76 protein-coding genes, 8 tRNA genes and 1 pseudogene (1 of these 85 running past the window's edge) are annotated in these 56229 nt (G+C 32.9%); 76 read left to right on the top strand and 9 right to left on the bottom strand.

Translation table 11 applies throughout. From position 1 onward, the window contains the following. Positions 1 to 63: 63 nt before the first annotated feature. Entirely contained in the window at positions 64 to 489 is a 426-nt protein-coding gene (locus tag PYW31_RS04980) for an HIT family protein (protein ID WP_046837994.1), read from the bottom strand. 128 nt (positions 490 to 617) lie between these two features. Here PYW31_RS04980 and ecsA point away from each other — a divergent pair, with 128 nt between their 5' ends. Together ecsA and ecsB are read left to right on the top strand one after the other, a co-directional pair. Then, positions 618 to 1355 (top strand): ABC transporter ATP-binding protein EcsA, encoded by a 738-nt coding sequence (ecsA, locus tag PYW31_RS04985; RefSeq protein WP_046837995.1) that lies wholly within the window; start codon positions 618 to 620, stop codon positions 1353 to 1355. Beyond that, positions 1352 to 2575: an ABC transporter permease EcsB gene (gene ecsB / locus PYW31_RS04990; protein ID WP_046837996.1), complete on the top strand. Its 1224-nt coding sequence runs from the start codon at positions 1352 to 1354 to the stop codon at positions 2573 to 2575. The genes ecsA and ecsB overlap by 4 nt, the downstream gene beginning before the upstream one ends. Before the next feature lie 96 nt (positions 2576 to 2671). On the opposite strand, the gene PYW31_RS04995 is transcribed toward ecsB, so the two are convergent. Continuing rightward, positions 2672 to 3175, bottom strand: a complete 504-nt coding sequence (locus tag PYW31_RS04995) for a hypothetical protein (RefSeq protein WP_046837997.1) — start codon at positions 3173 to 3175, stop codon at positions 2672 to 2674. Between the two features lie 260 nt (positions 3176 to 3435). Here PYW31_RS04995 and hemE point away from each other — a divergent pair, with 260 nt between their 5' ends. The 12 genes from hemE (at position 3436) to PYW31_RS05055 (ending at position 8690) form a co-directional block, all read left to right on the top strand. After that, positions 3436 to 4470 carry a uroporphyrinogen decarboxylase gene (hemE, locus tag PYW31_RS05000; RefSeq protein WP_046837998.1) on the top strand — a complete coding sequence of 345 codons (1035 nt, stop codon included), beginning with the start codon at positions 3436 to 3438 and terminating at the stop codon, positions 4468 to 4470. Positions 4471 to 4560: 90 nt separating this feature from the next. After that, positions 4561 to 5484, top strand: coding sequence for a ferrochelatase (hemH, locus tag PYW31_RS05005; RefSeq protein WP_046837999.1), 924 nt, complete (start codon positions 4561 to 4563; stop codon positions 5482 to 5484). Between the two features lie 17 nt (positions 5485 to 5501). Beyond that, complete coding sequence (gene hemY, locus PYW31_RS05010) at positions 5502 to 6899, top strand: protoporphyrinogen oxidase (RefSeq protein WP_046838000.1); 1398 nt, start codon at positions 5502 to 5504, stop codon at positions 6897 to 6899. A 130-nt stretch (positions 6900 to 7029) separates the two neighbouring features. Next, on the top strand, positions 7030 to 7587 hold the full coding sequence (locus tag PYW31_RS05015) for an RBBP9/YdeN family alpha/beta hydrolase (protein ID WP_046838001.1): 558 nt from the start codon (positions 7030 to 7032) through the stop codon (positions 7585 to 7587). Positions 7588 to 7961: 374 nt separating this feature from the next. Further along, positions 7962 to 8035: transfer RNA gene (locus PYW31_RS05020), tRNA-Met, on the top strand. A gap of 15 nt (positions 8036 to 8050) precedes the next feature. Beyond that, positions 8051 to 8126: transfer RNA gene (locus tag PYW31_RS05025), tRNA-Asp, on the top strand. 4 nt (positions 8127 to 8130) lie between these two features. After that, positions 8131 to 8203 (top strand) — tRNA-Phe (locus tag PYW31_RS05030). Between the two features lie 35 nt (positions 8204 to 8238). Further along, a tRNA-His gene (locus tag PYW31_RS05035) sits at positions 8239 to 8314 on the top strand. A 14-nt stretch (positions 8315 to 8328) separates the two neighbouring features. Then, positions 8329 to 8402, top strand: a tRNA-Gly gene (locus tag PYW31_RS05040). Positions 8403 to 8412: 10 nt separating this feature from the next. Further along, positions 8413 to 8487: transfer RNA gene (locus tag PYW31_RS05045), tRNA-Asn, on the top strand. A gap of 3 nt (positions 8488 to 8490) precedes the next feature. Further along, a tRNA-Glu gene (locus tag PYW31_RS05050) sits at positions 8491 to 8562 on the top strand. A gap of 39 nt (positions 8563 to 8601) precedes the next feature. After that, positions 8602 to 8690 (top strand) — tRNA-Ser (locus PYW31_RS05055). Between the two features lie 142 nt (positions 8691 to 8832). Here PYW31_RS05055 and PYW31_RS05060 read toward each other — a convergent pair. From PYW31_RS05060 to PYW31_RS05075, 4 genes are all read right to left on the bottom strand, one after another. After that, a complete protein-coding gene (locus tag PYW31_RS05060; RefSeq protein WP_046836826.1) occupies positions 8833 to 9897 on the bottom strand; it encodes a tyrosine-type recombinase/integrase in 1065 nt (354 codons plus the stop codon). A 60-nt stretch (positions 9898 to 9957) separates the two neighbouring features. Then, positions 9958 to 10464, bottom strand: a complete 507-nt coding sequence (locus PYW31_RS05065) for a hypothetical protein (protein WP_046836825.1) — start codon at positions 10462 to 10464, stop codon at positions 9958 to 9960. 88 nt (positions 10465 to 10552) lie between these two features. Continuing rightward, complete coding sequence (locus PYW31_RS05070) at positions 10553 to 11017, bottom strand: ImmA/IrrE family metallo-endopeptidase (protein ID WP_046836824.1); 465 nt, start codon at positions 11015 to 11017, stop codon at positions 10553 to 10555. A gap of 12 nt (positions 11018 to 11029) precedes the next feature. Further along, the gene (locus PYW31_RS05075; RefSeq protein ID WP_046836823.1) at positions 11030 to 11359 is read right to left on the bottom strand and encodes a helix-turn-helix domain-containing protein; all 330 of its coding nucleotides are present in this window, start codon (positions 11357 to 11359) and stop codon (positions 11030 to 11032) included. 214 nt (positions 11360 to 11573) lie between these two features. On the opposite strand from PYW31_RS05075, the gene PYW31_RS05080 reads away from it, so the two are divergent. The 22 genes from PYW31_RS05080 (at position 11574) to PYW31_RS05185 (ending at position 21155) form a co-directional block, all read left to right on the top strand. Further along, positions 11574 to 11789 carry a helix-turn-helix domain-containing protein gene (locus PYW31_RS05080; protein ID WP_240621337.1) on the top strand — a complete coding sequence of 72 codons (216 nt, stop codon included), beginning with the start codon at positions 11574 to 11576 and terminating at the stop codon, positions 11787 to 11789. Between the two features lie 41 nt (positions 11790 to 11830). After that, complete coding sequence (locus tag PYW31_RS05085; RefSeq protein ID WP_046836821.1) at positions 11831 to 12712, top strand: HNH endonuclease; 882 nt, start codon at positions 11831 to 11833, stop codon at positions 12710 to 12712. A gap of 49 nt (positions 12713 to 12761) precedes the next feature. Then, positions 12762 to 12977, top strand: coding sequence for a DUF771 domain-containing protein (locus PYW31_RS05090; RefSeq protein ID WP_046836820.1), 216 nt, complete (start codon positions 12762 to 12764; stop codon positions 12975 to 12977). Between the two features lie 13 nt (positions 12978 to 12990). Next, a complete protein-coding gene (locus PYW31_RS05095; protein WP_156168127.1) occupies positions 12991 to 13164 on the top strand; it encodes a hypothetical protein in 174 nt (57 codons plus the stop codon). Positions 13165 to 13227: 63 nt separating this feature from the next. After that, the gene (locus PYW31_RS05100) at positions 13228 to 13449 is read left to right on the top strand and encodes a DUF2483 family protein (RefSeq protein WP_046836846.1); all 222 of its coding nucleotides are present in this window, start codon (positions 13228 to 13230) and stop codon (positions 13447 to 13449) included. After that, a complete protein-coding gene (locus PYW31_RS05105) occupies positions 13442 to 14056 on the top strand; it encodes a Sak single strand annealing protein (RefSeq protein ID WP_046836819.1) in 615 nt (204 codons plus the stop codon). Before PYW31_RS05100 ends, PYW31_RS05105 begins: the two co-directional genes overlap by 8 nt. A 2-nt stretch (positions 14057 to 14058) precedes the next feature. Then, positions 14059 to 14472, top strand: coding sequence for a single-stranded DNA-binding protein (locus PYW31_RS05110; protein ID WP_046836818.1), 414 nt, complete (start codon positions 14059 to 14061; stop codon positions 14470 to 14472). Positions 14473 to 14484: 12 nt separating this feature from the next. Further along, positions 14485 to 15153 carry a putative HNHc nuclease gene (locus PYW31_RS05115; protein ID WP_046836817.1) on the top strand — a complete coding sequence of 223 codons (669 nt, stop codon included), beginning with the start codon at positions 14485 to 14487 and terminating at the stop codon, positions 15151 to 15153. Further along, complete coding sequence (locus PYW31_RS05120) at positions 15150 to 15389, top strand: helix-turn-helix domain-containing protein (RefSeq protein WP_053042472.1); 240 nt, start codon at positions 15150 to 15152, stop codon at positions 15387 to 15389. The genes PYW31_RS05115 and PYW31_RS05120 overlap by 4 nt, the downstream gene beginning before the upstream one ends. Before the next feature lies 1 nt (position 15390). Further along, positions 15391 to 16173 carry a phage replisome organizer N-terminal domain-containing protein gene (locus PYW31_RS05125; protein WP_046836816.1) on the top strand — a complete coding sequence of 261 codons (783 nt, stop codon included), beginning with the start codon at positions 15391 to 15393 and terminating at the stop codon, positions 16171 to 16173. Between the two features lie 11 nt (positions 16174 to 16184). After that, on the top strand, positions 16185 to 16970 hold the full coding sequence (locus tag PYW31_RS05130) for an ATP-binding protein (protein WP_046836815.1): 786 nt from the start codon (positions 16185 to 16187) through the stop codon (positions 16968 to 16970). 167 nt (positions 16971 to 17137) lie between these two features. Continuing rightward, positions 17138 to 17350 carry a hypothetical protein gene (locus PYW31_RS05135; RefSeq protein ID WP_046836814.1) on the top strand — a complete coding sequence of 71 codons (213 nt, stop codon included), beginning with the start codon at positions 17138 to 17140 and terminating at the stop codon, positions 17348 to 17350. 14 nt (positions 17351 to 17364) lie between these two features. Then, positions 17365 to 17769, top strand: a complete 405-nt coding sequence (locus tag PYW31_RS05140; RefSeq protein WP_046836813.1) for a DUF1064 domain-containing protein — start codon at positions 17365 to 17367, stop codon at positions 17767 to 17769. Next, positions 17766 to 17957: a hypothetical protein gene (locus PYW31_RS05145; RefSeq protein WP_046836812.1), complete on the top strand. Its 192-nt coding sequence runs from the start codon at positions 17766 to 17768 to the stop codon at positions 17955 to 17957. The genes PYW31_RS05140 and PYW31_RS05145 overlap by 4 nt, the downstream gene beginning before the upstream one ends. Beyond that, entirely contained in the window at positions 17957 to 18337 is a 381-nt protein-coding gene (locus tag PYW31_RS05150) for a hypothetical protein (RefSeq protein ID WP_046836811.1), read from the top strand. The genes PYW31_RS05145 and PYW31_RS05150 overlap by 1 nt, the downstream gene beginning before the upstream one ends. Next, a complete protein-coding gene (locus PYW31_RS13705) occupies positions 18338 to 18931 on the top strand; it encodes a DUF3310 domain-containing protein (RefSeq protein WP_327083373.1) in 594 nt (197 codons plus the stop codon). It abuts the gene before it with no gap. Beyond that, positions 18932 to 19237, top strand: coding sequence for a DUF1140 family protein (locus PYW31_RS05160; RefSeq protein ID WP_046836810.1), 306 nt, complete (start codon positions 18932 to 18934; stop codon positions 19235 to 19237). It abuts the gene before it with no gap. 203 nt (positions 19238 to 19440) lie between these two features. Beyond that, the gene (locus tag PYW31_RS05165) at positions 19441 to 19848 is read left to right on the top strand and encodes a YopX family protein (protein WP_046836808.1); all 408 of its coding nucleotides are present in this window, start codon (positions 19441 to 19443) and stop codon (positions 19846 to 19848) included. 6 nt (positions 19849 to 19854) lie between these two features. Continuing rightward, the gene (locus PYW31_RS05170) at positions 19855 to 20415 is read left to right on the top strand and encodes a hypothetical protein (protein ID WP_046836807.1); all 561 of its coding nucleotides are present in this window, start codon (positions 19855 to 19857) and stop codon (positions 20413 to 20415) included. Further along, the gene (locus PYW31_RS05175) at positions 20416 to 20649 is read left to right on the top strand and encodes a hypothetical protein (RefSeq protein ID WP_046836806.1); all 234 of its coding nucleotides are present in this window, start codon (positions 20416 to 20418) and stop codon (positions 20647 to 20649) included. After that, positions 20650 to 20847, top strand: coding sequence for a hypothetical protein (locus PYW31_RS05180; RefSeq protein ID WP_046836805.1), 198 nt, complete (start codon positions 20650 to 20652; stop codon positions 20845 to 20847). After that, positions 20844 to 21155 (top strand): MazG-like family protein, encoded by a 312-nt coding sequence (locus PYW31_RS05185; RefSeq protein WP_046836804.1) that lies wholly within the window; start codon positions 20844 to 20846, stop codon positions 21153 to 21155. Before PYW31_RS05180 ends, PYW31_RS05185 begins: the two co-directional genes overlap by 4 nt. 73 nt (positions 21156 to 21228) lie before the next feature. Here the strand turns inward: PYW31_RS05185 and PYW31_RS05190 are convergent, their stop codons facing one another. Further along, positions 21229 to 21561: a magnetosome magnetite crystal formation protein family gene (locus PYW31_RS05190; RefSeq protein ID WP_046836803.1), complete on the bottom strand. Its 333-nt coding sequence runs from the start codon at positions 21559 to 21561 to the stop codon at positions 21229 to 21231. A gap of 107 nt (positions 21562 to 21668) precedes the next feature. On the opposite strand from PYW31_RS05190, the gene PYW31_RS13710 reads away from it, so the two are divergent. Genes PYW31_RS13710 through PYW31_RS05205 form a run of 3 tightly spaced genes read left to right on the top strand, consistent with a single transcriptional unit; the run spans position 21669 to position 22253 of the window. After that, positions 21669 to 21941 carry a DUF1381 domain-containing protein gene (locus tag PYW31_RS13710; protein ID WP_046836802.1) on the top strand — a complete coding sequence of 91 codons (273 nt, stop codon included), beginning with the start codon at positions 21669 to 21671 and terminating at the stop codon, positions 21939 to 21941. A 4-nt stretch (positions 21942 to 21945) separates the two neighbouring features. Beyond that, a complete protein-coding gene (gene rinB / locus PYW31_RS05200; protein WP_103356933.1) occupies positions 21946 to 22083 on the top strand; it encodes a transcriptional activator RinB in 138 nt (45 codons plus the stop codon). Beyond that, entirely contained in the window at positions 22083 to 22253 is a 171-nt protein-coding gene (locus tag PYW31_RS05205) for a DUF1514 family protein (RefSeq protein WP_142382633.1), read from the top strand. Before rinB ends, PYW31_RS05205 begins: the two co-directional genes overlap by 1 nt. A 30-nt stretch (positions 22254 to 22283) precedes the next feature. On the opposite strand, the gene PYW31_RS05210 is transcribed toward PYW31_RS05205, so the two are convergent. Then, positions 22284 to 22700 (bottom strand): hypothetical protein, encoded by a 417-nt coding sequence (locus tag PYW31_RS05210; protein ID WP_156168126.1) that lies wholly within the window; start codon positions 22698 to 22700, stop codon positions 22284 to 22286. Between the two features lie 151 nt (positions 22701 to 22851). On the opposite strand from PYW31_RS05210, the gene PYW31_RS05215 reads away from it, so the two are divergent. The 35 genes and pseudogenes from PYW31_RS05215 to menC all read left to right on the top strand — a co-directional run bounded on the left by PYW31_RS05215 (position 22852) and on the right by menC (position 55033). Continuing rightward, positions 22852 to 23247: a hypothetical protein gene (locus PYW31_RS05215; RefSeq protein ID WP_046836800.1), complete on the top strand. Its 396-nt coding sequence runs from the start codon at positions 22852 to 22854 to the stop codon at positions 23245 to 23247. A gap of 432 nt (positions 23248 to 23679) precedes the next feature. Next, the gene (locus PYW31_RS05220; protein WP_327083372.1) at positions 23680 to 24060 is read left to right on the top strand and encodes an HNH endonuclease; all 381 of its coding nucleotides are present in this window, start codon (positions 23680 to 23682) and stop codon (positions 24058 to 24060) included. Positions 24061 to 24179: 119 nt separating this feature from the next. After that, entirely contained in the window at positions 24180 to 24650 is a 471-nt protein-coding gene (locus tag PYW31_RS05225; protein ID WP_046836798.1) for a phage terminase small subunit P27 family, read from the top strand. Next, positions 24643 to 26391, top strand: a complete 1749-nt coding sequence (locus PYW31_RS05230; protein WP_046836797.1) for a terminase large subunit — start codon at positions 24643 to 24645, stop codon at positions 26389 to 26391. Before PYW31_RS05225 ends, PYW31_RS05230 begins: the two co-directional genes overlap by 8 nt. Before the next feature lie 12 nt (positions 26392 to 26403). Then, positions 26404 to 26583: a hypothetical protein gene (locus PYW31_RS05235; RefSeq protein ID WP_046836796.1), complete on the top strand. Its 180-nt coding sequence runs from the start codon at positions 26404 to 26406 to the stop codon at positions 26581 to 26583. Continuing rightward, positions 26580 to 27824 carry a phage portal protein gene (locus tag PYW31_RS05240; RefSeq protein WP_063410296.1) on the top strand — a complete coding sequence of 415 codons (1245 nt, stop codon included), beginning with the start codon at positions 26580 to 26582 and terminating at the stop codon, positions 27822 to 27824. The genes PYW31_RS05235 and PYW31_RS05240 overlap by 4 nt, the downstream gene beginning before the upstream one ends. Further along, positions 27805 to 28362 carry an HK97 family phage prohead protease gene (locus PYW31_RS05245; protein ID WP_046836795.1) on the top strand — a complete coding sequence of 186 codons (558 nt, stop codon included), beginning with the start codon at positions 27805 to 27807 and terminating at the stop codon, positions 28360 to 28362. The genes PYW31_RS05240 and PYW31_RS05245 overlap by 20 nt, the downstream gene beginning before the upstream one ends. Positions 28363 to 28410: 48 nt before the next feature. Continuing rightward, on the top strand, positions 28411 to 29733 hold the full coding sequence (locus PYW31_RS05250; RefSeq protein WP_046836794.1) for a phage major capsid protein: 1323 nt from the start codon (positions 28411 to 28413) through the stop codon (positions 29731 to 29733). A gap of 14 nt (positions 29734 to 29747) precedes the next feature. Next, positions 29748 to 29915: a hypothetical protein gene (locus PYW31_RS05255; protein WP_169746236.1), complete on the top strand. Its 168-nt coding sequence runs from the start codon at positions 29748 to 29750 to the stop codon at positions 29913 to 29915. A gap of 9 nt (positions 29916 to 29924) precedes the next feature. Further along, complete coding sequence (locus PYW31_RS05260) at positions 29925 to 30254, top strand: head-tail connector protein (protein WP_046836793.1); 330 nt, start codon at positions 29925 to 29927, stop codon at positions 30252 to 30254. After that, entirely contained in the window at positions 30224 to 30547 is a 324-nt protein-coding gene (locus tag PYW31_RS05265; protein WP_046836792.1) for a phage head closure protein, read from the top strand. Before PYW31_RS05260 ends, PYW31_RS05265 begins: the two co-directional genes overlap by 31 nt. Next, on the top strand, positions 30544 to 30966 hold the full coding sequence (locus PYW31_RS05270) for an HK97-gp10 family putative phage morphogenesis protein (RefSeq protein WP_046836791.1): 423 nt from the start codon (positions 30544 to 30546) through the stop codon (positions 30964 to 30966). Before PYW31_RS05265 ends, PYW31_RS05270 begins: the two co-directional genes overlap by 4 nt. Continuing rightward, positions 30959 to 31372, top strand: a complete 414-nt coding sequence (locus PYW31_RS05275) for a hypothetical protein (RefSeq protein WP_046836790.1) — start codon at positions 30959 to 30961, stop codon at positions 31370 to 31372. Before PYW31_RS05270 ends, PYW31_RS05275 begins: the two co-directional genes overlap by 8 nt. A gap of 3 nt (positions 31373 to 31375) precedes the next feature. Continuing rightward, entirely contained in the window at positions 31376 to 31987 is a 612-nt protein-coding gene (locus tag PYW31_RS05280; protein WP_046836789.1) for a major tail protein, read from the top strand. A gap of 72 nt (positions 31988 to 32059) precedes the next feature. After that, the gene (gene gpG, locus PYW31_RS05285) at positions 32060 to 32590 is read left to right on the top strand and encodes a phage tail assembly chaperone G (RefSeq protein WP_046836788.1); all 531 of its coding nucleotides are present in this window, start codon (positions 32060 to 32062) and stop codon (positions 32588 to 32590) included. Positions 32591 to 32788: 198 nt separating this feature from the next. Further along, positions 32789 to 37867, top strand: a complete 5079-nt coding sequence (locus PYW31_RS05290; protein WP_053042471.1) for a peptidoglycan DD-metalloendopeptidase family protein — start codon at positions 32789 to 32791, stop codon at positions 37865 to 37867. Beyond that, positions 37867 to 38694, top strand: coding sequence for a phage tail family protein (locus PYW31_RS05295; protein ID WP_046836787.1), 828 nt, complete (start codon positions 37867 to 37869; stop codon positions 38692 to 38694). The genes PYW31_RS05290 and PYW31_RS05295 overlap by 1 nt, the downstream gene beginning before the upstream one ends. Positions 38695 to 38703: 9 nt before the next feature. After that, positions 38704 to 40290, top strand: a complete 1587-nt coding sequence (locus PYW31_RS05300; protein WP_082104710.1) for a phage tail protein — start codon at positions 38704 to 38706, stop codon at positions 40288 to 40290. After that, positions 40283 to 40762: a hypothetical protein gene (locus PYW31_RS05305; protein WP_046836785.1), complete on the top strand. Its 480-nt coding sequence runs from the start codon at positions 40283 to 40285 to the stop codon at positions 40760 to 40762. The genes PYW31_RS05300 and PYW31_RS05305 overlap by 8 nt, the downstream gene beginning before the upstream one ends. A gap of 3 nt (positions 40763 to 40765) precedes the next feature. Then, a complete protein-coding gene (locus PYW31_RS05310; RefSeq protein ID WP_046836784.1) occupies positions 40766 to 42784 on the top strand; it encodes a hypothetical protein in 2019 nt (672 codons plus the stop codon). A 15-nt stretch (positions 42785 to 42799) separates the two neighbouring features. Then, positions 42800 to 43945: a phage baseplate upper protein gene (locus PYW31_RS05315; RefSeq protein WP_053042470.1), complete on the top strand. Its 1146-nt coding sequence runs from the start codon at positions 42800 to 42802 to the stop codon at positions 43943 to 43945. Between the two features lie 2 nt (positions 43946 to 43947). Then, positions 43948 to 44268, top strand: a complete 321-nt coding sequence (locus tag PYW31_RS05320) for a hypothetical protein (RefSeq protein ID WP_046836783.1) — start codon at positions 43948 to 43950, stop codon at positions 44266 to 44268. Position 44269: 1 nt separating this feature from the next. Then, positions 44270 to 44419 carry an XkdX family protein gene (locus PYW31_RS05325; protein WP_082104709.1) on the top strand — a complete coding sequence of 50 codons (150 nt, stop codon included), beginning with the start codon at positions 44270 to 44272 and terminating at the stop codon, positions 44417 to 44419. Between the two features lie 38 nt (positions 44420 to 44457). After that, on the top strand, positions 44458 to 44829 hold the full coding sequence (locus PYW31_RS05330) for a DUF2951 family protein (protein ID WP_338092699.1): 372 nt from the start codon (positions 44458 to 44460) through the stop codon (positions 44827 to 44829). A 151-nt stretch (positions 44830 to 44980) separates the two neighbouring features. Beyond that, a complete protein-coding gene (locus tag PYW31_RS05335) occupies positions 44981 to 45295 on the top strand; it encodes a phage holin (RefSeq protein WP_082104712.1) in 315 nt (104 codons plus the stop codon). Next, the gene (locus PYW31_RS05340) at positions 45292 to 46704 is read left to right on the top strand and encodes an SH3 domain-containing protein (protein ID WP_046836782.1); all 1413 of its coding nucleotides are present in this window, start codon (positions 45292 to 45294) and stop codon (positions 46702 to 46704) included. Before PYW31_RS05335 ends, PYW31_RS05340 begins: the two co-directional genes overlap by 4 nt. 252 nt (positions 46705 to 46956) lie before the next feature. Then, the gene (locus PYW31_RS05345) at positions 46957 to 47367 is read left to right on the top strand and encodes a YolD-like family protein (RefSeq protein ID WP_046836781.1); all 411 of its coding nucleotides are present in this window, start codon (positions 46957 to 46959) and stop codon (positions 47365 to 47367) included. An 84-nt stretch (positions 47368 to 47451) separates the two neighbouring features. Then, positions 47452 to 47634: pseudogene (locus PYW31_RS13715) on the top strand (DNA-binding protein); the annotation flags it as partial. Between the two features lie 264 nt (positions 47635 to 47898). After that, the gene (locus PYW31_RS05355) at positions 47899 to 48024 is read left to right on the top strand and encodes a hypothetical protein (protein WP_256092584.1); all 126 of its coding nucleotides are present in this window, start codon (positions 47899 to 47901) and stop codon (positions 48022 to 48024) included. Positions 48025 to 48181: 157 nt separating this feature from the next. Beyond that, on the top strand, positions 48182 to 48364 hold the full coding sequence (locus tag PYW31_RS05360; protein ID WP_046836780.1) for a helix-turn-helix domain-containing protein: 183 nt from the start codon (positions 48182 to 48184) through the stop codon (positions 48362 to 48364). A 33-nt stretch (positions 48365 to 48397) separates the two neighbouring features. Further along, positions 48398 to 49210: a hypothetical protein gene (locus PYW31_RS05365; RefSeq protein ID WP_046836779.1), complete on the top strand. Its 813-nt coding sequence runs from the start codon at positions 48398 to 48400 to the stop codon at positions 49208 to 49210. Between the two features lie 647 nt (positions 49211 to 49857). Further along, complete coding sequence (locus PYW31_RS05370; protein ID WP_046836778.1) at positions 49858 to 50226, top strand: YxeA family protein; 369 nt, start codon at positions 49858 to 49860, stop codon at positions 50224 to 50226. An 863-nt stretch (positions 50227 to 51089) separates the two neighbouring features. Continuing rightward, positions 51090 to 51752 (top strand): phosphopantothenoylcysteine decarboxylase domain-containing protein, encoded by a 663-nt coding sequence (locus PYW31_RS05375; RefSeq protein WP_046836777.1) that lies wholly within the window; start codon positions 51090 to 51092, stop codon positions 51750 to 51752. Positions 51753 to 52626: 874 nt separating this feature from the next. Continuing rightward, the gene (gene menE / locus PYW31_RS05380) at positions 52627 to 54012 is read left to right on the top strand and encodes an o-succinylbenzoate--CoA ligase (protein WP_046836776.1); all 1386 of its coding nucleotides are present in this window, start codon (positions 52627 to 52629) and stop codon (positions 54010 to 54012) included. A gap of 16 nt (positions 54013 to 54028) precedes the next feature. After that, complete coding sequence (gene menC, locus PYW31_RS05385) at positions 54029 to 55033, top strand: o-succinylbenzoate synthase (RefSeq protein WP_046836775.1); 1005 nt, start codon at positions 54029 to 54031, stop codon at positions 55031 to 55033. On the opposite strand, the gene yidD is transcribed toward menC, so the two are convergent. Continuing rightward, positions 55030 to 55266 carry a membrane protein insertion efficiency factor YidD gene (yidD, locus tag PYW31_RS05390; protein WP_046836774.1) on the bottom strand — a complete coding sequence of 79 codons (237 nt, stop codon included), beginning with the start codon at positions 55264 to 55266 and terminating at the stop codon, positions 55030 to 55032. The two genes, menC and yidD, sit on opposite strands and share 4 nt — an antisense overlap. 60 nt (positions 55267 to 55326) lie before the next feature. Here yidD and ytkD point away from each other — a divergent pair, with 60 nt between their 5' ends. Together ytkD and PYW31_RS05400 are read left to right on the top strand one after the other, a co-directional pair. Beyond that, the gene (gene ytkD, locus PYW31_RS05395) at positions 55327 to 55803 is read left to right on the top strand and encodes an RNA deprotection pyrophosphohydrolase (protein ID WP_046836773.1); all 477 of its coding nucleotides are present in this window, start codon (positions 55327 to 55329) and stop codon (positions 55801 to 55803) included. Beyond that, positions 55787 to 56229: the 5' portion of an alpha/beta hydrolase family protein gene (locus PYW31_RS05400; RefSeq protein WP_182477372.1), read on the top strand. It continues 361 nt past the right edge of the window; the window shows 443 of its 804 coding nt (coding positions 1-443); its start codon is at positions 55787 to 55789; the stop codon falls past the right edge of the window. The genes ytkD and PYW31_RS05400 overlap by 17 nt, the downstream gene beginning before the upstream one ends.

Below are 56229 nucleotides of genomic sequence, written 5' to 3' on the forward strand. Positions count from 1 at the left end.
TCTAAATAATCTCATAGTCGTTAATATTTTTTATATACCCCATATGAAAGGAGGTAAGCATATTTAATCGAATTGAGCAGCTATTTCTTGTGCGATTTTCGCTTTATGCGTGTCATCAAATGTTTCAGCATGTGTTTCCCATTTATAACCAAAACCATCGATATCATTTTCATATCTAGGTAATAGGTGGAAATGAAGGTGAAAGACAGATTGGTCGGCAAATTCGCCATTATTCTGTATAATATTCAATCCATCAGGGTTAAATGCTTTTTTAATGGCATTTGCTACTTTTGGTAATGCAACACCAATATGTTGCATAGTTTCAGCATCAGTTTCGAAAATATCAGCTGAAGCTTTTTTAGGTACTAATAATGTGTGACCTTTTGTAACTTGAGAAATATCTAAAAATGCATACACGTAATCATCTTCGTATACTTTATAACTAGGTATTTCACCATCAATAATTTTGCTAAAGACTGTTTCAGACATAAAATCTTCACTCCTTGTAAGATAGTTACTGACTATTATAGCATTACTGTATTATTTCCGTCATTTTTCGCAGTAAATTTATGACTAAACTGTATTTTTTGATACAATAACATTTGTGGAGGTGCCATATGACAGTAAAAGTAGAACATTTAACAGGCGGATATGGTAAACGACCTGTAATAAAAAATATAAACTTCGAATTAACAAAAGGTGAAATTGTGGGACTCATAGGTTTGAATGGTGCAGGTAAAAGTACCACAATCAAGCATATGCTTGGTCTGTTGACACCTATGGAAGGTGAATTAATAATTTCAGATGTAAATATTAAGCAAGACGTTGAAAGTTATAGAAAGAGGTTATCGTATATTCCGGAATCACCGGTTATATATGAAGAATTGACGCTCCAAGAACATATCTATATGACAGCGATGGCTTATGATATTAGTAGGGAAGTTGCGATGGATAGAGCGCGCCCGCTACTCAAAACTTTCCGACTTGAAAATGAACTCAATATTTTCCCGAGTCATTTTTCAAAAGGTATGAAGCAGAAAGTCATGATTATATGTGCTTTTATTGTAGACCCTGAATTGTACATTATTGACGAGCCATTTTTAGGGTTAGACCCGTTAGGTATCCAATCAATGTTGGATTTAATGGTAGATAAAAAAGAAGAGGGTCGAACTGTATTGATGAGTACACATATATTAGCAACTGCGGAAAGATACTGTGACAGATTTTTAATAATGGATAAAGGAGAAATCGTTGCATTCGGCAATTTAGAAGAATTAAGGGAGCAAACCGGATTATCAGGGCAAACATTAGATGAAATCTATATACATGTCACACAAGGTGGCCAAAACACATGAATGAAAATGCCAAACAATTATTTAGTAAAAGAAAACAAGAAATTAATAAAGAAAAGAGCTATTATAATAAATTTATTTTTAATGGTCACTTTTCTGTGTTTCTTGTGATTATGTTAGGTGCATTTATTCTTGGATATGGTGATTGGTTAAAAGCTATTCCCAAAGGAGTCAATTATTCCCTTATAGCAAGCATTGTATTAGCCATTACTTCTATGTTTCCAATCCGGACTTTACTTAAAGATGCAGATAGACTATTCTTACTACCATTTGAAAAACATATGACAGATTACATGAAACATAGTTTGCTTTATAGTTACTTTTCACGCATAGGATTTCAAATATTAGTAGTTATTGTATTATTTCCATTATTTTATGTGATTAATAATAAAACTTATGACTTTTATATTCTATTTGCTATTTTGTCTCTATTATTTCCATACTTGGGATTATTACTTAAATGGCAATGGTATAAATATCGGCTTGAAGGGTGGTCTATTTATGTCTTGCTCTTCATTATATTTACTTCTGGTTACTATGTTGCTTTAGCGCCGAAACAAATTTCGAGTGTGACATCCATTTTAATTTTAGTTGGACTGTTCCTTTTATTACGTAATCAAAATAAAACACAACTCTTCCCGTGGGAAAGAATGATAAAATCTGAACAGCAACATCATATGAATTACTACAAATTTGTTAATATGTTTACTGATGTCAAACATCTGAAAGAAACAGCAGTGCGTAGAAGCTATTTAGATTCTTTTTTAGCTACGCCTAAACATAAGCGTTTTAATAAGGATTATATGTACCTTTATTTATTTATTCGCAGCTTTGCAAGAGGAAAAGATGCATTTAATATTATTTTAAGATTGGTCATAATAGCTTTAGTATTAATGTTATGGTTACAACATCCAATCATTACGCTTATCATTGGTAGTTTGTTTATGTATATAATACTATTACAAATGGCACAATTTTATACACAGCAAGCATACGGTTTATGGCCACAGGTATGGCCTGTGACAGATTCAAAAGTGATTAAAGGCTATGAACAATTTTTGAATCGATTGATGCTAAGTATAGGTATATTGTTTATCATTGCTTATACAATAGTGTTTCCTCAATATTGTTATTTTTCAGTACTATTTCTATTAGTAGGATGGTTAACAATAAGAAATGTTATTAAAAAACTCAAATACCAAGAAACTTTATTAAGAGATTAAAAAATGGTCACTACTCAGAATAATAGATAATCAATCTAGTATACTGAATAGTGACCATTTTAATGTTTTATATATTGAATAGTGTAGTAATTCGAATTAATTATCATCAATTGGGAATAGATATCTTTCGAAATAACTCGAATGCTGTCCGCTTGAACCAAAGAATTGGCTTAAAGCAAGTTTGTCAAAGTTTTCACTGAAAACGGAAGATGACTTAAAGTCTTCGTAAGCAGTTCTACTTTCAAAACCAAAGTAAATCTTATACGTTAAACCTTGTTCTGGTTTTAAGAATCGATAACATCTATAACCAGCGAAATTTTTGAAATCAGTAGTTACGTTTTCTAATTTCTTTTCTAGTTGATACGCATGATCTTCTGATGTTGGAACGAAAATAACAGAATAGAAATAGTTTTCATCTAGTGTCCCATCCGACATTAATATGTCATACACTAACGGTTGTTTCAATACTGATTGTTCTTCCGTTTCTTCAAGAATAACTGAAGAATCAGAAGCTGAAAATTGTAATAAGTTATGGTTAAGATTATTAAGTCTAATTTGGTTTAAATACCCAAAAGTACCATAAGATGCATAAATTTTCATAAGATTTTCCCCCTTGCTTTGTTTAAGAAAGTATATATCTTCTATACCTTACTATATATACATCTATTTTTCCAAATAAATATAAAATAAGCTTTGATAATATTATAATTGATTTTTAATAGAAAACAATAGTCAAATAATTAAGTATATATAAAACATACTGTTTGTCATTTTTATGACATTTAAGCACATTGAAATACGCATGATAACACAATATGGTATTATAAATAAGAATAATTACAATGTAGGAGGGCATTAAGGTGCATAGTAAAAATAACACAATTCTAAATATGATTAATGGTGAGTCGGTACCCCACACACCTGTATGGTTTATGCGTCAAGCTGGGAGATCACAGCCTGAATATAGAAAGTTAAAAGAGAAATACACTTTGTTTGAAATTACACATCAACCTGAGTTGTGTGCTTATGTAACACATTTACCAGTAGATAATTACAATACTGATGCTGCAGTATTATATAAAGATATAATGACCCCACTACAACCGATTGGCGTAGATGTTGAAATTAAATCTGGAATAGGGCCAGTTATCCATAATCCTATTAAAAACATACAAGATGTTGAAAAATTAGGGAACATTGATCCAAAGCGCGATGTACCTTATGTATTAGACACAATTAAATTATTAACAGAAGAAAAGTTAAATGTACCTTTAATCGGTTTCACTGGTGCACCATTTACATTGGCGAGCTATATGATTGAAGGCGGCCCTTCTAAAAATTATAATTATACAAAGGCAATGATGTATCGTGATGAGGCGGCATGGTTCGCATTAATGGATCATTTAGTAGAAATGTCTATCACTTATACTTCTGCACAAATAGAGGCTGGAGCACAGATCATCCAAGTCTTTGATTCTTGGGTAGGTGCATTAAATGTCCAAGATTATCGTTATTATATTAAACCTGCGATGCAGAAATTAATTAGTGGGATAAAGGCTAAGCACAATGTGCCTGTTATTCTATTTGGTGTTGGTGCCAGTCATCTAGCTGAAGAATGGAATACATTGCCAATTGATGTATTAGGTTTGGACTGGAGACTCTCTATTCAAGAAGCGGGAAGCATGAACATTACTAAGACGCTTCAAGGTAATTTGGATCCATCTATTTTATTGGCGCCTTGGGATGTTATAGAAGAAAGGTTAAAACCGATTTTAGACCAAGGTTTAGCGCATGGGAAACACATTTTCAACCTAGGACATGGTGTTTTCCCTGAAGTTAAACCAGAAACATTGAAACAAATTACTAAGTTTGTCCATCAATATACACAAAGATAGTACGACATGAATTTAAGCAATCAAGATCTACATTTAATTGTGTCATATACATCTATAAACTATTAATACAGAAGGATGATGAGTTTAAAAATGACAAAAAAAATAGGCTTATTAGTTATGGCGTACGGGACACCATATAAAGAAGCAGATATTGAAGCTTACTACACTGATATTAGACGCGGTAAGAAGCCAACAGATGCTGAATTACAAGATTTAAAAGATAGATACCAATTTATTGGAGGTTTATCTCCATTAGCAGGGACAACAAATCGTCAAGCAGAAGCGTTACGTGATGCACTTAATGATGTATATACCAATGTAGAGTTTAAGCTTTATATAGGTCTCAAACATATACATCCATTCATCGAAGACGCAGTAAAAGCTATGTATGAAGATGGTATAGAAGAAGCTGTAACAGTTGTATTAGCACCACATTATTCAAGCTTTTCAGTTGGTTCTTATAATACACGTGCTGTTAAAGAAGCGGATAAATATGGAATCCAATTTTATCATGTAGAGCATTATTATCAACAACCGAAATTTATACAGTATTGGACTGAAAGAATAAATGAAGCATTAGCTGGTATTCCTAAAACTGAACATGATGAAACCGTGTTGGTTGTTTCAGCGCACAGCTTACCAAAAGGTTTGATTGAGAAAAATAATGACCCTTATCCTAAGGAATTGCATCATACTGCTGAACTATTAAGAGCACATTCAAATATCATACATGTTGCAGAAGGTTGGCAATCAGAGGGTAATACAGGTACACCCTGGTTAGGACCAGATGTTCAAGATTTAACTAGAAATCTATATCATGAGTATGGCTATAAAAATTATATTTATACACCAGTAGGCTTTGTATGTGAGCATTTAGAGGTGCTATACGATAATGATTATGAATGTAAAGTTGTTTGTGATGAATTAGGTGTAAATTATTTCCGTCCAACTATGCCTGATACAAACCCACTTTTCATCGGTGCGATAGTAGATGAAATTAAAAATGTATATTAAAGGAAGCGTGAAGCATCTTGACTAAAAGTATTGCAATTATTGGTGCTGGTATTACAGGTTTATCTAGTGCATATTTCATTAAAAAGCAACGACCTGATATCGATGTAACCATTTACGAAGCATCTGGACGAGCAGGTGGCAAAATTCAAACATATAGAACTGAAGGATATACAATTGAATTAGGTCCAGAATCTTATTTAGGTCGTAAACAAATTATGACAGATATTGCAAAAGACATTGGTTTGGGGAATGACCTTATTACAAATCAAACAGGTCAGTCGTATATTTATGCTAAAAATAAATTGTTTCCTATACCAGGTGGATCTATATTAGGTATACCTACAGATATTAAACCTTTTTTACAAACAAGATTAATTTCGCCTTTAGGCAAACTTAGGGCAGGTTTGGATTTATTCAAAAATGCTATGACTATAGAAAATGATATTTCTGTAGGTTCTTTTTTCCGCCAAAGACTTGGAGATGAAATTTTAGAAAATCTCATTGAACCTTTAATGGGTGGCATCTATGGTACAAATATAGATGATTTAAGTTTAATGAGTACTTTTCCAGAATTCAAAAAAAGAGAAGAACAATTTGGAAGTTTAATTAAAGGTATGAAATATGAAAAAGCGCAACGACAAAAGCAAAGACAGCTCTACCCAGGAGCGCCTAAAGGGCAATTCAAGCAATTCAGAAATGGCTTAAGTTCATTTATTGAAAGTTTAATGGAATATGTCTTAAATCAAGGCGTTAAAATTATATTCAATACCCCAGTTTCTGATATTAACTTATATCAGAAAAAATATGAGATTGTCACAGAACATGAAAATATTGTATATGACAGTTTACTAATTGCTACACCACATCAAACATTTATGAAGTGGTTTAAAAAAGATCCAGCGTTAGATTACTTTAATACTATGGCGTCAACTACGGTTGCAACAGTCGTCTTAGCGTTTGATGAAGCTAATATTGAAAACACATACGATGGAACTGGTTTTGTAATAGCACGTACAAGTAACACAGACATTACTGCATGTACATGGACTAGCAAAAAATGGCCATTTACTACACCTGAAGGTAAAGTGCTCATACGTGCGTATGTCGGGAAACCAGGGGATACTGTGGTTGATGATCATACAGATGAAGAAATTGTATCTATAGTTAAAAGAGATTTAAGCCAAATGATGACATTTAAAGGGAATCCTGATTTTAGTATTGTGAATAGACTCCCTAACAGTATGCCGCAGTATCACGTTGGCCATATAAATCAAATTAATGAGATTCAAAGCCATATACGCAATAGTTATCCAAGATTACGTATTACGGGTGCTTCTTTTGAAGCTGTAGGCTTACCTGATTGTATTCAACAAGGGAAGCAAGCTGTTGATGAATTATTAATGGAATTAAATTAAAAATATGACTTTTTTATATAACTTTAGAAAGTTTAAAATTCATTATGAATTGTGAGATACTTATAATAATTACAATATATTAGTAATTTAGTTATAATAATATAAGCTATTAGGTAGGGGGAGAATGCTAATGACAGATATCATAATTGTACATTCAAAATATGGTGATTCGACAAATCATTGGTACGAATGGTTAGCTAATAATTTAGTATTAGAAGGCTATAACGTCACATTATTTAATTTACCAGTAGAAGACAGTGGAAATCTTGAGCAGTGGATTAATAAAATGAGAGAACAATTAAATGTAGATAAATATGAAACATATTTTGTAACACATGGCTTAGGTACACTTGCTTCACTCAAATTTTTAGAAGAAGCTCACATAAAGCAAATAGAAGGTTTGTTTAGCATTTCGGGCTTTATGCATGATGCACAAGATATTGATGAAAATGTTAATTTAGAGGATCATGTCCTTGATTATACAGTTGTGAAAAGGAAGGTTACTAATTTTTATGGGTTATGTGCAAAAGATGATCAATACGTAGCATATAAAGAAACTAAAAGATTAATGGACACTCTAGGCGGAAAATGTAAAGTTACAGATAATGGCGGTCATTTTATGGAAGAGGATGGCTTTCGGACGTTTACAATACTACAAGGAAAAATGCAAAAATTAATGAGTAGCTAACTATTATTATAAAAAACAATGTAAATTGATGCATTGTTTTTTAGCTATATTGAAGAAAGTTATAAGGAAAAACATAGAATTTGAGATGATTAGCACAGAAAAACGATAGAATTTTGTATAAATAAGAAACTAAAGTTAAAATATTATATATATAATCCGTTTTTACACAAATAACTTTATATAAAGGATTGACTATACGCTAGAAAATTTATATACTATAAAAGTCTTAAGTAATCAGTAACGACCAAACAACAATTATCGCATGTGAAATTTAAATAATTATTAACTTAATGTAAATTAATTTTAAAAAAGTTGTTGACTTTCAGTTAACAAACATGGTATATTAATTGGGTAGCCGTTATTAATAATATTAACGCGGGATGGAGCAGTTCGGTAGCTCGTCGGGCTCATAACCCGAAGGTCGGTGGTTCAAATCCGCCTCCCGCAATTACATAGTTTTATTGGTCTCGTAGTGTAGCGGTTAACACGCCTGCCTGTCACGCAGGAGATCGCGGGTTCGATTCCCGTCGAGACCGCCATTATGGTTCAGTAGCTCAGTTGGTAGAGCAATGGATTGAAGCTCCATGTGTCGGCAGTTCGACTCTGTCCTGAACCATTTATAGTTTTAAATATTAAGTTTTGTATTCTTTGGCGGTTGTGGCGAAGTGGTTAACGCATCGGATTGTGGTTCCGACACGCGTGGGTTCGATTCCCATCAGCCGCCCCATATAAATTTAATAAGCGGGTGTAGTTTAATGGCAAAACCTCAGCCTTCCAAGCTGATGTTGTGGGTTCGATTCCCATCACCCGCTCCATTTTAATTATTCCACAGTAGCTCAGTGGTAGAGCTATCGGCTGTTAACCGATCGGTCGTAGGTTCGAGTCCTACCTGTGGAGCCATATGGCCCCGTGGTCAAGCGGTTAAGACACCGCCCTTTCACGGCGGTAACACGGGTTCGAGTCCCGTCGGGGTCATACAAACAGAAGTGAAATATCGCTTCTGTTTTTTTATATGGAGAGTTGTCCGAGCTGGCCGAAGGAGCACGCCTGGAAAGTGTGTAGGCGCCACAAGCGTCTCGAGGGTTCGAATCCCTCACTCTCCGCTAATTGGTTAATTCCCGTTAAGTTGACGTAAGTAAAACGTTGATTTGACGGGTTTTTATTATGTTTAGATAAGATTAGTTAAGTCATGTAAAATAAGTTTTAAGCCAACCAAACGCCAATATTGGCATCCGATTTATGCTGTTACGCCAACGATGTTGGCATCGCTTCTAACGCAGTCATAGCCTTGTCTTTTTCAATTTCTGCAGTTTCATCTAGCAAGTGAGAATATACGTCCATAGTTGTTTTAATATTACGATGTCCTAACCGTTTTGAAATGTAATATATGGAGACACCATTGTGAAGTAGGTAAGAACAATGAGTGTGTCTGATAGAATGCAATGTGTATTTTCCTAATTTATTTTCTAGACAATATTTCTGTAAAACCTTAGTTACTGCGTTGTTTGTAATTAAAGAAGTACCAGTGTTAAATAATTGACCACTCATATTCGTTGGCATAATGGATAGGGCAGTTTCAATATATTTCATATCCATTTTAGGTATGTCTATTGTTCTATCTGATGTTTCAGTTTTTGTACCAGGTAGGTGGATAGTATTAGTTACAAAATTAAAATCGGTCTTATTCAATCTTTGTACTTCTCCAAATCTTCCGCCTGTAATAATTAGCAAGTAGATGAATAAGTAAGATTGCTTGTGCGTTCCTTTTACATAGTCTTTTAAACCATTGAAAGCTTTTATACTCATAAACTTATCTTCTTCTCGTTGTGTCGGTTTACTACCTTTTACAACAGCTTTATAGGTAGGGTCTTTTAACATTAGACCTTCTTGTATTGCATCTTCGATTGATGCTTTAATACAGTTGTGGACTTTCCTTACTGATTCCGTTGCGTGTGTTTCTCCATACCATTTAATGAACTTACGATATAAAGTAGTGTTGAAATTATCCATACGAATATCTGTAATCATTTCAATTTCTAAAAATGATTTAAATTGATTAATAGCATTTACAAATGTTTGATAGGCACGATCAGTGATAACATCTTTTTTATTCACCTCAATCCATTGGTTATAGTATTCAATGAATGAACTTTTATTATTAATAATCATGCCTTGCATAAGCTGATTCTTCGCTTGTGTTTCTCCTTCAGTAGCTTCACGTTTAGTCTTATAACCTTGTTTACGGTAACGTTTACCTTCGTGACCAAAGTAATAACCCCATTTACCATTGTCATATTTCTTCACTGTCATATTGTTTCCTCCTAAAAAAGATAAAAATATATAGGGCAGTAGGGACTGCCCAAAAATTAATTATTCGTTTGTTTTATGTGGTACTGCATCGTCCATAGGTAGTCCAGTATCAGGGTCTAATTGGTCGTTTGAATAGTAACCGTCAGATGATGGTTCTAATAAACCAGCATCACCATTTGGTATACCAGTATAGCCATTTTCTTTAGCTACTTTTGCATTGGCTTCCATTTTTTCTTGGTCAGTAGGTTCTTGCTGCACAGGTTGTTGTTGCTCTACAGGTTGAACTTCTTCTTGTGATTGAACAGGTTCTTGCGTTGATTGTGGTTGCTCAACACTTTGTGTTTGTTGTTCCGTATCATCTTGTTGAGTATTATCGGCGTTAGAAGTTTCTTGTTTATCTGATTTTTCTTTTTTATCATCATTAGACTTCTTGTTTTCATCTTTCTTCTCATCATCTTTTGTCGATGACTTCGTTTCTTTCTTATCTTCTGATTTACTTTCTTCTGAATTCCCACATGCTGATAATGCTAAAAAACTAGCTAATACCATAAGTAATACCTTTTTCATTCTACAACACTCCCTTATAATAATTTTAATATATATCAAACAACCTATATTTGCCTACACGTGTGCATAGACACGGTAGTAGGTTGGATTAGTCTAAGTTACGGTGTTCAAACACTTGTAAGGGTTCAAATTTTATAACATATCCATTGTGATATGTAGATAATCCATATTTCATTTTATAATGTTCAATTACTTTTAAAACATATTTTTCGCTAACTTCTAAAAATTCAGCTATACCATATAAATTATGAACTCCATGATGAAAGGCTTCGATAATATCATCTAAACTTACTGCCAATTCGCAACCTAATCGACGTGCTTTTAATTCAAACTTACGATTAAGCATATTAGTTTGATCACGTATATCTCCATAGGTAATTTTATAATGTGCTAATTCTTCAGCTAATATTTCAATTTTATTCACATGTTTATTTTTTGAGTTAAGTAGTATTATTTTATTTATATTAATTCCGCCAAGTTCTTCAGGTAATACATTGGTTTCTTTAATTTTTATATTATCATTTGCTATTAGTAATTGTTCGTAATTCCCCACATAGACAGCCCCTTACTTATCGTCGTTTTCTTGAATGAAACGTGCATATTCAAATACTTTCTTCCACTGTTCTTCAGTCAATTCTCCGTCTAAGTGAGCTGCAATTGTTTCGAAAGAGTTTTCTTCCTTTTTTTCTTCTAATCCTAATAAATATCCAGGTGTAACTTTAAGAACTTTTGCGAAATCATCTGCTCTATTCAATGGAAATTCTCTTGATTTATTTAAATATCTTGAAACAGTAGATTTAGCCATATTAGTTCTACGAGCTAATTCGCTTGTTGATAGATTTTGTTTGTCCATTAATTTCGTTATTAAAGAAATGATTTCGTCGTTGTTTCTCATTGTTATTACCACCTTCTTTTATTGTTTCCTTTTTGGAACAATTTAAATATATCATACGTTCCCGATAAGCACAATAGAAAACGATAAATATTCGCATTTAATAGGAAATAACTAGGTAATTTTACTTTTTTTTAAATAAATATGGGTGATTGTGTTGACTTGTGGGAACGATGATGCAATAATAGTAATTGTTCCCGATAGGAAACGAAGCGAGGTGAGAAATTTGAAATTAAATTTAGAGAGATTGAGACAAACACGAAATGACAACAAACTAAGCCAAGAAGATATGGTTAAAGCGTTAGGTTGGAAATCAAGATCACAATATTCTAAAAGAGAAAATGGTTCGGTATCAATCGGTGCTGATGAATTAATCGCTATCGCTAAAATTTTGGGATATAGCAAGGAAGAAGTAGGATATTTTTTTGATTAAAACGTTCCCGAAATGCAACGATTAAGGTTAGGAGGAAAAGAATGATTGAGTTAAAAAAAAGAAATGATTGTAAGTTAGTAGAGAATGGATTGTTCGAAGTGCATAGAAATGGAGATATTTATAGAAACACTAAACACGGAAAAAAGAAGTGCGCAATTTACAAAACTTCTAAAAATAAAAAATATCGTGCAGTGTCAGCAATGAAGGATGGTAAACAAAAGAATTTTTATGTACACAGACTTGTTGCTCAGGCTTTTATACCGAATCCTGAAAACAAACCACAAATCAATCATATCGATGGTGACCCTAGTAACAATAGTATTGAAAATTTAGAGTGGGTCACTGCCAAAGAAAATGTGGTACACGCTTATAATACTGGATTAGCTCCCACACTTGAAACGTCAAACAAATGTGTTTCTTGTGAAAATAAAACAATGAACAAAGACAAAGTTTGCTCTAATTGCAAAAATAACATTAAAAAAATTGGGAGAAAATTAACAAGAGATAAAGAATTGGTCAATTCTTTAGAAAACATAGAGATAAGTATTTTAACTGAAAATGAAAAAACGGCAGTAGAATATCGACGAAAAGCTATGACTTACAAAGAAATAGGCCAATTGATGGGTGTTACAAGGCAACGAATAGAACAACTAATTAAAACTGCATTATCAAAATCGGAAGACTTTAGAAAAAAAGAAATTACAATTCGAACATCTAGTAAAAATTACACCCAATCGAGTAAAAATAAATTGTGGAATATTAGAAAATCGCAAAGAATTCGTCAAGAAAAAGTAGCTGAATTACTGGGTATTACTAAATCAACTTATTCATCGAAAGAAAACGATTTAGAAAGGTTTAAAATTCATGAAGCTAAAAAATTGTGTGAGTTTTTCAATTTAACATTAGATGAATTGTTTGGATAAAATTCAAAATTTATTTATTGATTATATAAACAAGAATGGAGTGTGAGTTATGACAACAAAAACATGGTGGGACATGTCTGATTTAGAAATTGAAACAGGATATAAAAGAGATTGGTTGAAAAGAAACATTTTAAAAGTTCCAAAATACAAAAAGGAAATAGAGTCATTTTCTCATTATCCAAGAAACCGAAATGATGAATACAGATTCATAGGTAGTAAAATGCAATGCTTTTTAGAAGAGAAGTTTACAGAAATTTTTAGTTAAAGGAGGTGTTTCGATGAGAATGTTCATGACTTTTGCGTGTATGCCATTTACAACAGTAATTCTAGGAACGTTAATAAATGATTTTCATATTTCAATAATAGCAATCATTTTAGCAACATTTGCATCATATATGTTCTGGGATAAGTTTTTTGAACAAAAAAAGACTGAAAGCAACGGCAATTGCTAACAGTCCAACGATTAATAAATTTAACAACTTAAATATACACGGAATAGAGGTGTTTCGTCAATGGTGAAAGAAACAGTGACATATTTAATCAGACATAGAGAGATGCCAATATACGTCACTAATAAGCCTAGTGAAAGTAATCCTGAAATAAGTTACTCAACTCAATTTAGTAGAGCAAGAGAGTTTAATGGTCTAGATGAAGCATCTATCAATATGTCACACCACATGGCAATTAAACATACACATATAGAAGAAGATAAATACGAGGAGATAGATTATGAGTGAAAAAACATTATTTGAACAGTTAAACACTTTAAACGTAACTAATCATGTAGAGAAAAAGAACAATTTTAATTATTTAGCGTGGACTCATGCACATGAACAGTTGAAGAAAATAGACCCTAATTATCAGATTAAGATACATGAATTTCCTCACCCAGATATTTCAAACGAACAAATATTTGTACCTTATTTAGCAACACCAGAAGGCTATTTTGTCCAAGTATCTATAACAGTTAAAGGTGTAACTGAGACAGAGTGGCTACCTGTATTAGACTTCAAAAATAAGGCACTAGCAAAAGGGCAAGCAACTACATTTGATATTAATAAAGCGCAAAAAAGATGTTTTGTGAAAGCAGCAGCATTACATGGATTAGGGCTTTATATATACAACGGAGAAGAACTACCGAATGCTAGCAATGAAGATGCGCAAGAATTAGAAAAAAGAATTATCGAATTTGTGCGCATATCACAAGAAAAAGGTAGAGATGCCACATTAGAAAAAACGATGCGTTGGTTAGGTATTGAAAATATTAATAAGTTAAGCGGAAAAGACTTAGCTACAGCTAACGTAAAACTAGATACTGGATTAAAACAATTAGATAAGGAGTAAAAATAATGAATTTAACTATATTGACAGGACGTATTACGAAAGACTTAGAAATCAAACAAGCAGGTCAAACACAAGTATTAAACTTTTCTTTAGCAGTAGACAATCCATTTAAAAAAGATGATGTTTCTTTCTTTGATATCGTGGCTTTCGGTAAAACAGCAGAACTATTAAATAACTATTGCAACAAAGGTAGCAAAATTGCTGTAGAAGGCAATTTAAAACAAGATCGCTTCACTGATAAAGAAGGTAAAAATCGTTCAGTAGTAAGAGTAATTGCTAATCGAATAGAGTTTTTAGATACAAAAGGGCAATCAAATAACCAAGATAAGCCACAAGGTCAATCAAAACAAAGTTCAAATCCATTTAATAATGCTAATGGACCAATCGATATTAAAGATGATGATTTACCTTTCTAGGAGCTGATTTAAATGGCTTTAATTAAAACTTACCTCCAACAAGATGACGGTAAAATAACTGCCGTCATTGAGGATGTTCAATTAGACAATAAAGACTTTTTACTACTCGATAACGGTTTAGAAGTTGAGTGCGATGTGGTTATTGCTGATCCATACAAAATAACTGGAAAGCAGCGAAGAAAAATATTCGCAATGATACGTGATATATACAATCACTATGGACAACCAATGGACTACTTACGTTATATGTTTCAAAAGCAATTAGAGTTCTTGAACAGTTACGAACAGATATCGTTAAGCGACTGTGGAAGGCGACAAGCTAGTGAATTAATCGAACTAATATTAGATTTTATATTCACTCATAACGTGCCTATGAATAAGGCTACTAGCGACCTTTTAAGCAACGATAAGTATTTTATATACAAATCTACGATTAGCCGTTTATGTGTTATCTGTGGCGCTCCAAATAGCGATTTAGCACATAGATATGCAGTAGGTAAAGGTCGTAATAGAAACAAGATAAATCACACTGATAATCAAGTGTTAGCACTATGTAGAAAGCACCATACAGAACAACATCAAATAGGCATGGACACTTTTAATAATAAATACCACTTGAAAGATAGTTGGGTAGATGTAGATGAAAAATTAAACAAGATGTTACGAGGTGAAAAAGTATGATGTTAGCTAAACCAATAAAGCCTATAGATAGAAAATTTATAGGATACAGAATCGCATCACTAAGAGCGCAATCAGATAAAACACAAGATCAATTCGGATTATCATATTCGGCTGGAAAAAGTGTTGTTAGCAAATGGGAAAATGGCGAAAACATACCTGGTATGGAGCGTTTGAAATTAATGGCTAAAGATTTTAATACAACTGTTGATTGGTTGTTATATGGAGAAGGTGAGTGACATGGGCGAAGTCCAATGGATCAAACTCAAAGTAGGAATGTTCGATGACAGCAAAATTAAGTACATTGAAGCATTACCCGAAAGAGATACTATTATCACAGTTTGGGTCAAGTTATTAACGCTTGCTGGTAAGTATAACGAACAAGGCTACATTATGTTATCGGAAAACTTACCCTACAACGAAGAAATGTTAGCAAATGAATTTAACAGACCACTTAACTCAATAAGGCTAGCATTACAAACATTTGAAAAATTAGGAATGGTTGAAGGATATAACGGAATATTAAAAATAGCTAATTGGGAAAAACATCAAAACGTAGAAGGGTTAGATAAAATCAGACAGCAAACTCGAGAGAGAGTGCGTAAACATAGAGAACAAAAGCAATTAGAAGAATGTAACGTTACAGTAACGCAAAGTAACGCGACAGAAGAAGAACTAGAACTAGAAAAAGAATTAGAACTAGAAAAGAGTAATACATTGTCGAGTGACTCGACTGTGTATCCGTATGAATCAATAGTTGAATATCTTAATAAACAAGCTAGTAAAAAATATAGATATCAAACAGACAAAACAAAATCACTAATTAAAACTAGATTCAAACAAGGATTTAGTGAAGATGATTTCAAAATAGTTATAGATAACAAAGTAGCTGAATGGAAAGGAACAGATATGGAGAAGTTCCTAAGACCAGAAACACTATTTGGTAATAAGTTTGAAGGTTATTTAAATCAACAAGTAAGCAATAAGGAAAGTACTGATAATCCTTATGCAAATCTATTTTAGGGAGTGAATACATGAATCCCTTTGAAAACTTAGCTAAAAAAGCAGGATTTAAAAACAAACTAGTTAAACAAGAATACGGATTGAAATGTGATAAGTGTGGTCGCACCTATGATTACTTTGAATTTGATACAGGTTACGTAGTTAAAGATGGTTGTGATTGCGAAATGATAGAACTAGCTAAGCAGAAGAAAGAAGCGAATGAAAAACGCATCAAGTCTAGTAAAGCTAATAGCATATTCAAGAAATCAATCATTAATGATGATCTGGCAAATTGCACATTTGAGAATTACAACGCTACTAACGATGAATTAGCTAAGGCTAAAGCGTTATGCGAAAGATACGCTAATAATTTTAACTTAGATAATAAGCAATCACTATTGTTACAAGGTTCATTTGGTACAGGTAAATCACACTTATCAATGTCTATTGTAAAAAAAGTGAGAGAGCAAGAGCATTCAGCATTGTATATGAATGTACCCCAATTGATATCAACTATTAAAGGTACTTACAACAAAGATACAAATCTTACTGAACAAGAGTTAAACAGAATAATAAATGAAGTTGATCTAATGGTATTCGATGATTTTGGAATAAACATGAATGAATTTGCTACAGGTAAAATGTTTGAACTTATCGAATCAAGAGTTGGAAAACACAATATTTATACCACTAATTTGAATGCGCAAGAGTTAAGTAAAAACAAAGACGCACAAAGAATATTTAGTCGCATGATGTCCAACACTACTCTACTGAAAATGAACGGTGATGATTTCCGAATGAGAGGTATAAACTTTTGATAACTATTGAATATGTAAAAGATATGCTAGGCACTCCAAATATAAGTAATTCATACGCTAAGAAGTTTATAGAGTATGCAAACGGAGACGTTGAAAAGCTAAATGATATTTTGTACCTAAAGAAAGCAGAACGCCATACACGACCGGATATAAGCGAGGTGAAGTAAGTGGGATTAAGCACTGAATACCAATTAAAACAAAGTAATAGTAACAAAACTATAGAGGTTATCCCATTGAGTGGAAATAACAATAGAGTATTTGGATTATATAAACATTTCGGCTTAGATGAATACGTTATTACCAACCAAAGATTAGAAGAAATAACGAGAGAATTTAAATTAATTAGAGCAGATCAAACCAACATATTTGGTTACTTATAGAGGTGATAAATAACTTGAGCAAATACAACGCTAAGAAAGCTGAATACAAAGGAATAACATTTGATAGCACGGTTGAGTGTGAGTATTACAAATATTTAGAGACTCGAATATATATAGATAGTTTTGATTATATCGAAATACAACCAAGTTATGAGTTGATTCCCAAATTTGGAAAACAACGAAAGACGGAATATATAGCAGACTTTGCGTTATGGAATGAAAATAAACTTATCAAAGTTATAGATGTTAAAGGCATGGCTACTGAAACAGCAAAATTAAAAGCTAAGTTATTTAGATATTTGTATCCAAAGGTTGAACTCACTTGGATATGTAAAGCACCTAAGTACACAGGTAAAGAATGGATTACTTATGAAGAATTGCAGAAAGTAAGACGAGAACGTAAGAAAGCTAGAAGGTGATTCTTATCAATGAAGAAACGGTAACAATAAGATACACAGTTAAATTTGAGAAACGAGTGAAAGCTGTTAGAAAAGACAATGAAGAACACCACGTTTTTATAGACAGAATAGGTAAGGATTTAACAGATGATGAAGCTACAGAAGGCGATGTGCTGCATGTAGATAATATAGAGGAGATGTATTACTGATGGCTAAAAGAATAAAGACGAAGAAAATGAAAGACGGAGAACTATGCTATACATTGATAATCGAAAATATAGAGTATTTAGTACCAGTTGATGATTATAAGGAAGCATTAAATTTAGGGATTTCTTACGATATGATAAGAAAAAAATTAAAAAGTGGAGTATCTACACTCAAAAATCATATAAATAAAGTTGAATATGAGGAAGGTTTAGCAAGAATAAAACGTGAGGATAGAGAGCGTTCTGAACGTAAAGCAATGCGCGAGGAAGAAAAGCAGCGTAAAGAGCATGAGAGATTAGTAATGATTGAAAAAGCTAAGTGTAGAGGTAAGTGGTTCGAACACTTATCAGAGAATAACATTTTTCCGAAGGTGGTTAAGTAAATGGAAATTAAAGACCTAGACTTGGAGAGATATGTAATTGTGTATGACATCGGCAAGAGTGAGTACAGTAACGGCATGACAATAGTTGGAAAAGTAATTGAATTAGAGTTTGATGACTATGATAAAAATAAAGCTGTGATTGAATCAATGCAGAATGAGTATGAAATCACAGATGATAATGAGTTTGAGTTTTGGACTAAGAGTATTGAGGATAAGACGGAGAGTTTGAGTGAATCATTTAATTCTAGACTGAGAAAGAACATAGAGGCACAAAATGAATATCTAAATAGTCTTGTTAAGCCTAATCAATCCAACGACTTACAACAACGTAAGCGTGGTGAATTAAATATAAATATTGGTATGGAAACAGAATCTAATAACACGGTAAACCATCCACCACATTATAACTACGGTGAGATAGAAGTAATAGATTTCATAGAGCAGGTAACTCAACATTACAATGCTAATGTAGCTTATCACATTGGTAATGCAATTAAGTATCTTGCACGCAGTCCGCATAAGAATGGTAAAGAAGATGTAGCTAAGGCTAAATGGTATATCGAACGTGCGTATGAGAATTGGGATGTGAAGTAAATGACACCTAATGACATACTACTAAAAAATTCAGACTTAATTGTTAAATCATTATTCCAAAGAGCTGATAGAACGTATAAACAATTCTTAAAGTATAGCAACACAAGTTATAACGCAGAAGTTGGTACAAGTAGATATTGGAAAGCAGTAGCTGGTACTGAACAGACGCAGAGAGAAATAAAAGGATTAATTGAACAACTTAAAGCAATGGACGAATATACACAGTGGAGCCATAAGTTGCATCAAGATAGATATAAGTTTGTTGAGAAGTACGACATTGTGATGGAGAAATATAAATTATCATGATCCTATCAAACACAATCGACATACGTTACAAATATAACACTTGTGGGATGAACACAGTGGAAATGGCACAGTTATTAAAGTATTACAGATTTCGAGGATTCTTAAAGTCCGTAAATGAGCGCAGATTTATTGTAGCAGTGTTGCCTAAGGATAAAGCATATAACATGAAAGTTTTAGATAAGATGAAAAGGTTGGTGGAGTAGATGATACCGAAGTTTAGAGCGTGGGATGAAAAGCACAATGAAATGATAAGAGTTATAAGTGTAAACTTTGATGAAAAATTCATAAGAGGATTAACAGAAGTTGAGAATAATTTGGATATAGAAAGTAGCTATAATTTTGAGGATATTGAACTTCTACAGGCCACAGGGCTTAAAGATATGAATGGCGTGGAGATATTTGAGGGGGATGTGTTGGAAATCCCTGTCGCTATAGATACCGAAAAATTAAATGGTGAAGTTGTTTTTGAGGATGGAGTATTTGGCATTAAAGATGTTTTATATGGTTGGGGATTTGAAATTGGTTTGGTTCCATTAATAGAAATTATTTTAGCTAAAAAAGTAATAATTGTAGGAAACAAATTCGAACACCCACATTTACTAAAGGAGTGATGGCGAGTGAAACTTGAAGAATTTCAAAGACTTGGTCAAACAGTCAAAACATTTACTAGTAAGTTACATGAGAATCCTGGAAAGTTTGTAGCAATAGTTACGCAAATGTATTGGGATATGAAATCAGAACGCGACACATTGATAGACGATTTGAAAGTGTTGAGAGCGAAAAATGAGAAGTTGAAGAATAGAGCAGAAAATGCTATGGAACTTGCGGAACGTTCTAATTGTGGAGTATTGAAGTTGGAACGTGAGAATGAGAAGTTGCACAAATTAAAAGATGTTGCAGAAAAAGCTTTGAAAGGCGCAAACTATATTATTAAAAACCAAAAAGCAACAATTAAGAGGTTGGAACAAGAAAACGCACAACTCAAACAGAAAAATGAGAGGTTGCAAAAGGCGCACTCTGACGGGTGGAAAGAAAAAGATAAAGTAATTAAAAAACTTAATTATCTATACACCACTCTAACCGACCACATACGTTTGAAAGCAAGTGCCAATCCTGGTGAACATAGATATATAGCATTGGTAAATTTCATTGATAGATTGGAAAAGGGAGAGAAGTAGATGGTGTATAAATACGAACAAAAAATAAACGAGGCTTTTTTTAGAGCAAATAGAGCTGGTGGAAACGTCAACAATGAGTTATTAGCAGAACTACAAGAAGTCTATCGCAAAGCAAAGGCGTGGGATAAATATATAGCAGAAGTTAGAGAACGTGTAAGGTTTACCGAAAATACAGAGGTTGATATCGAACACGAAACACAAAAAGTAATTGATTACTATACGGAGGACGAGTAGATGGAATGGAATATTGAAAATGAGATAAAAGAACAATTAATGAAAGCATATCATCAACATGGTTTTAATAGATTTTTAGATGAATACGATGAAGACTTACTTATTGAAATTGAAACATTAGAAAATTTAGTAGATAAAATTTGTATAAATGAAGGTATTGATAAAAAGCAATTTTTATTTGGGGGACAAACAAAATGACTAACACACTGGATCAATTAATCAAACAAGTAGAACGATGGAGTATAGATAAAAACTTACACAAAGGAAATCCAGATAGACAAGCGTTGAAATTCTATGAAGAAGCTGGCGAAGTTGGTGCAGCGTTATCACGTAACAAGTTGGATGATCTAAAAGATGGTATAGGCGATACAGTCGTTACATTAATTATATTGGCACAACAACATGGAATGACGTTAGAGGAGTGTTTACAGTACGCGTATGACGAAATCAAAGGAAGAAAAGGAAAGACAATCAATGGAACGTTTATCAAAGAATCAGATTTGTAAAGATAAAGACATACTACAAAAAGTTAAAGAAGTATTGAGGAAATGAAAAAAGCCCCTAATCAGGGGCTAGGTATTACAAATTATCTTTTAAAAGTACTTTGATACCACAGTATAAATTATATATAACGTAATAAACTGCACCGATAAAAGCAATAACGGCTATAACAATTAAAGTTATACCTAGCGCATTGTTAGAATTAGATTCACTTAAGCCAATTAAAACTGCACCTACAAGCATTAGGATGTATGGCAAAATGTGATAAGCTAAAGACTTTTTAGCGTGAGTAGAAACAGGTTTGTTTGCTAATATCCACACGATAATAGGGAATAAAATTGGCGCAAAAAATACACTGAAATATGATAATGCGGCTAATAACTTTTCTGATTGAGTTGATTGATTATTCATATTAAACGTCTCCTTGTTGTTTATTAATAAGAACATTATCAAACAAATATAACTAAGTAAATATAATTTAAATAACATAACAAAATTGTTAGAAGGATAGTGATTGAATGCAATATCTAATACGCACATTAACAGACTCAACCGGATATACTTTCACTGAAACGATTAAAGCACGTGAGAATGAAACATTTACTGTAGTTGATGCAGAGAGTAAGGAAGAGGCTGAACGTAAGTCAAAAGATTTAATCCAATGCCCTAAGTGTGAAAGTTGGAATACAGAGCATGAATATATGTACGCAGAAAATACGCCCGTATATCTTTATTTTATGTGTAACGACTGCAATTCTAAGTATGTGGATCATGTTAAGAAAGGACAGTGAATAAATGAAACCAATATTTAAAACATTACTTATATTAACTGTGTATGAGTTAACAAAGTATATTACTGAACAGATACTAATTAGCAAATTATCAATTGATGATATAAATAAAGCACCGATGGATTATGAGGTGAGTAAATAATGTTCTGGATAATCTTATCAATACTACTGGGACTTGCAGTATTGCATTTACTTATATCAAACAGTATTAAGAATGATCAAATAGCAGCGTTGAATTACACAATAGTTTATATGTCTAGTGATGAAAATATTGAGAAAGCTATGAAAGAGTGGAAGAGATTTAAAGGGTAATGTTAGGGCGATAACTCGCCCTGTGTAATTCTAATAAACTTTATCTTCTAATTTAAATAATTCAGAAATAGGTTTCTTAGATTCTTTTAAATCTATCTCTAATTCTTTAATACCTCTTGTTGTACGTAACTTGAAATTTTTTGAATTTGCATAAGTACGACGTTCGTCATAGCTTGCAGGGAAGAAAAGATTAAACTCTTTACCTTCGTAAGCCATAAAAGTTAAAGGTAATTCAGTGCTTAATGCTAACTCATTACCTTTAGTATTATTAGGTATAATATTCTTGGCGCTTTGAGTAGTATATTTATCAATGCTTGCATCTAATAAAGTAATTGGCTGACTGGAATTATTTTCTAACATTATTCGAACGTAAAAACCATCGCCACCTGTATTATAAGATGCGATAGTAGTAACATTAATATCGAATTTTTTGTCTTTCCAATTCATGTATAGAGTTGCAGCAGATATGGCAACTGCTACTAATGAAATAATTATAGACATATTCGTTTCTCACCACCACTCTAATTAAATTATATTAAGTATACAACAATCTAAAATCAATAGATAGCACCATTACTACATTAACTGGAGGTAACACATGTACACACCGAGCGAAGTTAAACAATTAATAACAGATTACCATTGGATGCGTAGACTTATAGACCATCAAGTATATGAATACGATAGTACCTCTACTGCACAGTATGGTATAGAATCAGCTATGCCTAAAGGACAAGGTAGTACAGGAGATAAGGTATTAGTAAGGGTAATAAAAAAGGATAAAGATAGACGTAAGACACAAGAGCTTATAGAGAAGGTAGCATTCATAGATGACTATGAGCATGTGATTACTAACGATAAGAACTATCATATACTACAACTACTTAAACAGGGTGAGAGTATTACAGGCATAGAAGTATTAATGCGTATCAGTCGTAAGAACGTTTATACGCGTATAGGTGAGATAGTCAACGCCTATATGGAAATTCAATAGACGGGTACAGATTACACACTTTACACACTTTACACAGTATTATTATTACGGGTATTTATTTTATATAATGTACCTATGGGGTAACAATTACTATATTATATCTTGGCACATCATTAAGTTGATGTGTCTTTTTGTATCTCAAACATTATCATTCACAACATAAGCTCAAACAATATAACTTATTAACTTATATGAATGTGAATCATAATGATTAACTAATCAATCAACATAATAACTTAAAAGGTTTAATCAGTTTAAGAGATTGATGTGAACAAACAATTATATATTAAGTTGATTATTAAGATTAAAGACAAAATGAATTGCGTTATTTTTTCGTCGAAATAATTTATGTTTGTTTTGTCTTTTCTTTTTTATTATTGAAACTAAATTAATTATTTTAATTATAAATATAAATGAAAGAAGATGATTCAATTGTCTTTCATAGAACCAAAGATTCGTTTAGGTAATAAGACGATGACACAAGACGAATACTATGCACAAAGGGAACGCAAAAGGCAACAGAATGCTGCAAGGTATAACAGTAACGTTAGGTTCACTGTGGATAAGCAGTATAGCGACTTCTATAAGTCTAGTGCATGGCGTAAAGTACGTAAGCAAGTGTTATTACGTGATAAGTACATGTGTCAGTCGTGTTTGCGTAAAGGTATCGTTAAATCTATTGATGGAAATGAAAGATTCTTTGTCCATCATATAGTCGAGCTTAAAGATGACTGGGAGTTACGTTTAAATACGGGTAATCTCGAGACAGTGTGTGCTACGTGCCACATAGAGAGCCATAGAGCCACAAGATAAAGGGGAGGGTCGAGTTGACGCCCTTTGTTTTAAAATATCGTATAATCGTTCGATCAGGTAAACGTAACCAAACTCCCAAAACCACTTAGTCAAATATAGTCGAATTGGAGGTGTTTTAAGTGGCTAGACCAAAAAAATTAAATGCAACAAAGCAAGGTCATCGCACGAAAGAAGAATTAGCAGAAGCAGAGCTACAAGAAAATGGATTAGAACAATTTGAAAAATTAAATATTGATTCTACGCCAAAAGAATTAAAAGGTATTGCTCAAAAAGAGTGGATTAGAGTAGTTCCTTTACTTGAACAATTGCCAATTGCTGAATTGGATTACGACAGAGTTAAACGTTATTGCCAATTAGTAGGAATAACAGATGAAGCATATGAGCATGTGTCTAAATACGGTACGGTAAATGAAGAAGGTACTAAAAAAACACCTCAATTTCTAGTGTATTTAGATGGTTTAAGGGAGTTAAAGACAATCTGTGGTCAACTAGGTATGACAATAGATTCACGTATGCGCATTGTACTACCACAAGAGAATGAAAAGAAACAATCTGTATACGATATGTTTGGTGTTGATGACGATGACTAGCGTTAAAATACCTAAATCGTATGAAGAATTGTTAGATATACCCGATAAATACAAAGATGACGCTTATAAATATTGTGTCATGGTATTGTCGGGTACTTTTATTACCTGCAAAGATACTAGGTTAGCTTGTGTAAGACATTTGAAAGATATCAAACGAAGTGTTGAAGATGAAACATTTGATTTTGAATATAAACCTAGTCGAGCTAAGAAAGTTATTAAGTTTATAGAATCATTACCAGATACAAAAGGTAAGTTTCATAAACTAGCACTATTCCAAAAATTCATTGTAGCTAGTGTGCGTGGTTGGTTTAGTAAAGCTGGTTATTTGAGATTTAAAAAGGCGTTTATATCATTAGCAAGAAAAGGGGGCAAGTCACTATTAGTTAGTGGTCTTGTCCTTTACTCTTTCTTATTCGATAACGAACCAAGAGAAGGAAGGCAGTTATTCACTGCTGCAAATGATAAGAAGCAGGCTTCAATTGTATTCAACATGGTTGCTAAACAATTGATGTACTTTGTATCCCAAGTACCAGAACTAAAACAAGACGTTAAAAAGGTTCGTGAGTTACTTCAAAACTTAAAAGATGGTTCATACGTTATGCCTTTATCAAGAGATACGGGTGCCGTTGACGGATTTGAGCCATTCTTAGCAGTAATTGATGAATATCATGCAGCCAAAACTAATGAAATGATTGAACTTATTCAATCTGGTCAAGGTAACCTACTACAATCAATGATTTTTATTATTTCTACTGCAGGTTTTAACCTCAATGCACCTATGTATACAGATGAATGGCCTTATGCAAAAGAAGTATTAGAAGAAAGTTATTCAGATGACGAATATTTCGCAATTATCTTTGAACAAGACAATGAAGAAGAATGGCAAGATCGTTCTATGTGGGCAAAATCTAATCCACTTATTAATGAATCAGATGAATTAAAAGAACAAATCGAAACGTTTTTACAAAAGCGTGTAGATGAAGCGGTACAAAAAGGCACGATGTTTAAAGTTTTAGTTAAAAACTTCAATTATTGGATGCAAGCAAGTGAAGAATCCTATTTAAACTTTGAAGATTGGAAGAAAAATGAAGCTGATTTCGATATTAAAGGTACAAAAGTTTATATCGGATTAGATTTATCGCGTGCAGATGATTTAACTGCTATATCGTTTATTCATTTAGATGAAGCAACCAAGCAATATTATGTTACTTCACATTCATTTGTAGGTACTAAAGGTGGATTACAAGGAAAGATTGATAGAGATTTAATTGATTATCGTCAAATAGAGGAACAAGGCTATTGTACGATATCAAATTTACAAAGTGGTCTCATTAATCCATTGCAAGTGCTTGATTACCTTGAGAATTATGTCCGCAATAACAATTTAGATGTACAAGCTATTTGTTATGATCCATACGCTATTCATTCGTACTTACCAGAAATAGAAGCAAGAAATTGGCGCTACGAACTTATTGAAATAAGACAAGGTTTACAAACCTTATCTAATCCTAATATTGATTTTAGATTCAAAGTTATTAATGGTGAGATTAAGCATCACAAAAATCCATTACTTGATGTAGCAATTAAGAATGCAGTAGCAAAGAATGTTAATGATTCGGTAATGATTGAAAAGAAAATGAATCGTGAAAAGATTGACCCACTTATGGCTACTATATTTGCTTACGTTATTGCAAGCGAACATGAATGGGAGAAAAAACGAGCATTACCTATGTTCATATAAGGGGGTGTATGTATGGAGTTAATAAAAAACATATTAGTTATCGTGTTAGCACTTTTAGGCGTTGTATTAATGTCTTACGGTGCTTATTTGGCGTGGCAACCTCTTGGCTTTATTATCGGTGGTTTACTTATTGTCAGTTTAGCAATGTTGGTTGACCAACCTTTAAGAAAAGGGGGTGAAAATAAACAATGAGTATATTTAATTTAAATAGTTTTAAAAGAAGTAATGATGTAACTATTGATAAAAATACGCTAAGAATGCTAACTGAAGCTAATGGCATGGGAAGTGTAACTTGGTCTGGTATTTCAGCTTTGAAAAATAGCGATATATTCACTGCGATTGATATTATCTCGAAAGATATAGCATCAACAAGTATTAAGTTTAATGATCGTGACAATTATTTAGATGCTGATAAGAAAATACTTAAGTTAATGAATAAGCGACCGAATCCATATTTAGATGCATGGCATTTTAAGTACATTATTGTGGCTAATATGCTTTTGAATGGTAATTCATACATTGAGATTGTGCGTAACGAAAAAGGAGAACCTATTGAACTCTATCACATGCAAAATAGTGCAACTTCTATTCAACAAGTAGATGACAAAATTAAGTATCACTATATTGATGAAATAGATGGTCATATTCAATTGGATGTGGAAGATGTTTTACATTTTAGAATGTTCTCACTAGATGGATTCAACGGTTATAGTCCTCTCTTCTCTCTAGCTAATGAGATAGGCATATCGATGGGCAGTAAACAATTCTTAAATGATTTCTTTAGAAATGGTGGTACTGCAACGGCAGTAGTTAAATATCAAGATGGTCGATACAGTGACGAAGAGCTAGGGTTGATTAAACAAAATTTTGAAAACAGTCAACTTAAAAATAACAGTGGTTTAGTAATGCTTGATGACACTATGGACTTTAAGCGTTTAGAGGTGCCAACGGAAGTATTAAACTTCTTAAATAGTTACAAGTTTAGTACACAACAAGTTGCTAAAGTATTTGGATTACCGACTTCTAAACTTGCGATAGAAAACGTTAATACATCAATAAAAGATTCAGGTATTGAGTATTATAGAAACACACTTTATCCGATTTTCTCTATGATGAATGCTGAAATTGAAGAAAAGTTATTCATACAATCACCATATGAGGTCACGCTTGATTATGATGTATCACGCTTAATTGACAGTGATCCAGAGATTAAATTAGAACGTGTAACACAACTGTTCCAGAAAAAAATAATGCTATTAAATGAAGCTAGAGCAGAATTTAATTTAGACCCTGTGCCTGGTGGCGATAAACCACTTGCTGACTTAAACAGTATTTACTTAGAAGACTTAGCTGCATATCAAAACAGTAAGGTTCAGAAGAATATTGATTCCCTACAAAAAGGGGGTGAACCAAGTGGCGAACAGTCAGATTGATACAGGTCAGCAAGAAATGGTTGTTGAAGGTTATGCAATTATATTCGATACATTGAGTGACGACTTAGGAGGGTTTAAAGAAATTATAAATCCGAATGCACTAAGCGAAGTAGATATATCGGATGTTAAATGCTTAATCAACCATGATTTCAATCAAGTTGTAGGGCGTACACAAGCCGGAACACTCGAACTAACAATAGATAGTAAGGGTCTTTATTTCAAATGTTTCTTACCTAATACATCATATGCTAGGGATATTTACGAAAATATAAAAGCTGGGAATGTAAATCAATGTAGTTTCTTTTTCACACTCCCACCCGATGATGATATGGCAAGAACATGGTCGAATATAAACGGTGAATATGTACAAACTATTAATAAGATTGATGAATTGATTGAAGTAAGCATAGTAACAATACCAGCGTATCAAGAAACAACAGTTGCGGTTGGTCAAAGAGCAAAAGGGTTAGACAAATTTAAACAGTTAGAACAAGTGAAGATTGAGCTCGAATTAGAAGGCTTGCGTATTGATACGTAGGCTATTTTTTATGCCAATTTTTAACAAATCAAAGGAGTGAATTATTGTATGCCAACTTTACAAGAACAAGCGAAGTCAATTAACGACTTGATTGACCAAGCACAGTCTGCAGCTAACAAAGGCGATATTGAAGCTGCTCGTAAGTTGCAAGAAGAAATTACACAAGCAAAAGATGCCTACAACTCTGAAAAAGAAGTTGTTGATTCTATTTCAGCAGAAGAAAAAGTAGGTAGCGATTCAGAAGCGCCTAAAGAAACTACTGAAACAGAAGAAAAGAACGATAAGCCAGATGCTGAACCATCTGCAGAAGAAAAAGATGTTGAAGATAAACCGGAACCTAAAACAGAAGAAACTGAAAAACCAGAAGCTCCGGTTGAAGAAAAAACACCGGAAGAATTAGACGAAGAAAAGAAAAAGAAACTAGGGGGCAAACGTTCAATGGCTAGACAAATTTTAGAAAACAAAGAGAACAAATTTTCGAAGGAAGCAGAAGCGTTTTTAAAGTACGTACAATCTAAAGGTGCGCAACGTGACAACGTAACATCTGTGGAAGCTCAACCAATCATTCCGGAAGATATTAAATATCAACCAGAAGAATTACCAGAAACATTCGTTGACTTAAAAAAATTCGTTAACGTACAACCAGTAACAACAGCGTCTGGATCACATCCAATTTTAAATCCAGCACAAGAAACAATGGTAAGTGTAGAAGAATTAGCTAAAAACCCAGAATTAGCTTCTCCAAAATTCACTGATATTGATTACAAAGTAAAAACATATCGTGGACAAATTCCAGTGTCACAAGAAGCGCTTGATGATTCAGAAGCTAATCTAGCAAACATTATTGCTAAAAATAATGCACGCCAAGCAGTAAACACTACAAATAAATATATTGCTGATGTAATGAAATCATTCGCACCAGTTAATACTGCTAACTTAGATGACATTAAACAAATTATTAATGTTGATATTGATCCAGCTTATAACTTATCAATTGTGGCTTCACAATCATTCTATCAAGCACTAGACACATTGAAAGATAAAAACGGTCAATACCTATTAAAACAAGATATCACTAGCCCAACAGGAACTGTGTTATTTGGTCGTCCAGTATTCATTATCAAAGATGAATTATTTGGAGTTAAAGGCGATAAAAAAGCGTTTATTGGTGACTTAAACTATGCAGTATTCTTTGCAGACCGCAAACAAGCGTCAGTTAAATGGGTAGAAAATGAAATTTACGGTCAGATTTTAGCAGCTTACATGCGTTTCGATGTTAAAAAAGGTGTAGAAGAAGCAGGTCGTTTCTTAACTTACACAGGTACAGCAGGTGACGGCGGTACTACTGAAACAATAGACCCAGCAGCATAATAGGAGGGATATAGATGGCGAAATTCAAAGTAGTTAAACCTTATAAAGATTTAGAGTTAGATAAAAAACTTAAGAAAAATGACGAGGTAGAAATGACTGTCAAACGTTCAGAAGAAGTTGAAAAGACTTTAACTGATAAAGGTTTTGATGGTCCTTTTTTAGAACGTACAGATAAGAAGTAGGTGATACGTGTGTATGAACTTACGTTAGAAAATATTAAGAATGCTATACGTGTAGATCATGATTTTGATGACAATGAAATAGAATATCTTTATTTACCCACTGCAAAACGACAAGTTAAAGGAGCAGTAACAGATGACGAAGGCTTTTACACATCAAACGATGAAGTAACAAGCCTTTTTAATTTGGCTGTTATTAATCACTTAGCTCATCACTATGAAAATCGTTCTACAACAACGCAATTTGAGAAAGTTGAGATATCGCAATCATCACTTGCGTTAATTCAAACGTTAAGGGGTGAGTATGCAAAATGGAAATCGGCAAACTCAAGCACAGAATAGAGATTTATAAAGTTGAAAATATGATTAATGATGAAGGTGGATATGAGGAATTACCTACTACTATCGCTACTCCATTTTGTGAAGTGTCAAAAACTACTATTAAAGAATTTAGAAATGAAGACTTAGACACAAGACGAGAAACGATAGTTTTTATTATTCGTTATCAACAAAAAACAGATATACATTCGGGATTGTTTGTGAAATTTAAAGGTAAGCAATATGAAATCAAAACTATTGAAACGGACTTTCAAGACATGGAAAGACAACAGTTGAAATGTGAGGTGGTTGAATGACAAAAACACGTTATGACAGCGATAAAGATATATCTGATAAGTTAAATAAATTGATTTGGCAAAGTGAACGAGAAGCTAAGAAAGTTGTAACAAAAGCAGCAAAGTTATATCAAAGCAATTTAATTATGAATACTCCTGTTGCAGTTACACAAACGCATAACGGACATGCTAAGGATGTTACAAAAGTATCTGGGTTCAAACGTGACTCTACTTATCCAGTAAAAGAAGTAGGCTACGACAAAGCTAAATCAAGAAAAGATGCAGCATGGTATATCCACTTTCCTGATGTAGGTACAACTGTTCGTGGAACTGTTGGACAACCTCCACAACACTTTTTACGTAGAACACACGAAATAAGTAAAGGTCCTATTTTAGCAATGTATACCAAAGCTTTAGAGGATATGTTAGACATTGACTAGACACCCTATTGTACGTATGTGGGACGTATTACGTAAAGATGAACAACTTGTATCTATGATGGACAAAGTTCGTAAAACAAGCGCTAAACAGCCTTTAATATACACATTTGAAATACCCGAATCATATCAAAAAACAGAAGAAGCACCATTCATGCGCTTAACAGAAATCATGAATGGAAATGCATTAGAAAACGATGGTGGCAGTAGTCATTATCGTTATTTATTTGCCGTTGAAACCTTTAGTAAATCAATCAATGACGTCCATTCAATTAATGAGCGTGTGGTTGAAATTATTGAAGATATCAACGGCATTTGTTTTGAACGAGAGCTTAGCAGAGATGAAGAATTCAATCTTTATAACCAAATGCTTAGCTTCAACATTATTTTAACTAAAAAGGAGCAATAAACTATGGCAGATAAAAAAGTAGCAATTACATGTGAAGGTTTTAAAGCACGTCGTCAAGAAGGAAACGGATTCGAAGCTGGTGAGTTACAAGACGTACCAGGATTACAAGAAATTGAATTAGAACTTGAACAAGGTAACGAACCTGTGTATGCAGATGGTGTTAAAAAGTTCAGTTTATTCAGTGGTATTACTGGTGCAACTTTAACTACTACTTTAATGGAATTATCAAAAGCTGAACGCACAATGTTCTTGGGAGTAAAAGTAGAAAACGGTATGGAGATTTACACATCTGATATGGTTCCTCCATATGTTTCAGCTTCATGGAAATATCGCTGTAATGATGGTTCGTATATTCATTACGGATTAGTACGTGGAAACTTCAATATCCCTGGAACAAGTGGGTCTACTATGGAAGATTCACCAGAACAACAAGACCAAGTGGAAATGGAAGGATCATTCATGCAACGTAGTTCAGAAGATAAAACTGTGTATGTACGTATTCACGATGGCGACCCTGAATTCCCAGGTGAAGATGAATTCTTGAAATTCATTCACGGTACAGTGACGACTGAACCAACTACACCTACAGAAACAACTGAAGAACCAGCAGCATAAATAACTTATGGCGACTTTAAACGGTCGCCTATTTTTGTATACAAAAATAATTAACAAGGAGCTTATATAAATATGGCAAAAGTAACTTTAAAAATTGATGGTAAGAACAAGATTTTTTCAAAAGACAAATTGAATTTAGGTGCAATGAAAGCACAGGCGGAATTTGAACAATATATTCAAGAAGGTAATAAAGCATTCGGTAAATTCCAGAAATTCACTAGAGATAATAAAGAGTTTGTGAAGGCTGAACAAGAATACGCTAAGAAAGTCGAAGAAGCTGAAACAGATGAAGAAATCGAAGAAGTTAACAAACTTTCAGAAGAACTAGAAAACATGGAAGGTTATCAAGACTACGTTAAAAGAGCGGAAGAATTGACTGAAGAAATTGAAAACGAATCTATTGATGGCGTTCAAATTTATGATGATTTCGCTGAATTATTAGTAAAAGTATTTGATGAGAAATTCACAGTTGATGAAGTTTTTGAAGGCTTAGAATTCGAAGGCGGAATTGAAGATATCTATTTAGAGATTTTTGCTAATAACAAATCGGGGAAGCCAACGAAAAAAGCGAGTACAACGAAAACAAAACAGCAAGCGAAGTAGTACAAGACATTTACGAAGTTTATCGTCATTTCATCGAGGACGCACAATATAAACCTCATGAAGTTGACCAATTAATAATGGAAGACTTTGACAAATACTTCTCTACTAAAAAACGTAAGAAAAAAGCATCTAAAGTCGCTAAATCTGGTGCATTAAGCCCTGAACAAATGATGGCGATGCTATAAAGGTGGTGAGATAATGGCAGATTTTAATCTGGGAGCAGAGGTCTCTATGGATGTAGACCCACTCAAAGCATCCAAGACCACACTTGAACGTAATTTAAAAGCTATTAATAAATCTTTGCGTGACCAACGTAAGGAATTTAAACAAAATGAATTAAGTGCAGAAGGATTGGCAAAGCAAGAAGCTGATCTAGGTAGAGCAATTAAGCTACAAGAAGGCTTGCTTAAAAAACGTAAAAGTACGTTAAATGATTTAGAAAGACAAATGAAAGAAAGTAATAACGTAACTGATGAGCAAAAGATTAAGTTGCAAAATGCAAGTCGAGCGGTACAACAAGCTGAAAACCAACTAAGTGGTTATAATAATGAATTAAAACAAACGCAGTCCTCACAAAAGATGTTAGGACGTTCCACAGACCAAGTTAAAAGTAGTTTGGGACAATTAAGAAACGAAGCCAAACTAACAGAAATGAGATTTAAACAGTCTGGTAAAACTGTGGAAGGTTATAAAGGTCATCTTGACCAACTAAATTACACAATGAAAAAGCAAAAAGCACATATGGATTTGCTTAAAGGTAATTTAAAAGAGCTTGAGAGAGCACAACAAGGCGGCAGTCGTTCCGCTACTAAATTACGTAATGATATTGCTAAAGAGGCAATAGCTTTTCAAATTTTACAAGGGCGTATTGATGAAACGACAGATGAATTAAGAGAGTATCAACGACAACAAAGATTAATGGGAACCATGACTAATGCATGGGAAGGCGCAAGAAATTCAATGGATCGTATTGCTACCACTTTGCGAAGTTTAGGAGAATTAACTCAAGGTGTTGTTGGTGGCGTTATGGTTACTAACTTTTCTGCATTAGTACCAATCATGGGTTCCGTTATTAGCTTAGGTGCTGGTATAGGTGGTATGTTAGTCGCTTTAACTGGTGGCGCAGTTGGTATGGGTGGTGCTTTTGCTATTGCAGGTGTCGGCGTACAAGCTTTCGGAGGTCAAGCAGTATATGCTTTGAAAATGTTAGAAGATGGACAATTAAAAGTCACTAATGAAGTTAAAAGTTATCAGACTGCATTAAGTGGCTTAAAAACATCTTGGGAAGGTTTAATTAAACAAAATCAAGCGTCCATTTTCAATACTATGACAAATGGTATTAATACTGCTAAACATGCATTAACCACACTGAATCCTTTTCTAACACAAACCGCTAAACAAATAGAAACAGCAAGTGGTCAAATGTTAAATTGGGCTAGAACTTCATCTAATGCTAAAAGGGCTTTTGACATATTAAACACACAAGGTCCTAAGATTTTCCAAAGTTTAATAAACGCAACGCGTAGTTTTGTTAATGGTTCAACTGCCATGTTCAATAAGTTAAGTCCTTTATATACATGGGCTGCTCAAGGTTTTGCAAATATGGGTAAATCTTTTGATAATTGGGCGAATTCAGTGCAAGGGTCTAAAGCAATAAATGGATTTGTTGAATATACAAAGACTAACTTACCTATTGTGGGCGATATCTTTGGGAATATATTCAGCGGGATCATAAATTTATTTCAATCATTTAGTGGTCATTCACATAATGTATTGTTAGGTATACAAAGTGCAACAAAAGGATTCGCGGATTGGTCAGAAGGAATAAAGAAATCAGATGGATTCCAAAAATTTGTTGATTATTTAGAAGTTAATGGTCCGAAAGTATGGTCATTAATAAAAAGCATAACTCAAACATTGTGGGGATTAGCGAAAGGGATGGCTCCTGTTGGGTCGGCAGTATTAAGCATAAGTGGTGCATTCTTTAAATGGACTGCAACTATGACTAACGCACATCCTATGATTGGAAAAATACTGGGATTAGTTACTGCATTTGGTGGTGCTACTTTATTAGCTGCTAAACCAATACTTTTATTAAGAGGTGCATTGTTAGGTGCTACAGGTGCTAGTAAGTTGTTTGGTAAAGCTGGTGCAATTGCTATTATTAAAACAAAGTTACTAGGTAAAGAGGGCTTAATAGCATCTACAAGAATGAAAATTGCTTCTGCCGCAACTAAAGCTTGGAGTGTTACTACTAAATTAGCAGCACTTGCAACAAGAGGATTAGGATTGGCAATAAGATTTATGACTGGACCAGTTGGCATCGTTATAACGGCCATCGGTTTATTTGTTGCTGCGATCATTCACTTGTGGAAAACAAATGCTACCTTCCGTAAGAATGTTATAGGTGCATGGAACGCTATTAAAAAAGGTGCCGTAGCAATTTTTGGAGCTATTAAAAAAGCTGTTATTTCGATATGGCACGGGCTTGTAAATGGTGTAATGTTCATAGTTAAAAATTGGAAGAAAATTCTAATAGCTAGATTCTATCTTATGAAGGCAGTAGTTATAAGTGTCTTCCGAGTGATGAAAGCTTCTGTTGTTAAGATATGGACAACATTAAAAAACGGTGTAATTCGGTTAGCAAAACTATTGTACACAGGTGTTACTAACTACTTTAAATTAGTGAAAAAAGTAAACACAACAATATTCAATGCTATTAAAAACTTCGCGTTGAAGGTATGGACCACTATTAAAAATGGCGTTGTTTCTAGAGCTAAAGCATTATGGTCTGGTGTAAGAAAAATGTTCTCTAGCTTAAGTAAGAGTACGCACTCAATATTTAATTCAATTAAGAATTTCGCATTGAAGTTATGGTCTAACCTAAAAAATAATGTTGTCTCACGTGCAAAGGCTTTATGGTCAGGCGTTAAAAATGTTTGGAATACTCTTAAAAAAGGAACATCAATCATTTTTGGTTCTGTTGGAAAATTCATGAGTAACAAATGGAATTCTATTAAATCTGGAACAGTAAATAAGGTTAAATCACTCTGGTCTGGTATGAAAAACGTTTGGGGTTCATTAAGCAAAGGCACACGATCAATCATGAATTCAATTGGTGGATTTTTTAGTAAAAAATGGAATGGAATTAAAAAAAGTACAATCGGAATCGTTACCTCTTTGAAAAGTAAAGTAACAGGCGTAATGAGTAAAATGGGTGACGGTATTAAAAATGTTGTAGGTAAAATCAAAGGCTTTTTCACTGATATGATTGATAAAGTTAAAGGTGGTTTAAATAAACTTATAAAAGGTGTTAACTGGGTTGGAAAAAAACTAGGGATGGATAAAATTGACCCTGTTAATTTCCACACTGGTACAACACATACTACTACTAATTTAGTTAAGAATGGCAAAATTGCTAAAGATACTATGGCAACTGTAGGAGATAAAGGTAAAGGTAATGGTCCAGGAGGATTCAGACACGAAACAATTATTCCTCCTAAAGGTAAGCCGTTTATTACACCAGCTAGAGACACTACAATTCCAATTAGTAAAGGTACTGCTATTTTAAATGGTGCGCAAACACACGCTATGTTGAGCGATGGTGGTAATGAATTTTCAACAGGTACTATACCTCGATTCGCTAGTGGTTCATTATCAAATAAAAAGCCGAAAAAACATAAAAAAGGCGATAACGTATTTGGTGATGCTTGGGATTCTACAAAAGCTGGAGCAGCTAAACTAGTTGATGGCGGTAAAGCTATAGTTAGTAAAACACTTGAAACTGCTGTTAAAGGTAAAGATTGGCTTAAAGATAAAATAGGCGACGTTATGGATTGGATAGAAAAACCTGGTAAATTAATGAATAAAGTTTTAGAAGGCTTTGGCGTTAATATGGAAGGTTTTGGAATTGGAAAAGCAGCTTCATTACCTTATGACATGATGTCAGGTATGTTTGGAAAACTAAAAAAAGCAACAACTGATTTATTTACAAAGTGGTTTGATGAACAAGGTGGGTCTGGTGATGGAGGATATATCGATTTATCTAAAGGTATTAACTTCGGTTTCGCCAATTCAGCAGCAGAAGCAGCTAAAGCTGGTTACCCATTCCCGCGTGCCCATCATGGTTTAGATATTAACTATGGTTATGGTAGTAAACTCTACTCTACATTAGCAGGTACAGCTACAGCTAAATCTGGTTATAATGGTGGATTTGGTAACAGTATGTGGATTAAGAGTGGAGCAATGGAAGCAATTTACGGTCACATGAGTAAATTAGCGTTTAGTGGAAGTAAAAAAGTTAAACCAGGTACTTATTTAGGATTGTCTGGTGGAGACCCTAGTAAACAAGGCGCTAGTGCAGGAGATAGTACGGGACCACATTTACACTACGAAATGAGAAAAAATGGAGTAGCTTTTGACCCTACTAATTGGTTGAAGAAAAATAATGGTGGAGGTAAGAAGTCAGGTAAGAAATGGGCTTCTACTATTAAAAAAGCTTTAGCTATGAATGGACTACCAACATCTGCTGCATATGTAAATGCATGGGCTAGACAGATTGATTCGGAATCTGGTGGTAACCCTAAAGCTGTGCAAGGTGGCTATGTTGATGCAAACACAGGTGGAAATGAAGCTAAAGGACTTGTACAAGTAGCTAAGGGCACATTTAATCAATATAAACGTAAAGGTCATGGCAATGTATTTAATCCATTAGATAACTTATTAGCTGGTATTGCATACGCTAAGTCGAGATACGGTAAATCTGGTATGTTAGGCGTTATTGGTCACGGACATGGATATGCTAAAGGGACTAATAGTGCAACAGCAGGTATGGCACAAGTGTTTGAAAAAGGTGGAGAAATCATGCAAATGCGTGGTGGAGAAACTGTCATTCCTAATGATGTTTCTATTCAAGCATTTAAACAGATTGCCACAAGTGATATTTTCTCTAAAACACAATCTGCTGTGTATGATGGCATATCTCGATATGCAGACCAATTAAGAGAAAAACAACAGCAAGCTACTAAAGAACAGTTAGAACTACAACGTTTATCTCGTGAAAATAACGATGTACAAGAACAAAATAATATTTTGAAAGAAATATTATACAACATGCAAGCACTAGTACAATCCAGTCGTAATAATGAACAGTACAATGCACAAACAGCTAATAAAAATTGGAATCTAGATGGCAAAGGAATAACTAAAGCAGTCAATAAACAACAAGGAAGCGACATGATTTCAGCTTTATATAATAATGGAGGTGCATTAACTTAATGAAAAAAGAAGCTAAGTTAATCACTAATAATGGAATAATAAATTTAAGTGATAACGATCAGTTTTTGTATTTAGATTTTGTAGAAAATGATGTACAAGTCAAAACGAATACAACAGAAATAAATGGAATAGATGGAGTGCTTACAGGGGCGACTAGTTTCGCTCCTTTTGATTTGAAGTTGAGATTTATTTTTTCTGGTATGGATATTCATGATTACCAATTATTTAAACATAAGTTAAGAGCAATAATTTATCAAAGAGAACCTTACTATGTGTGGATTTCTGATATGCCAGGAAAGAAATATGCAGTATTACCAAGTTCAACAGAAATAGAAGATATATACAGTCGTAACGGTGAAATATCGATTACATTTAGTGTATTCAAAGGCTATTCTGAATCGCTTAAAGAAACAGATGAATATAGCTTATCAAGTGGTGAATGGCAATTTGAAGGTGGTTTGTTAGCTGATGATGAAATTAAATATAAACATGATTCATCAAGTTTTAAAATTTTCAATGGTTCATCAGACACCATTAATCCATTGTTAAGACACAAGTTTAAATTGCTTATTAATATAGATGCGCCTAAGGGGTTTAAAATTACAAACCATACTACAGGAGATGTGTTTGAATATAAGAAAGCTATTAAAAGCAATCAAACTTTAACTATAAGTGGGTTACATCCTTTTATAGATAACAAACGTGTTGGTAACGATACTAATTGGCAATGGATTACATTGGCACCTGGATTTAATGATATTGAAATCACAGGTGAAGGTATTAGTAATCATACAACACAATGGGTTTTCCCATTTATATATAGGTAGGTGAAAAGTTTGGATACTTTGATTTTAAAAAATAAAAATGGAACGTTCGGAGAAATACTGACTGACTTTGATTTCGGTTCATTTAAATATGAATATGAAAAGAACAACGAACGCTCTATTAGTTTTACAATTTATAAAACATCGATGAATGCTGATATATTCAATACAATTTTGAATGAAATGATACTAGTGTGGAAGAATCAAGAATATGTTATTAAGTCTACATCAATTAAATACGATGGTGTGATTGTTACAAATGAAATAATGGCTAAACATATATTTATGGAGTTTCAAAATCATTATATTCAAAAAGATTTAGAAAATGAAGAGTTGAATAGTGAAGAAACGACTGAAGATGATAAACCTACTATGACACTTGAACAATATTTGGATTTTGGTTTCAAAGATAACAAGCTGAATTTTTCTTATGAAATAAAAGGAACTTTTAATGATCGTGTAGCTATTGATGAATTAGGTAACAAAAACGGTATGGAATATATAACAGAAGGTGCAGAGTTATTTAATTATATTTACTTTGCAGATAATCGTAAGATATATATTTACGACGAAAAAAGCTTTTATCAAATGTCAGATATGCCGCTTATCTATAAATATAATTCTAATGAAGTTCAAGCAACTACAACTACTACAGATGTTCGAACTTATGGCCAAGCTTATGGAAAGAAAAAAACAAAAACAGAAACAAAAAACTACAACCCTATTAAACCTCCCGATTTAACTTATGAAGGAACATTTTTTAAAGAAGGAACTTGGCGTACTCAAGTTGTGGGTGCATCATATACAAAAACTTTTGAATGTAAACATGGAAATGAATACTTAACATGGTCACTTAAAAAACTCTCTCGAGGCGGTTTATTAGATGTATATATTGATGGTGAAAAGATTGATAGATATAGTTGCTACAGTCATACGGCAAGTTCAGAATCTATTGTGATTGCTCGTAATTTAACGAAAGGGAATCACACATTCAAAGCTGTGTTTATTGGACCAGACCCTAATGTTAAAGAATATAAAACAGCACCAGTGATGTATGTGGGTACAGAGAAATCAACCACATTAAATTTAACTGCAGTTTTAAAGGGAAGCGACTTATATCACACTTATGCAGAGTATAAATCGCCAAACTATGATGCTTTTGGTCATTCAGAAGCTCCTACACTATTTGACGACAATATATCAGATGAAGCAGAACTTGAAGCAAAATTAAAAGCTGAACTAAATGACCAGCCTACAGTCGAACTAACTACAAATTACTTAGGGAGTGTGGAAGATAAACACTATTTAAGAAGTGGTGATATTAAAGAAAATAATATGATTCACTTTATTCATAAACCGTTAGGTTATGATTTAGACCTAAAAGTGGTGAAAATTTCAGAACCACATCCATTAGTAAATGAACCAGTAGAGGTTGATTTTAGTAATTCAGCAACAGATATTATTAAAATACAGCAAAATATAAGTAGAAAAATTAAAAAAATTAATAGTTTGGCAACAGGCGGTTCACTCAGTGGAGCGTCTTTTACTATGCCAAAATTAGCAACAGATTCAATAGGGAGTGTGTTAGTAGATGGATAATCCAACAGAAATTAAATACCCGTTAGATGAAAATGGTGAACCTTATTTTGCTGGTACCCATTCAGAGGCTATAAGTGAACCAGAAAAATTATTAAAGGGTTTAATTAATTATGAAGAATGGATAAAATTTGCTCCAATTAATGGCACTGCTAATACTGCTTTTAAAGCAGAAGGTGAAAATGGTTTTGATTGTTCATATAGAGTAATCGAAATTTTAGATATCAAAATTAAAACGATACAAATAAATTTATCCAAAATAACAAGTGGTATGATGATTCACAATTTTCCTGAAGGTTTTACAAAAGAATCACAATCATGGCCAATAAGAACGCCTTCTACTCGTTTGCCTGCCATTATTTCTATAAGACCTAACGGTAAGTTAACTGTAGTTTTAAACACTACAGATAAAAATGATTGGATAGAAACTGATTATATATATGGTTCGTACACATGGATAGAGAAAGGGAGTTAATAAATGAATATTAATTTAATTAAAGATTTAAATATTGCAATCGGACAAGACCTAAGAGGTCAATTGATCAGTAATTTCTATGCAATACAAAAGTATTATAATCATCATCAAGATGAATTCAAACAACATCAAACAACACAAAAAAATGCACATCAAGCAAATCAAATTAGCTTTGGCCAATGGAATTTAGATGATGAAGTAACTTATAGAGGTGCACAAACATCTAACTTAGTATTAGGAGCTATTGGCGATGAAACGCAAGAATTAAGGGATAGTAGAGTTTCTGTAATTGGAGAGAAAAAAGCTTTTCCTACATTATCCGAAAGATTAAAAAATGATTTATTGGCAATGGATAACATTGTAAAAGATACGCAAGAAAAAGTGAAGATATTACAAACAGATAAAGCGCCGAGCAATGCAACTTATAAAAAAGAAATTTGGAAGCAGTTGCCACTTAGATTCCCAGACTATGAAGATATTGTTGTACTCACAGGTAATACGTATATTTTCCCACAATCTTTCGCATTAGATGAACAACGCAGAGAAATATTTGTGAACTATTCAGGTGGTCCTGTCGTTGTGGATAATAGACGCTGGATTGCAGTATGGGATATGGACACATTGGAATATAAAACAGTATTTTCAGCAGGTAATGCAGGTGGTGAAGGTACAGTTGTTAAATATGAGAATGGGAAACGTTATATGTATGTTAAAACACGTAACCACGTACTAGGGCGATTTGATTTAGATAAAACCCCAGAAAGAATGGCACAGTTAACACCTTTAACTGAACATGATGTGAATGTTGAATGGCAGTTTAACTATAATAGTGGTATTTGGTATGTAACAACGCCTACAGCATCTACTGGTGCGAAAGTAACTAAGACTGTTTTTGAAATGTATAACGATAATTTCGAACGTGTGGGTACAGTTTCTTTTGATATTACAGATGGCGGTTTCTTTAACACAGATTACGCTAAAAAACTACCTAAACGACAAGGTTTTGCTGTTGGTAACGGTAAAGTTTATTTTAATATGGGCGGTAACGTGAAAAAAGGAGACCCTAGCTATCTTGGTTATCAAGGCAATAAAAAGTTCAGTAATAATGGGACGCTGCTTGATGAATCATTAATATCAGGACAAGGTTTTATTGATTTGTTAGAAGATAACGGTATTGGTTGCGACATTATAGAATCTGAAGGCGTACAAATTGGTGAAGATGGTTCTGTGTATACATTAACAGTACATCAAAGCAGACATATGGCATCATCAGATAAGGAAGGGATTATTATTTTTAAAGATGAATCAACAAGTCCAGATGCCATTGATTTCAGTCGTGCATCAGCTACAACACCATCCATGAATACGGCAAATTATGCAAACAGAAGTTTTCCACGCTCTACAGATGGTAATATGTTCGACCCATTAACAGGAACGAAGTTAGACACGATGCAAAAAATATTAGATTTCATGAGTAATACTGATTTCCCAAGATTTGAATTCTATACTTCGGCTGTTGAAGTTAAAGATCTAGACGGTGTATCTTTCGAACCTACAAGGAAAATTGTAATAGAGAATGCTAACAACAGAACTTTTGTTATGACTTTACAAGGCAATACAACAGCTTATACGCATCAAAAATTCTATTATTGGCATTCAACAGAAAACGTTTGGAAAAACTATGGTATGAAATATGGACATCCTAGAGAAGATTTACCTTTAGCAAATGGCGTAAATTCATTTTACACTATGAACCCTTATATGAAGATATTACCAGATGGTACTAAAATTATTGATGGTCAAGTCGAAGGTGTTAGTAAAACATTACCAGCTAGAATAGCTACTTTGCCGGAAGCATACAGACCCAAAGTTAATAAACAATTTATTTGTGCATTATCGTCATCAAGTTACGGTGGTTACGGTATCGTAAAAATCAATGCTACTACAGGAGATATAGAATTAACATATACAACACAACCTGTAAGTTATATCAGTTTAAGTGGTATTTCTTACGACATATAGGAGGAATTAAACAATATGGCAATGGATAAAATAGCACAAACAAAATTAGATGTCACAGCCTATTATCGTGACTTGAAACAGTTAAACGTTGAATTCTACAATCAAGATATCAACACATCAACATTAAAGTTTCAAATAACAAGAAATAATAAACCCATGTTATTAAGTGATATAAATGTTAATTCTCAAATTATTTTAGTTACATCTGACGGTAGTAAGAAAGTAGATAATTTAACATTCGAGGATGAAATGAATGGCGTTTTATCTTACACATTACCTAATGATGTGTTAGTACATGTAGGAGATGTGACAGGAGAAATATTTATTAATAGAAAAGGTTCTGACGACACAATTGTGGTTAGGACCTTTAAATTTTCTATCAAAGATGCATTAGTTAACACAATATCTGCTGACACAAAGCTTAGTTACATTAGAAAATTTGATGATTTAGAAGCGTTAATTAAAGAGAGAGCTATAGAGATTCAAAAATCTATCGAAGGGCTCGAAGATTATGTAACAAAAGTGACTAATGCAAGGGATGATGCTTTACAAGCTATCGGTGTATCTAAAGATGAAGTTGAGCTAATCATTGAAAACGGAAAAAGTGAAATCCAAGGTTTGTTAACTAACGAGACATTTTTAAGGGTCACAGATTTTGAACAATATAAAACTAATATCGATAGTCAAATGACAGATTTTAAAGATTCTTTGGAAGAAAAAACAAAAGGGAAAGTTAATGAAGAAGATTTTGTAACGCAACTGAATGAATTAAAAAATGAATTGAAATTATACACTGATTCTAAAAAAGATGCTACAACTATTCCTTTAACTTTAATCAATGGAACCACAATGATAAGTGGAGGATTAGGAAACAAAGAAAATATTACAATGACTTACTATTCTATAGGTAATAACTTATACCAATGCCAATTAAATGGATGGGTGCAATCCCCACAAACAGGTGATTTTACAAATATACCCGAAGGATTTTCGATATTAACGGATTGGAATAATGGTTTTGATGTTCCTCAAAGAAGTAGTTTAATGAATACTGCAAGAATATATATTAGACCAGATAACACTGTAGGTCTTATAAGAATTGATAATGTGTCACTTCCTTATTCGTTAGATTCAATTAACTTTATAGCAAAAGGGGTGTAAAAATGTTAAAGAAAGTATTTAAATATAATGGCATGCCAACTTTAATTGATGATTCTTTAAGTTATGATTTCGAATATACGGAAACCGCACCACCAGAAGGGATATACAGTCCCTTCTTTTTTGATGGTACAGAATGGATTGGTACATCTAAAGAAGACTTTGAAAGTATTAATCCACCTACTGAATATGAACCAACAAATACTGAAATGCAATTAGCTACAACTCAAATGCAATTAACAAAAACAGCATCACAATTACAAAAAACACAAAACCAATTAGCTGATGCTATGTTAGAAATTGCTAAATTGAAAGGGGAAAATTGACATGTATCCATCTTATGAAAGTATTAAATGGTTTTACGATATCAATTGTTATACGAATGCGGATATACAAACTTATTATGAATTAGGATGTATCACAAAAGTACAATATAAAGAAATAACTGGTGAAGATTACCCAGAACCTCAAGCATAAGCTTGGGGTTTTTATTTTAATAAAAAGTAGGTGGCAAATTGAGCGCTGATGGAACAGGAGACGTAGAAAGACGCATTGGAATTCTTGAAGAAAAGGATCGTTACAATGATAAACGTTTTAAACGTATAGAAGAAACAGCAAAACAAGATAAAAATGAAGTAGATAATACAATTAAAAAGCTATATGACTCTTTGAGAGAAATAGAAAAAGGTCAACATACACAGGAATTAACTAATCAGAAAATGGACTTTACACTAGATTCTATAAATAGAGAAAGAGAAATTGAAAAACAAAATAAGGAAGAAAATAGAAGAGAATTCAAACAACTTAAATGGTTAATCACAGGAACGGTGGCCACTTTATTAGGTTCTTTAATCTTAGCGTTCGTTCGTAGTTGGTTAGGCATTTAAAGGAGGTGAGGACATATGTTGGACTTATTTAGCGAGTTAGTATTAGGCGGCAGTTTTTGGCAATGTTTTTGGTTTGGAGATTGTAAATAATTAAATTTTAAGGTCGGCGCATAGCGTCGGCTTTTTATTATGGAGGTTAAATTAAATGAAAATGACAATAGGTGCAGCAGGAAGATTTATCGTGTTAATATTAGCTTTAATTAATCAGTGGCTAGCAACAAAAAACATAAGTCCTATACCAGTAGACGAGGATAGCATCAGTTCAATATTACTTACGATTGTAGCTTTATATGGTTGGTATAAAAACAATCCAACTTCAAAAGAAGGACATGAAGCACATATTGAAATGAAGCAAAAGAAGCTAAATAAAAATACAAATTCAACTAATACAATAGATGCTACACAAGATAACAAAGATGGCGCCGTATTTCATGAAGATAAAGATAATGGAGGGATACAACAATGACAATAATTAAAAATAAAAATCAATCTGTTAAGTATCTCAAATCATTAGAAGGGCAATATTTGGATTACGATGGTTGGTATGGCGCACAATGTTTTGATTTAGCTAATTATTATTGGGCTTATATCAGTAATTGTAGTTTGAAAGGCGATAGTGCAAAAGATATACCGTTTGAAAATAATTTTGATGGATTAGCAACTGTGTATGAAAATACTATCGATTTTAAAGCACAAGAAGGTGACATTGTAGTATTTAACGAAAATTATGGAGCAGGACATGGACACGTTGCCGTTGTTTTAAACGGAAACTATGATGGAAACTACATGCAATTTGTATCTCTAGATAATAACTGGCAAGGTGGAGGGTGGACAAGTGGACCAGAACAAGGAGGTAAAGGTTGGGAAACGGCAACTAGAGTAGTACATAATTATGATTTCCCTATGTGGTTTATTCGTCCGTTATACAAAGGAGCGAAACCTAACAAACCATCTAAGCAGAAACCGAAGAAATTAATATATAACCGCGATAAAATAGCGAGAGCTAGCATACTTGGCAAACGTGGATATAAACCTAAAGGTATTGTCTTACACAATGATGCAGGTAGTGGAACTGCTATGAATTACCACGATCAATTAGTTAATGCTAGCGAGCAAAGATTAGAAGCGGGCATTGCACATTCTTATATAAGTGGCAATAGAGTATGGCAAGCATTACCAGAAAGTTATATTGCTTGGCACACTGCAAACGCATATGGTAACAGAAACTATTATGGTATAGAAATTTGCCAATCAATGAGTGCGAGCGACAAAGATTTCTTGGCTAATGAGCAAGTAGCGTTTCAAGAAGCAGCTCGATTATTGAAGAAATGGAAACTACCCGTTAATAGTGAAACAGTTGTTTTACACAATCAGTTATCTAGTACGCAATGCCCCCACAGAAGTATGGAATTACATGCTGGTTATTCATCTAGTCAAATGGCACCAGATAGTGTTAAGAAGAAAACAAAAGACTATTTCATTAGCCAAATTAAAGCTTATTATGATGGAGAAATACCAAAAGGCTCAACTGATAAAGGAAGTTCTAAACCAAGCTCAAACGGTTCTACAAATGCCACAAATACAGATTGGAAACAAAACCAATATGGCACGTGGTATAAAGCAGAAAGCGCAACTTTTACTAATGGCAATCAACCAATTATTACAAGAATAGATGCACCATTCACTACTGCTACATTTGGATATAATTTCCAACCAGGTGGCTATGTTAATTATGATGAAGTGTGCTTGCAAGATGGATATGTATGGATAGGCTACAATTGGAACGGGTATCGTTATTATTTGCCAATCAGAACTTACAATGGTGCAAATCCACCTAATCATAAAGTTGGAGATTTATGGGGAAGTATTAGTTAACACATGTTATAATTTAATTGTATTCATACTACAAGGGTAGGCACCGTCATGTGCTTGCCCTATTTTTTTGTGTTTTAAAAATGAAGTAAGTGTTGCAAAACTTGAATTATAATATATAATGTTTATATAAACGTTCGGAGAAGTTGCAATGCAGGATTATCAGAAAAACTTCAAGTATTACTCCTTGTTAGGAGATATTTTTTATTTACATATACGAACATGTGTTCTATTATGTATTCAAGAGGTGATGGTATGAAAATTATAAATCCTAACGCACCAGATGAATATAAATACGAAACTGACTATCGTAAAATACCTAGTGAATACTTGAATCCACGCATACCGAAAGGCAGAGGAAAGGTCAAGTGGGCGCCTTTTGCCACAATCCCCGAACAGCATGAGAGACTAAAACAATATACTGAAGACCAGAACAAGATAGATAAGCCACAGTTAAGCGATCATCAATTGAGCGAACTAAATGACACATTAGTTTTTAAAATGTTTTATGACCCGCAAATTGAATTGAGTTATTTTGAAGGCGGTTATATTAAAAAGATTAATGGTTACATACACAAAGTAGATACTCACGAACAATGTTTACATTTATATGAAGAAACTGGGTTAATTAAGGTTAGTTTGAAAGATATCGTGGAGATAAAGTGATTAGCTAATTAGTGTGAGCGAAGTGTATTATGTTTAAAAAAACAAATATTTAATTAATGTATTGAAACGAAACGGGGAGCTAAAGTGAGACAAAGCATAGAAAAATTACTTAATAGTGATTTATCTTCATTACATATTGCGAAACAAACTGATGTAGATACTTCTATTATTTCAAGACTTAGAAATGGCGAAAGAAAAATCGAGAAGTTAAGTTTAGGTACTGCTGAAAGATTATACGAGTATTCATTAATATTTGAAAATAAAAACATCGAGAAAATTGATGGATTAAGGTTGGAATTATTAGAGATAAACGATGGTTTAAACGAATATAGTTTTCCAAAGGACGAAGAAGAAAGTATAATATCTCGAAAAAAAGAAATCGAGTTTGAGTTAAAAGATTTATTAGAAGAAAAATAAGATTTGTTTGTAGCCCATTTGCGTGGGCTTTTTTATATAAAAAATTAAAGAAATCTCTTGCTAAAAGGACAATTGTCCTGTATAATAAGTAGTGTAGTAAGGAGGTGGCAAACAGTGAACCGTTTAGAACGGCAAGAAAAAGAAGCAAAGATTGCAGAAACCAAAAGCAGAACCTTCCGAAATTACTGCTTAGGCATAGCAACCATTGCTTCAATACTAAAATATTGGTTGGGGATTTAATCCCCTTCCACCTTATTATATATCGAGGTGATAAAAATGACAAATCTAACAAAAATAAGAATTAGAACATTTTTAAATTATGCATTAGGTATCCTTGTAATAGGGATTGCAGCATATTTCTTATTAAAATAAACGATCAAACGGTTCACTAAATATTATGATTATAGAAATAGTTAAAAAATTAATGGATTCTGATATAAGCGCAACAGAAATAGAAAAAGCTACTGGTGTAGATGCATCTTCTATTAGACGTATACGTAGAGGTGAAAGGAAGCTTGAAAATTTGAGCTTTGAAAAAGGTGTAGCGTTATATGAGTATGCGAAAAAATGTTTGAAATAATAATTATCAAATTTAAAAACGAGGATATACATCATGAGAAAATTTTACAAAATATTGATTATAGTATTGATTATAATTATAGCTATTATGTATTGGCTTTTAATCAAATTTCAGTTTTTACAAGGGTATGAAAGAATAGAGTTTATTTTAACTATTTTAGGAATGATTGCAACATTCTTGGGTGCATATATAGGTGCGAAAATCGCAGGTAATAATTCTAGGAAGATCTTTAAACAAGAAATTAAAATGAATGATTTACAACAACATATGGATGCGAACATATCTGTGTTAGAAGAAATAACAGAGGTTGGGAGTGCAATAGAGAAAATAGAAGGAAACTTAAAAACTTCTTATCCTTTTCACCCCGAAACTCTTGGAAAAATAGTTAGTAGTTATGCCGAAATATATAAGCGACTTAACAAATTGAAAAAGAATAGTTTGAAAGAATCTTCTATAATTGTTTATCATGATGTCTTTCAATTAAAATCAAAAGTTGATAACCAACGAAAGGTATTTGAACTTCCAATAAACAAAGCGGAGACGAGACAACTCATAGAAAAAACTTTGAATCTAAAAGTTGTCGATAAACATTGGGTTAGTTGGACTAAAGATAATTTTAACCACGGTGAATTAGAATATGAACATTTGAGACAACCTCACGAATTAAAAGGGGAAAATTATAATATTCCTATTTCAGACATGATAACTAAAAACAAAGACTTTTTCGATGATAAATTAAAAGATTTGAGAAATGGTTTGAATGAAATAAAGAGTGCTTATAACAATATGAACTATAAAAGTATCGAGGATTTGAAAAAGAACTATATAGAATTATTTGAAGGTTAAAATAAACCCACCTATTTGTTTAGGTGGGTTTGTTTTACGCCAACGTTACGCCTACAAAATAGCTCGAACACTGTTCTAGCGAGGTTTTTAAAATCCCTCACTCTCCGCTAATTACATATTTTGAGCTTTCTTTAAACACCGTAATCCTTGATATAATAGGGTTTCGTTGTTTTTTCTTTATACAGACTTTTATAAAAATTTGTCATTTACATATCAAAGTAACTTTATCGTTGATATAGAATTTATGCACGATATACTGATTAGGGCTTCTAGTTCTTTAACATTAATCAAAGTATAAAAGCGTAGCATAAAAAGGATATAGCATATGAATTATTTATCGAAGAAGATTTTATAATATATTGTGTATTTCTATAGACAATCAACTCAAAATATAAAAAGTTAAATTATGAAAATAATAGGAGCATGGTATTAGTATAAATGTACTTGCTATTTTTATACTGATAAGATAGACGCCGTCATATATTTATCTTGTTTTTACAACTTAATAAAGTTACATAAGCTATCTCTGCTAGTCAATGATTGGGTAATTTTATGATTATATTTCAAAAAAGTGACAGTATTGTAAGTATACGACGTATGGTTCCTTTGCTAGAATACTTAATGTAATACAAGAAAGGGAGCGGAAAATGAAAAAATTTATAATTATAATTATAGCTATAGCTGTAATTGTAACGAGTCTTTATTTGGTTTCAAATAATAGAAATCAATCTGGAGAGGCAGTAGCAATATTCCATCAACTTAATCCATTTGTCAAAAAAGAAAATAGTTATATAAAAACGAAAAATCCAGATGAAATACTTGATCATAATAGAGCGAGTTATACACAGAAAGTTTATAATGCGAAAGGAGAAGGTAGGACTTTAACTTTTTCCGCAATTGAAAAATTAAAAGTGGATAGGTACATGAAAATAATCCATAAAGGCGCGCATGTTGAGACTTATAAAGAAGTTAAAAAGAATGAGGTACCAAAAAAAGCTTTAAAAGAGATCGAATGATCGTTATTAAAAACTAAACATATAGTGGTTTGTTATGAATGTTTAACTAAGTAACGCATTTGAAAGCCATTCATAGTAGTTATTGAAGGTTATTTTATGCTATTTATAGTGTTTTGATATTGTAGTATTAATTTCATTTCACACTAGAAAAGTGATGCTAATAAAAGAAACTCTTTTGGTTGTTTACAAATTATCACTTATAGTTTAATATAATTGAGCACACCTTAGGGTGTTGCCATTAGAGTGGGTCTAATGCATGCCTTAGGGTGTGCGTTCAGACAACTCCCAGATATAACCACCCTTCGGGGTGGTTATTTTTGTATAATAGTAATCTGGTTAAACTACATATTATCTCTTATGAGAAAAAAATTACAAAGATAATTACTTATGAATATTCTTCGCTTTAATAGAAAATTAATTTTTAAAAAGAAATATATTGTTTGTCAATTTTCTTAACACATATTTTATTTTTTAATAAAATGTATTATAATTATATTTAGTTAGCCTAACACACTTACTTTCTTCTATAGTTAGATAAATAAATCTACAACTTATTCAAACAAGTTGTAGATTTATTTAATTATCAATTGAATTAATAAGAATATTCTGATAATGTTGCATTACCTTTTCTATTTTGTAAGACTATGATGGATGTCACTTTAGTGGCATCTATTTTTTTATTTACTTATACTAAATGATATTTTGTTCTGATTACAGATTGAAATCAGTAGTATGTGAATAATTTTTATATATTTAATTGTTAAAATGGGTTAACTTTGTTAGCTGATTTAAAATATCGTCTTATCAAGAAATATTTTATGCTATGATTTACCATGGAGTATTTAAAATAATGAGGTGCTACGATGAAAAACATACTAATTATTACTGGTGGTTGTATAGAAAAATGGGATGACGTTAGGGGCCATACAAATTTGGCTACCGGCAGCATTGGAACATATCTTTCTAATGAACTGTCAAACTATGATTTTAATATATATTATCTGTCTGGTTATACAAGTAAACAACCAGATCCTCTAGATAATATTAAAGATAGACAGACATTTTTAGGGATAGTAGATTTAAGAGACAAAGCTAAAGCGATTATCTTGCAACACGATATTGACGTAGTGATTATGTCAGCTGCTGGTTCGGATTGGATATTTGATTACATAGAAGATAAGGAGACGGGTGAAATATTAGATAATAACAATAAGATAAGTAGTGATATTGTTCCTGTTGTTCATTTGAAAAAAGCGCCTAAAGTCCTTAAATTATTTAAAGAATGGAAGAATGATCTATTTGTAGTTGGTTTTAAATTAGAAACTGAGGATATTATAGAGAGGGCACTTAAGAGAATGAAATCGTCAGATGTGGATGTAATGATTGCTAATCACGCAAACTCCTTGAAAAATCATGGAGTGCATCATCATATCATAACGAGAGAAAATGATGTTATTGAAGCACATAATAAAAAAGAAACAGCACAGCAGCTCTCGAAATTGTTAAATGAAAAATTTAATTCATAGTAAAGAAGTAGAACCGTGATTTAATATATAAAGTGAAATGTATATTTAGCTGCTGTAATATTTAAATGATTTACGATAAAAATGTTAACTAATCTTACATATATTTTTATTTTCAGAAAATATAGTGTATTATGAATTATGAGTTAGCAGGGCACTAGCTCACTCATTTCTACATAATATAGATACATAAAAGAGCTACAACTTATTCATTAGGTTGTAGCTCTTTTGAATTATCATGCGATATGTTGAAAATAATGATTAAATAGTTAGTCTATATAATTTGATATTTCTATAAGATTCCTATCCGGATTTCTTAAGTTGATAAGGTATATCCTTCAGCACGTGTTCTAGTTACAGAGCGTAATTCAATATGTATCTTATGTGTATTGAAATGTGAAATAACTTGATTAATCAGCGTGTCAGATATTAAATAAAGATTAGCTGATCCAGGCGTTAGATGACGTGAGGTAGGGCTTAAAATATGATCTTTATGGTGTAAACTATCAAATGACTTTTATTTCTAAAATGTCTTATAAAAATGAATAGTGTTTTCAATGCTCGATACTGTTAAAACGAAATGATCAATTCTATTTATTAACATAATACCCCCTTCACTTTTAAAAATAATATGTTTATCTCATTTGATATAGCGGCAGATTTCTATATAATTTAATAACTTAACAGTAACATAGAGTATCAAAATTATAGTAGAACAATGTTTAGATAAAAAGTGAAAATACTATATTTCTAGTCTATGCATAGTAATAAATATAATTACCGTTTAACTTATGATACTTCTATAAAAAAAGAGCTTAGGCACTGTCAAATAATATTAAAAACGTTATAATAAAATGTGAGATGGAGGAATGTTTGCGTGGAATTTTGGTTAAAAAAACAAGCAGAGTTAAACGGAGCGCGTGTGTTTATAGATGATGGGGAAAACAATGTTACTTTTGCATCAGCATACACACAGGCATCAAGGCTTGCTCGTGTACTCTCGCAACTTGGGAAACATAGAATAGGTTTATATATCGATAATTCGATTGAGTCTGTCATTTTGATTAATGCTGCATGGTTAGCAGGTATAGAAATTGCAATGCTAAATACAAGGTTAACTAAATCTGAAATGTTAGCACAAATGAACTCTGTAGACGTAGATACAATCATTGCTATGAACGAATTAGACTTAGAGGATCTAAATGTGATGGCGTATTCGGATCTACTAGTACAGGTAAATGATGAGGTGTTTACTGCACAATTTTCAATAAACAGTATCGCTTCTATTATGTTTACATCTGGTACTACTGGACCTCAAAAAGCAGTGCCACAAACATTTATGAATCATTATGCGAGTGCATTAGGTTGTAAAGAGACCCTTGGCTTTAATCAAAGTACTAAATGGTTATCTGTATTGCCAATTTATCATATATCAGGTTTAAGCGTTATACTTAGAGCGTTAATTGAAGGTTTTACAGTACGCATTGAGTCGAGGTTTAATGCGGATACGATGTTAGCTATTATAAAACAGGAATTACCAACACATGTATCGCTTGTACCACAAACTTTAAAATGGCTCATGGATACAGGTATGAACCAACCTTTCCACATTGAAAAAATTTTACTAGGTGGCGCAAAGTTATCGAGTTCGCTCATTGAACAAGCACTTAAATATCATTTACCTATTTATAATTCATTTGGTATGACAGAGACATGTTCGCAATTTTTAACTGCTTCACCGGATATGTTAGCGCAGCGTTATGACACGGTTGGGAAGCCTAGTGAAAATGTAAAAGTTAAAATTGCTAAACCAAATGAATTGGGGCATGGAGAATTACTGATTAAAGGTGATAATGTTATGAAGGGTTATTTATATCCTGAGAATAAACGTGACACCTTTGAGGATGGCTATTTTAAAACAGGTGATATCGCAGAAATTGATGCAGAAGGCTATGTCATGGTATATGATCGTAGAAAAGATTTGATTATTAGCGGTGGGGAAAATATATATCCATATCAAATAGAAACTGTTGCTAAGCAATATCATAGTATAGAAGATGCAATGTGTGTTGGTATAAAAGATGAGCAATGGGGCGAGGTTCCATGCCTATATTATATTTCAAATGAAATAATACCTAAAACAGAATTACTAAAGCATTTTAAAGATAACATTGCTAAGTATAAAATACCGAAGCGATTTGAACGTGTATCTACACTGCCTTATACTTCAACAGGTAAACTTCAAAGAAGTCGTATGAAATGATAGGAGTGAATGCTTTATGAAATTGAGTGCTATACACTTGTATGCATATAATGAGCCTTTTCAATCTCCTATTATTACGCCAAAGGTCTGCATGGAGAGTAGGAAATCATTATTTGTTGAAGTAATTACAGATGAAGCACTACATTATTTTGGAGAATGTAATGCTTTTGAAACAAATTGGTATGCTGAAGAAACCATTACAGATGTGCAACAACAAACGATAAAATGGTTTCAACAATATAAAGATGTAACATTCGAGAGTTTTACAGAAGCACAACATTCACTCAATCAATTGAATGATTACCCAGCAACGAGAAGCATGATTATGATGGCGGTGTATCAAGCATTTCATAAATTGACCACATTTAACGTTGATTATGGGGCTACAATTAGCGGGTTGTCTGAATATAATTTAACGCAATTAATAAACACCCGCCCACAACGAGTTAAACTTAAATGGACATCTGATATTTTAAAGCACATAGAAATAATTAAGCATCTACCTTTTGAAGTGGACTTGGTGGTCGATGCTAATGAATCTATCGATGAAAAGGGAATAAATCAGTTTAAAGCATTAGTTCAATACGATATTCTCTATATTGAGGAGCCTTTTAAACATTTAGAACAACTACAGCGATTTCAGCCTACAGTTTTGCCGCCGGTAGCAATAGATGAAAAAGCAGTCACTCAATCAGCAATTATTGATGCTATTAGTAAATATAAAATAGATGTAGTGATATTGAAACCATTCAGATTGGGTGGTATTGATAAAGTGTTTGAAATGATAAATATCTTAAAAAACTACAAAGTTAAAGTGGTCATTGGCGGGATGTATGAATATGGTTTAAGTCGATATTTTACTGCGATGTTAGCCCAATACGCAGATTATCCAAGTGATATTACGCCAGAAGGATTCTATTTCAAAAGAGATATTGTTGAAAATGCAGGTATATTAAAAGGAGGCTCAATTTATTTTGAACCTCCTACAGTAAATACTGTGCGTATGGAGCGAATTTATTAGTCTTTGTCAGATTTCTTTTTCTTCAAGGGTACAGGATCGAAGCCGCCTTTATGAAGCGGGTGACACTTTGAAATTCTCTTAACACCTAACCATGTTCCTTTAAAGGCACCATAAACTTCTATAGATTCTCTTGTATATTCAGAACAAGTGGGATAAAATCGGCAAGAAGCAGGTGTCATTGGTGAAATAAAGCGCTGATAAAAACGAACTAGCCCTAAAAACAATGTTTTCATAGTTTTTGCCTCCAACAAATAAAATAGCATAATTAGTTTAACATAATTAGAGGAAGAGTGATGAACGTGAAGTTTATAGATAAAGAAAATGACAATGTATATTTAACGTATAAAGACGATAATGATATAGCTAATGGTGAACACGTTCTAATCCTTCCTGAATATAAGGGGCAATTATTGTTTACACAACACAACATACGAGGCGTTGAATTTCCAGGTGGGAAAGTAGAAAAGGGAGAAACAAGTCTTGTGGCTGCAAAAAGGGAGCTATTTGAAGAGACAGGCGCTACAATGCAAAATTGTTATTACATCGCCCAATATTGTGTCGACAGGACGAATGGTACAAGTTTTACTAAAGATGTCTATATGGCTGTAGTAAATGAAATTCATACAAAAAGTGATTATTTTGAAACAAACGGGCCCTTATTATTCGATTCAGTTGATGATATTCCGAATGAACAAAAAAGTTATTTGTTAAAGGATGCAGCAATTTTACAATGCTTAGAGAGAGTGATGGAACTTGGATTTTATCAATAAAAAACGTATGCCTGTAGATGTACCTACTCACATTTTTGAAGAAGTAACGTATCAAATAGATGGTTTACATGTACGAGGATTGTTAATGACGCCAAAGCAACAAGTCAAACGCATTGTGATTTATTTGCGTGGTGGAAAGGGTCAAGTAGGAAAAGTAAGAACAGGTCGTCTGTTACAATTTTCGAATGAGCAAACACTCGTTTTTGGACCTTACTATAGAGGCAACAATGGCAGTGAAGGTAAAGATGAATTTTATGGGAAAGATTTAAACGATGTCACTTCAGCAATTCGTATCTTAAATCATAAATATCCGAATGTACATATACATATGATTGGTTTCTCTAGAGGTGGATTACAAGGTTTATTAACTTTCCAAGATTTACCGGTTTCAAGTTATACTATTTGGGGCGGTGTACCTGATATCTA

Source organism: Staphylococcus succinus (genome assembly GCF_029024945.1).
In the GTDB taxonomy this organism is placed as follows: domain Bacteria; phylum Bacillota; class Bacilli; order Staphylococcales; family Staphylococcaceae; genus Staphylococcus; species Staphylococcus succinus.

What these genes read in the sequence shown, in the direction of transcription:
- ecsA (WP_046837995.1), top strand. Translation starts at nt 618, where the DNA reads ATGACAGTAAAAGTAGAACATTTAACAGGCGGATATGGTAAACGACCT.
- PYW31_RS05115 (WP_046836817.1), top strand. Translation starts at nt 14,485, where the DNA reads ATGGCTTTAATTAAAACTTACCTCCAACAAGATGACGGTAAAATAACT.
- PYW31_RS05090 (WP_046836820.1), top strand. Translation starts at nt 12,762, where the DNA reads ATGACAACAAAAACATGGTGGGACATGTCTGATTTAGAAATTGAAACA.
- PYW31_RS05360 (WP_046836780.1), top strand. Translation starts at nt 48,182, where the DNA reads ATGATTATAGAAATAGTTAAAAAATTAATGGATTCTGATATAAGCGCA.
- PYW31_RS05270 (WP_046836791.1), top strand. Translation starts at nt 30,544, where the DNA reads ATGACAAAAACACGTTATGACAGCGATAAAGATATATCTGATAAGTTA.
- PYW31_RS13710 (WP_046836802.1), top strand. Translation starts at nt 21,669, where the DNA reads ATGCAATATCTAATACGCACATTAACAGACTCAACCGGATATACTTTC.
- PYW31_RS05175 (WP_046836806.1), top strand. Translation starts at nt 20,416, where the DNA reads ATGGTGTATAAATACGAACAAAAAATAAACGAGGCTTTTTTTAGAGCA.
- yidD (WP_046836774.1), bottom strand. Translation starts at nt 55,266, where the DNA reads ATGAAAACATTGTTTTTAGGGCTAGTTCGTTTTTATCAGCGCTTTATT.
- PYW31_RS05230 (WP_046836797.1), top strand. Translation starts at nt 24,643, where the DNA reads ATGACTAGCGTTAAAATACCTAAATCGTATGAAGAATTGTTAGATATA.
- PYW31_RS05340 (WP_046836782.1), top strand. Translation starts at nt 45,292, where the DNA reads ATGACAATAATTAAAAATAAAAATCAATCTGTTAAGTATCTCAAATCA.
- PYW31_RS05255 (WP_169746236.1), top strand. Translation starts at nt 29,748, where the DNA reads ATGGCGAAATTCAAAGTAGTTAAACCTTATAAAGATTTAGAGTTAGAT.
- PYW31_RS05015 (WP_046838001.1), top strand. Translation starts at nt 7,030, where the DNA reads ATGACAGATATCATAATTGTACATTCAAAATATGGTGATTCGACAAAT.
- PYW31_RS05095 (WP_156168127.1), top strand. Translation starts at nt 12,991, where the DNA reads ATGAGAATGTTCATGACTTTTGCGTGTATGCCATTTACAACAGTAATT.
- PYW31_RS05295 (WP_046836787.1), top strand. Translation starts at nt 37,867, where the DNA reads ATGAAAAAAGAAGCTAAGTTAATCACTAATAATGGAATAATAAATTTA.
- PYW31_RS04995 (WP_046837997.1), bottom strand. Translation starts at nt 3,175, where the DNA reads ATGAAAATTTATGCATCTTATGGTACTTTTGGGTATTTAAACCAAATT.
- ecsB (WP_046837996.1), top strand. Translation starts at nt 1,352, where the DNA reads ATGAATGAAAATGCCAAACAATTATTTAGTAAAAGAAAACAAGAAATT.
- PYW31_RS05375 (WP_046836777.1), top strand. Translation starts at nt 51,090, where the DNA reads ATGAAAAACATACTAATTATTACTGGTGGTTGTATAGAAAAATGGGAT.
- PYW31_RS04980 (WP_046837994.1), bottom strand. Translation starts at nt 489, where the DNA reads ATGTCTGAAACAGTCTTTAGCAAAATTATTGATGGTGAAATACCTAGT.
- PYW31_RS05205 (WP_142382633.1), top strand. Translation starts at nt 22,083, where the DNA reads ATGTTCTGGATAATCTTATCAATACTACTGGGACTTGCAGTATTGCAT.
- PYW31_RS05280 (WP_046836789.1), top strand. Translation starts at nt 31,376, where the DNA reads ATGGCAGATAAAAAAGTAGCAATTACATGTGAAGGTTTTAAAGCACGT.
- PYW31_RS13705 (WP_327083373.1), top strand. Translation starts at nt 18,338, where the DNA reads ATGGAAATTAAAGACCTAGACTTGGAGAGATATGTAATTGTGTATGAC.
- PYW31_RS05165 (WP_046836808.1), top strand. Translation starts at nt 19,441, where the DNA reads ATGATACCGAAGTTTAGAGCGTGGGATGAAAAGCACAATGAAATGATA.
- PYW31_RS05365 (WP_046836779.1), top strand. Translation starts at nt 48,398, where the DNA reads ATGAGAAAATTTTACAAAATATTGATTATAGTATTGATTATAATTATA.
- PYW31_RS05150 (WP_046836811.1), top strand. Translation starts at nt 17,957, where the DNA reads ATGGCTAAAAGAATAAAGACGAAGAAAATGAAAGACGGAGAACTATGC.
- PYW31_RS05290 (WP_053042471.1), top strand. Translation starts at nt 32,789, where the DNA reads ATGGCAGATTTTAATCTGGGAGCAGAGGTCTCTATGGATGTAGACCCA.
- PYW31_RS05250 (WP_046836794.1), top strand. Translation starts at nt 28,411, where the DNA reads ATGCCAACTTTACAAGAACAAGCGAAGTCAATTAACGACTTGATTGAC.
- gpG (WP_046836788.1), top strand. Translation starts at nt 32,060, where the DNA reads ATGGCAAAAGTAACTTTAAAAATTGATGGTAAGAACAAGATTTTTTCA.
- PYW31_RS05160 (WP_046836810.1), top strand. Translation starts at nt 18,932, where the DNA reads ATGACACCTAATGACATACTACTAAAAAATTCAGACTTAATTGTTAAA.
- PYW31_RS05125 (WP_046836816.1), top strand. Translation starts at nt 15,391, where the DNA reads ATGGGCGAAGTCCAATGGATCAAACTCAAAGTAGGAATGTTCGATGAC.
- PYW31_RS05130 (WP_046836815.1), top strand. Translation starts at nt 16,185, where the DNA reads ATGAATCCCTTTGAAAACTTAGCTAAAAAAGCAGGATTTAAAAACAAA.
- menC (WP_046836775.1), top strand. Translation starts at nt 54,029, where the DNA reads ATGAAATTGAGTGCTATACACTTGTATGCATATAATGAGCCTTTTCAA.
- ytkD (WP_046836773.1), top strand. Translation starts at nt 55,327, where the DNA reads ATGAACGTGAAGTTTATAGATAAAGAAAATGACAATGTATATTTAACG.
- PYW31_RS05320 (WP_046836783.1), top strand. Translation starts at nt 43,948, where the DNA reads ATGTTAAAGAAAGTATTTAAATATAATGGCATGCCAACTTTAATTGAT.
- PYW31_RS05120 (WP_053042472.1), top strand. Translation starts at nt 15,150, where the DNA reads ATGATGTTAGCTAAACCAATAAAGCCTATAGATAGAAAATTTATAGGA.
- PYW31_RS05265 (WP_046836792.1), top strand. Translation starts at nt 30,224, where the DNA reads ATGGAAATCGGCAAACTCAAGCACAGAATAGAGATTTATAAAGTTGAA.
- PYW31_RS05185 (WP_046836804.1), top strand. Translation starts at nt 20,844, where the DNA reads ATGACTAACACACTGGATCAATTAATCAAACAAGTAGAACGATGGAGT.
- PYW31_RS05325 (WP_082104709.1), top strand. Translation starts at nt 44,270, where the DNA reads ATGTATCCATCTTATGAAAGTATTAAATGGTTTTACGATATCAATTGT.
- PYW31_RS05305 (WP_046836785.1), top strand. Translation starts at nt 40,283, where the DNA reads ATGGATAATCCAACAGAAATTAAATACCCGTTAGATGAAAATGGTGAA.
- PYW31_RS05075 (WP_046836823.1), bottom strand. Translation starts at nt 11,359, where the DNA reads ATGAGAAACAACGACGAAATCATTTCTTTAATAACGAAATTAATGGAC.
- PYW31_RS05240 (WP_063410296.1), top strand. Translation starts at nt 26,580, where the DNA reads ATGAGTATATTTAATTTAAATAGTTTTAAAAGAAGTAATGATGTAACT.
- PYW31_RS05190 (WP_046836803.1), bottom strand. Translation starts at nt 21,561, where the DNA reads ATGAATAATCAATCAACTCAATCAGAAAAGTTATTAGCCGCATTATCA.
- PYW31_RS05105 (WP_046836819.1), top strand. Translation starts at nt 13,442, where the DNA reads ATGAGTGAAAAAACATTATTTGAACAGTTAAACACTTTAAACGTAACT.
- PYW31_RS05315 (WP_053042470.1), top strand. Translation starts at nt 42,800, where the DNA reads ATGGCAATGGATAAAATAGCACAAACAAAATTAGATGTCACAGCCTAT.
- PYW31_RS05065 (WP_046836825.1), bottom strand. Translation starts at nt 10,464, where the DNA reads ATGAAAAAGGTATTACTTATGGTATTAGCTAGTTTTTTAGCATTATCA.
- hemH (WP_046837999.1), top strand. Translation starts at nt 4,561, where the DNA reads ATGACAAAAAAAATAGGCTTATTAGTTATGGCGTACGGGACACCATAT.
- PYW31_RS05335 (WP_082104712.1), top strand. Translation starts at nt 44,981, where the DNA reads ATGACAATAGGTGCAGCAGGAAGATTTATCGTGTTAATATTAGCTTTA.
- PYW31_RS05210 (WP_156168126.1), bottom strand. Translation starts at nt 22,700, where the DNA reads ATGAATTGGAAAGACAAAAAATTCGATATTAATGTTACTACTATCGCA.
- PYW31_RS05180 (WP_046836805.1), top strand. Translation starts at nt 20,650, where the DNA reads ATGGAATGGAATATTGAAAATGAGATAAAAGAACAATTAATGAAAGCA.
- PYW31_RS05235 (WP_046836796.1), top strand. Translation starts at nt 26,404, where the DNA reads ATGGAGTTAATAAAAAACATATTAGTTATCGTGTTAGCACTTTTAGGC.
- PYW31_RS05060 (WP_046836826.1), bottom strand. Translation starts at nt 9,897, where the DNA reads ATGACAGTGAAGAAATATGACAATGGTAAATGGGGTTATTACTTTGGT.
- PYW31_RS05215 (WP_046836800.1), top strand. Translation starts at nt 22,852, where the DNA reads ATGTACACACCGAGCGAAGTTAAACAATTAATAACAGATTACCATTGG.
- PYW31_RS05370 (WP_046836778.1), top strand. Translation starts at nt 49,858, where the DNA reads ATGAAAAAATTTATAATTATAATTATAGCTATAGCTGTAATTGTAACG.
- rinB (WP_103356933.1), top strand. Translation starts at nt 21,946, where the DNA reads ATGAAACCAATATTTAAAACATTACTTATATTAACTGTGTATGAGTTA.
- PYW31_RS05085 (WP_046836821.1), top strand. Translation starts at nt 11,831, where the DNA reads ATGATTGAGTTAAAAAAAAGAAATGATTGTAAGTTAGTAGAGAATGGA.
- PYW31_RS05310 (WP_046836784.1), top strand. Translation starts at nt 40,766, where the DNA reads ATGAATATTAATTTAATTAAAGATTTAAATATTGCAATCGGACAAGAC.
- PYW31_RS05345 (WP_046836781.1), top strand. Translation starts at nt 46,957, where the DNA reads ATGAAAATTATAAATCCTAACGCACCAGATGAATATAAATACGAAACT.